Consider the following 57,098-nt stretch of genomic DNA (forward strand, 5'->3'; position numbering starts at 1 on the left):
TGACCGCCCTCAGCCGGCACGGGGTCCGGATCGCACTGGACGGCTTCGGCAGCGGCTACGCGGCGATCACCGCCCTCCGGAAGCTCCCCGTGGACATGCTCAAGCTCGACCGCAGTCTGGTCGAGGGGGTCGTCGAGTCACCCCGGCTGCACAAGATCACCAGCGGACTGCTGCGGATCGCCGGCGATCTCGGACTCCAGTCGGTGGCCGAGGGCGTGGACCTGCCCGAACAGGTCACGGCGCTGCGCGCGATGGGGTGCACCCATGGGATGGGCATGGCCTTCTCCGGCCCGGTGGACGAGTACCGGCTGCGCCGGGCCCTCGGTTCCGGCCACTATCCGGTTCCGCACGCACCGGCCGAGCCGGCCTTCGCGGGCGGTGGCGGTGGGGTGTACACCAGTGGTGTGCCCGCGGTACTCGGAGGCGGCAGTGCCCTTCGCTCACATAATGAGACTCCCGTCCCACCCACTTGACACGTGGTGCGCGTCAGAGGGAGGGTCAGTTCCATGCGCACCCGAATTCTCGTACTTGGACAGCGCGTCGGCTGAGCTGGGACCCACCGGAGAAGGATCCGGAACCCCCAGCGACCACACCGGCGCGCTCCCCTCGCTTGCCTTCTGGCACGAGGGGTTTTTTGTTGCACCAGCACCAGACGTACGGCAGCAGAAATCCGTACGAACCTCGCAAAAACCCTCAGCATCGAGAAGAGAATGCCGATGACCGAGCAGGCCACCGGGGCCCACCATCCGCAGCCGCGGCCCCGTTCCGGAGGACAGCAGCCCCCGACCGTCGAGCACGTCACGGGTGCGAAGTCCCTCATCCGCTCCCTCGAGGAGGTCGGCGCTGACACGGTATTCGGCATCCCCGGCGGCGCGATCCTGCCGGCCTACGACCCGCTGATGGACTCCACCCGGGTGCGCCACGTCCTGTGCCGGCACGAGCAGGGCGCCGGTCACGCGGCCACCGGCTACGCGCAGGCCACCGGCAAGGTCGGTGTCTGCATGGCCACCTCGGGGCCGGGTGCCACCAACCTGGTGACGCCGATCGCGGACGCGCACATGGACTCGGTGCCGCTCGTGGCGATCACCGGGCAGGTCGCGTCCTCCTCGATCGGCACGGACGCCTTCCAGGAGGCGGACATCGTCGGCATCACCATGCCGATCACCAAGCACAACTTCCTGGTCACCAAGGCCGAGGACATCCCGCGGATCATCGCCCAGGCGTTCCACATCGCCTCCACCGGCCGTCCCGGTCCGGTCCTGGTCGACATCGCCAAGGACGCCCTCCAGGCGAAGACCACCTTCTCCTGGCCGCCGGTCATGGACCTGCCCGGCTACCGTCCGGTGACCAAGCCGCACGCCAAGCAGATCCGCGAGGGCGCCAAGCTGATCACCCAGGCCAAGCGGCCCGTCCTCTACGTCGGCGGCGGTGTCATCAAGGCCGGCGCCACCGCCGAGCTGAAGGTGCTCGCCGAACTCACCGGAGCGCCCGTCACCACCACCCTGATGGCGCTCGGCGCATTCCCCGACAGCCACCCGCTGCACGTGGGAATGCCGGGCATGCACGGTGCGGTCACCGCCGTCACCGCGCTGCAGAAGGCCGACCTGATCGTCGCCCTCGGCACCCGCTTCGACGACCGTGTCACCGGCAAGCTGGACAGCTTCGCCCCGCACGCCAAGATCGTCCACGCCGACATCGACCCCGCGGAGATCGGCAAGAACCGCGCCGCCGACGTGCCGATCGTCGGTGACGCCCGCGAGGTCATCGCCGACCTGATCCAGGCGGTGCAGAAGGAGCACAGCGAGGGCCACCAGGGCGACTACACCGCCTGGTGGAAGGACCTCAACCGGTGGCGCGAGACCTACCCGCTGGGCTACGACCAGCCGGAGAACGGTTCGCTCTCCCCGCAGCAGGTCATCGAGCGCATCGGACAGCTCGCCCCGGAGGGCACGATCTTCGCGGCGGGCGTCGGCCAGCACCAGATGTGGGCCGCGCACTACGTGCAGTACGAGAAGCCCGCCACCTGGCTGAACTCCGGCGGCGCCGGAACCATGGGCTACGCGGTCCCGGCCGCCATGGGCGCCAAGGCCGGCGCGCCCGGCAGCACCGTCTGGGCGATCGACGGCGACGGCTGCTTCCAGATGACCAACCAGGAACTGACCACCTGCGCCCTGAACAACATCCCGATCAAGGTCGGCATCATCAACAACGGCGCCCTCGGGATGGTCCGCCAGTGGCAGACCCTCTTCTACAACCAGCGGTACTCCAACACCGTGCTGCACTCCGGGCCGGACGACGTCAACCCGGACGCCCGCGGCACCCGCGTCCCCGACTTCGTGAAGCTGTCGGAGGCCATGGGCTGCTACGCGATCCGCTGCGAGTCCCCGGACGACCTCGACAAGGTCATCGAAGAGGCGAACTCCGTCAACGACCGCCCGGTCGTCGTGGACTTCATCGTCCACGAGGACGCGATGGTGTGGCCGATGGTCGCCGCCGGCACCTCCAACGACGAGATCATGGCCGCCCGGGACGTTCGCCCCGACTTCGGCGACAACGAAGACGACTGAGCGAGAGAGACGTAAAAGACCATGTCCAAGCACACGCTCTCCGTTCTGGTGGAGAACAAGCCGGGCATCCTCGCCCGGATCGCCGCGCTGTTCTCCCGCCGGGGCTTCAACATCGACTCGCTCGCCGTCGGTGTCACCGAGCACCCCGACATCTCCCGCATCACGATCGTGGTGAGTGTCGAAGCCCTGCCGCTGGAGCAGGTCACCAAGCAGCTCAACAAGCTCGTCGAGGTGCTGAAGATCGTCGAACTGGAGCCGGGTGCGGCCGTTCAGCGGGAACTCGTTCTGGTGAAGGTGCGCGCCGACAACGAGACGCGTTCCCAGATCGTCGAGATCGTCCAGCTGTTCCGCGCCAAGACCGTCGACGTCTCCCCGGAGGCCGTCACCATCGAGGCCACCGGCAGCAGCGAGAAGCTGACCGCCATGCTCAAGATGCTGGAGCCGTTCGGCATCAAGGAGCTGGTGCAGTCCGGCACGATCGCGATCGGCCGTGGCGCCCGTTCGATCACCGACCGTTCGCTGCGCGCACTCGACCGTTCTGCGTAAGGCTGGAACCGGGCGGCCGTCGGCCGTCGGCCGCCCGGATACCGAGACCCCGAGACTTCCCTTCCGCCCTCCGTCATACGGTGGGACGCACCAACCGCACCCCAAGGAGAGAACCCAAAGTGGCCGAGCTGTTCTACGACGCCGACGCCGACCTGTCCATCATCCAGGGCCGCAAGGTCGCGGTCATCGGCTACGGCAGTCAGGGCCACGCCCACGCCCTGTCGCTGCGTGACTCCGGTGTCGACGTGCGGGTCGGTCTGCACGAGGGCTCCAAGTCCAAGGCGAAGGCCGAGGAGCAGGGCCTGCGTGTGGTGACCCCGGCCGAGGCCGCCGCCGAGGCCGACGTCATCATGATCCTCGTCCCGGACCCGATCCAGGCCCAGGTCTACGAGGAGTCCATCGCCCCGAACCTGAACGACGGCGACGCCCTGTTCTTCGGCCACGGCCTGAACATCCGCTACGGCTTCATCAAGCCCCCGGCCGGGGTCGACGTGTGCATGGTCGCCCCGAAGGGCCCGGGCCACCTGGTGCGCCGTCAGTACGAGGAGGGCCGCGGCGTTCCCTGCATCGTGGCCGTCGAGCAGGACGCCACCGGAGGCGGCTTCGCGCTGGCCCTGTCGTACGCGAAGGGCATCGGCGGCACCCGCGCCGGCGTCATCAAGACGACCTTCACCGAGGAGACCGAGACCGACCTGTTCGGTGAGCAGGCCGTCCTCTGCGGTGGCACCTCCGCCCTGGTCAAGGCCGGTTTCGAGACCCTGGTCGAGGCCGGCTACCAGCCGGAGATCGCCTACTTCGAGTGCCTGCACGAGCTGAAGCTGATCGTGGACCTGATGTACGAGGGCGGCCTGGAGAAGATGCGCTGGTCGGTCTCCGAGACCGCCGAGTGGGGCGACTACGTCACCGGCCCGCGGATCATCACCGACGCCACCAAGGCCGAGATGAAGAAGGTCCTCGCCGAGATCCAGGACGGCACCTTCGCCCGTAACTGGATGGACGAGTACCACGGCGGTCTGAAGAAGTACAACGAGTACAAGAAGCAGGACTCCGAGCACCTGCTGGAGACCACCGGCAAGCAGCTGCGCAAGCTGATGTCGTGGGTGAACGAAGAGGCGTGAGCCCCGGGTGACGGGGCCGGAGCGGAGTGCTTCGGCCCCTTGTCCGCCCCGTCGAATCTCGGACGGGTGATCCTTCCGCAGAGGCGCAGGACGACCACCATCACGCCACTAGACTGCCGTACTACATACGCGTCAGGCCCACAGCGTCGTGCGTCTCCACGCGCCAGTACCCTCCACCGCCAGCGGCCGTCGGGACGGCCGTCCGCATTGGACATGTGAGGACTCACGTGAGCTCGAAACCTGTCGTACTCATCGCTGAAGAGCTGTCGCCCGCCACCGTCGACGCGCTGGGCCCGGACTTCGAGATCCGGCACACCAACGGAGCAGACCGAGCCGAGCTGCTCCCGGCCATCGCCGACGTGGACGCGATCCTGATCCGCTCCGCCACCAAGGTCGACGCCGAGGCCATCGCCGCGGCGAAGAAGCTGAAGGTCGTCGCACGAGCCGGCGTCGGCCTGGACAACGTCGACGTCTCCGCCGCCACCAAGGCCGGCGTGATGGTCGTCAACGCGCCGACCTCCAACATCGTGACCGCCGCCGAACTCGCCTGCGGTCTGCTGATCTCCGCCGCCCGCCACATTCCGCAGGCGAACTCCGCGCTCAAGAACGGCGAGTGGAAGCGCAGCAAGTACACGGGTGTCGAGCTCGCCGAGAAGACCCTCGGTGTCGTCGGCCTGGGCCGCATCGGCGCCCTGGTCGCGCAGCGCATGTCCGCCTTCGGCATGAAGGTCGTCGCCTACGACCCCTATATCCAGCCCGCTCGCGCCGCGCAGATGGGCGTGAAGGTCCTGTCGCTGGACGAACTCCTCGAGGTCGCCGACTTCATCACCGTGCACCTGCCGAAGACCCCGGAGACGGTCGGCCTGATCGGCGACGAGGCGCTGCGCAAGGTCAAGCCGTCCGTGCGCATCGTCAACGCGGCGCGCGGTGGCATCGTCGACGAGGAGGCGCTGTACGCGGCGCTCAAGGAGGGCCGGGTGGCCGGTGCCGGCCTCGACGTGTACTCGAAGGAGCCGTGCACCGACTCGCCGCTCTTCGAGCTCGACCAGGTCGTCTGCACCCCGCACCTCGGTGCCTCCACCGACGAGGCCCAGGAGAAGGCGGGCATCGCGGTCGCCAAGTCCGTCCGCCTCGCCCTCGCCGGCGAGCTGGTCCCGGACGCGGTGAACGTCCAGGGCGGGGTCATCGCCGAGGACGTCAAGCCGGGCCTGCCGCTCGCCGAGCGCCTCGGCCGTATCTTCACCGCGCTCGCCGGTGAGGTCGCGGTCCGCCTCGACGTCGAGGTCTACGGCGAGATCACCCAGCACGACGTGAAGGTGCTGGAACTGTCCGCGCTCAAGGGTGTCTTCGAGGACGTCGTCGCCGAGACCGTCTCCTATGTCAACGCCCCGCTGTTCGCGCAGGAGCGCGGTGTCGAGGTCCGCCTCACCACCAGCTCGGAGTCGGCCGACCACCGCAACGTGGTGACCGTGCGCGGCACCCTCGGCAGCGGCGAGGAGGTCTCGGTCTCCGGCACGCTGACCGGCCCGAAGAACATCCAGAAGATCGTCGCGGTCGGCGACTACGACGTCGACCTCGCGATCGCCGACCACCTGCTGGTGCTGCGCTACGAGGACCGGCCGGGCGTCGTCGGCACCGTCGGCCGCATCCTCGGCGAGGCGGGCATCAACATCGCCGGTATGCAGGTCTCCCGGTCGATCGCCGGTGGCGAGGCGCTGGCCGTCCTGACCGTCGACGACACGGTGACCTCCGGTGTGCTGGCCGAGGTCGAGGCGGAGATCGGGGCGACCTCGGCCCGGTCCGTGAACCTCGTCTGACGACAACTGCCGCAAACGCCGGGTGGGCTGACGCAGGTCAGCCCACCCGGCGTTCGTATGTCCGCCTACCTGCCGACCCTCCGCAGCGTCACCCCTGCCCCCACCGCCGCCACCACCAGCAGCACCGCCCCCGCGATCGCCGCCCCCTGCATCCCGCTGGTGAACGCCTCCCGTGCGGTCCGCAGCAGGGCCTCTCCCGTGGGCCCCGGCAGCCGGCTCGCCGTGGCCAGCGCGCCGCCCAGCGTCTCGCGGGCCTCCGCCGGAGCCGTGGCCGGCATCTCGTGGCGGTAGACCGCCGTACCGATCGACCCCAGGACGGCCATACCGAGCGCCCCGCCGAACTCCGCGCCGGTCTCCAGCAGCGAGGAGGCCGTGCCCGCCCGTTCCACCGGGGCACTGGTCATCGCGAGATCGGTCAGCTGGGACATGATCGCGACCATCCCGCAGGCCAGCACACCGGCCCCGGCCAGCACCAGCCACAGTGAGTCGGTGCCGACGAGGGCGAGCAGCGCGAACCCGGCCGCCATGGCCGTGAAGCCGCCGGCGACGACAAGGCCCCGGTCGACACCCCGCTGGACCAGCTGCGCCGTGACCGGACCGGCGACCCCGACGAAGACGGAGGGCAGCAGACTCCACAGCGCCGCCTCCAGCGGGCTCTTGCCGAGCACCGCCTGCAGATACTGCGTGGTGAAGATGGCCGAACCCATCATGGCGAGCGAGGCGACGAGGTTCAGGACCAGCGCCGGGGTGAAGCCATGGCCGGTCAGCAGGGCCGGCGGGATCAGCGGGGAGGCGCTGGTGCGCTGGCGGTGGACGAACAGCGCCGCGAAGAGCAGGCCGACGGTGATCGAGACGACGTACAGCGGGCGCCAGCCCTCGGAGGGGATCTCCTTCACGCCGTAGATCACGGGGAGCACGGCGGCCATCGAGAGCGGAACGCTCAGCCAGTCGAAGCGGCCGGGGGAGGGGTTCCTGGACTCCGGGAGCAGGAACGGGCCGAGCACCAGCAGCAGCGCCATCGCGGGCAGATTGACCAGGAAGACCGAGCCCCACCAGAAGTGCTCCACGAGGATCCCGCTCATCACCGAGCCCAGCGCGATCCCGCCCGTCATCACCCCGGACCACAGGCCGATCGCCTTCGCGCGCTGACCGGGGTCGGTGAACATCGTGCGCAGCAGGGCCATCGTCGACGGCATCAGGGTCGCGCCGCCGATGCCGAGGACCGCGCGGGCGGCGATCAGGGTCCCGGCGCTGTCCGCGTACGCGGCGAGCAGCGAGGCGCCGCCGAAGGCCGCGGCGCCGATCAGCAGCAGGCGTCGGCGGCCGACGCGGTCGCCCAGCGCGCCCATCGTCATCAGCAGACCGGCCAGGACGAAGCCGTAGATGTCCAGGATCCACAGCTGCTGGGTGCCGCTCGGCCGGAGGTCGGCGCCGATCGCCGGAAGGGCGAAGTAGAGGACCGAGACGTCCATCGAGACAAGGAGCAGCGGAAGCATCAGCACGCCGAGCGCGGTCCATTCGCGGCGCCCTGCAAGGGAGTTGGTCTCACGTGTGGTCGTGGTCGTGCTCGTCGTGTTCGTCACGCCAAGGAATGTACGGGCGTCTTACACGCTTGTCTAGAACAGTTGTATAGTTCATGTGTCTAGGACGGTTGTATGGATCCCGGGGTAGGGTGGTCCGCATGGGACACCGTGAGGATCTGCTGGCAGGCGCCAAGCGCTGCCTGCTGGAGAAGGGGTTCGCGCGGACGACGGCGCGCGACATCGTCAGGGAGTCGGGGACCAACCTCGCCTCGATCGGCTACCACTACGGCTCCAAGGACGCGCTGCTCGCGCAGGCCTACATCGCCCTGGTGGAGGAGATGTCCTTCGAGGGCGGCGACGGCGGGCTCACCGGGGCGCCCGGCTCGCTGGAGCGGTTCCGTGAGGTGTGGTCGAACATCGTCGAGAGCATGCGCGGGCCCGGTTCGATGTGGCGGCTCAGCGTGGAGATCGTGACGATGGGCGATCAGATGCCGGAAGTACGCGACCAGTTGGCGCGCGCCCAGCGGGAGGGCGGCCGGGGGCTGACCTCGCTGCTGATGGGCGTCCCCGAGGAGGAGGTCTCCGACGAGACCGCCGACACCCTCGGCCGCTTCTACATGACCCTGATGTCGGGCCTGATCTCGCAGTGGACCTTCGACCCGAAGACGGCCCCCGACGGCGACGCGCTCACCGAGGGCCTGCGCCAGATCGTCGAGGCCGCCACTCGGGCCTGACTTGCGGTCGGCCGAGGGGGTGGGTAATCACCGCGGGCAGCCCTCGGCGCTGCCAGGCGCGCAGGTGTTCGCCGCGCCCGGCCCCGGGGCTGGCGCCGAGCATCGCCGCCGAGGCCGCGCGGGCCGGGAACCGGAGATGGTCACCGAACAGTGGCGGGCGCTCCACGGTGACGCTGACGCCGCGCGTGGCGGGGTAGATCCAGACGGGGTTCTCCGGTGTGGGCCCGCACAGCCCGTCCGGAAGCCCGAACGTGTCGTTGGCGACGCTGCCGCTGCCGCTGCCGTACCGCTCGTCGAACAGCTCCCTGCCCTCCGGGACGATGCCCGTCCTGTGCAGGTAGTCCGAGAGCCGGCCGCTGGCGGCTACAGCCGCGCGCCCTTCAACGCCATGTGCAGCAGCAGGCGGGCCTCCCCGTCGTCCAGGTCGAGGCCGGTGAGCTGTTCGACGCGGGACAGGCGGTAGTACAGGGTCTGCCGGTGGATGCCGAGGGCGGCGGCCGTGCGGCCCGCCTGGCCCGCGCAGTCCAGGTACGCCTCGGCGGTATGGGCCAGTTCCCGGTGGGCCGGGGTGAGCAGGACGGCCACCGCCGGATCGTGGGCGGCCTCCGGCGGCAGCGCGGTCAGCAGGCGGTACGGGCCGATGTGCGCCCACTCGGCGACCGGTCCGAACCGGGGCTCGGCCAGTGCGGCGCGGGTGGCCGCGGCGGCCTCCTGCCAGACCGTGCCCAGCTCGGCAAGGCCGGCCCGGGCCTCGCCCACCCCCGCGGCGCAGCCCGGTGCCGCCGCGCCCGTGAACCCCGCGGCGACGGCGGCGGCCGTGCGCGCCCCGGCTTCGCGCGCCGAGGCCGACCGTGCCGACCGCGCCTCCTCCGCCTCCTTGAGCAGCCGGGTGGCGGCCGTCAGGGCGGGGGTGGCCGCGTCCGTGCTGCGCAGCCGGACCAGGACGGCGAGGCTGTGGCCCGTCGCCCCCCACGGCAGCGTGCACAGGGCGGTGGCGTGCGGGACCGTGCGCGGGGACGGGGCGTCGTCCGGGTCGGCGGACGGCCAGGGGGCGACACAGACCATGGTGTGCGGACCGTCCGCGCGGGCGCCGAGGGCGGTACGGAGTTCGGCCACCGCCATGTCCCGCTGCCAGCCGCGCTCCGCGACCAGCACCGCCCGCAGCTCCCGGCTCAGCCCCGCCCCCGCCTGCGCCTCGTCCGCGAGCAGCGCGCCGATCCGCCCCGCCACCCCCATGGCGGCGGCCAGCTGGGCGTCCGTCGGACCCGGATCGTCGTCGAGCAGCCAGACATAGCCGAGGACGACACCCCGATGGCGTACCGGCAGACAGATCCTTCCCCGGTACACCCCCGCCTCCGGCGTCGGCGGGATACGGACCGGTCCGGTGGCCCGGGTGATGCCGAATCCCTCGAACCAGGAGCGGACCGCCGCCGTGGAGCGCCGGGTCAGGATCGACCGGGTCCTGACCGGGTCCAGCGCCGACGGATCCAGGTCGCCCTCACTGTCGTACGCCCCGAAGACGATCAGCTCGAAGTCGCGGTTCTCCAGGGTCGCCGGGACGCCCAGCAGCTCGGAGATCTCGTCGACCAGCTCCTGGTAGTCACCCTTGAATTCCGACGTCACCCGGGCATTCTCCCGCATTTCACGGAGGCCTTCATACATCTGTCTGAGATCTGTGGCACGGATGCGTGACAGCTGTCGATGGCCCACGATCGGAGAGATCCCTAACTTTCACGGTGGTTCTCCGTGCCGTATCCACATCGTCGGATCGCGGCCGTTCTGGCATGTGTTGTGGAGGTGCCCCGTGCTGGGTCCCGTGATTCTCGCCGCGTCGCGCAGCGACCGGATGCGACGCCTCGTCTCGGCTGCGCCGGTGACGAAGCAGGTCGTCGACCGCTTCATCCCCGGTGAGTCGGTCGACGACATCGTCCCGATCATCGAGGAGCTCACCGGCCGCGGCCTGGAGCTGACCATGGACGTGGTCGGCGAGGACATCACCACCCCGGAGCAGGCAACCGCCGCCCGGGACGCCTACCTGGCACTCGTCGAGCGTCTGGAGGACCTCGGTCTCGGCGAGCGCGTCGAGATGTCGGTGAAGCTGTCCATGTTCGGACAGGCGCTGGACGGGGGTCACGAGCTCGCGCTCGCGAACGTCCGCCCGGTCGTCGAGGCCGCCGCCGCCATCGGTACGACCGTCACCCTCGACGCCGAGGACCACACCACCCTCGACTCGATGTTCGCCATCCACGAGGAGCTGCGCGGGGACTTCCCGCAGACCGGCTGCGTCATCCAGGCCTACCTCTTCCGCACCGAGGCCGACGCCCGCCGCCTCGCCGAGGCCGGCAGCCGCGTCCGCCTGGTCAAGGGCGCCTACAAGGAGCCGGCCGAGGTCGCCTACCAGCAGAAGCACGAGATCGACAAGGCGTACGTGCGGATCCTCAGGACTCTCATGGAGGGCGACGGGTACCCGATGGTCGGCTCCCACGACCCGCGCCTCATCTCCATAGCCCAGGAACTCGCCCGCCGCGCCGGGCGCAAGCTCGACGAGTACGAGTTCCAGATGCTCTACGGCATCCGCAGCGACGAGCACCTGCGGCTGGCCGCCGAGGGCCACCGGATGCGCGTCTACACCGCCTACGGCACCGACTGGTACGGCTACTTCATGCGGAGGCTCGCGGAGAAGCCGGCGAATCTGCGCTTCTTCGTCCGCTCGATGGTCACCACGGGCTGAACCCGAACACCCGCTCACGTACAAGGAGTTACGGATCTCATGGACGCTGTGACCCAGGTCCCCACCCCCGTCAACGAGCCGGTGCACGGCTACGCCCCCGGCTCGCCCGAGCGCGCCCGTCTGGAGGCCAAGCTCAAGGAGCTGGCCGAGAACCCGATCGAGCTGCCGATGACCATCGGTGGCGAAAAGCGGCTCGGCGGCGGTGAGCCCTTCCAGGTCGTCCAGCCGCACAACCACAAGGCCGTCATCGGCACGGGCCGGCACGCCACCCAGCAGGACGCCCGGGACGCCGTCGACGCGGCCCTCGCCGCCGCGCCCGCCTGGCGCGCGATGTCCTTCGATGACCGCGCGGCGATCATCCTGCGCGCCGCCGAACTGCTCTCCGGCCCCTGGCGCGAGACCATCGCCGCCTCCACCATGCTCGGCCAGTCCAAGACCGCCCAGCAGGCCGAGATCGACACGCCCTGCGAGCTGATCGACTTCTGGCGGTTCAACGTCCACTACGCCCGTCAGATCCTCGCGGAGCAGCCCCCGGCCAACTCCCCGGGCGTCTGGAACCGTATGGACCACCGCCCGCTGGAGGGCTTCGTCTACGCGATCACGCCCTTCAACTTCAGCGCGATCGCGGGCAACCTGCCCACCGCTCCCGCGCTGATGGGCAACGTGGTGGTCTGGAAGCCGTCCCCGACCCAGACCCACGCGGCCGTCCTGCTGATGCAGCTGCTGGAGGAGGCCGGGCTGCCCAAGGGCGTCATCAACCTCGTCACCGGTGACGGCATCGAGGTGTCGAAGGTCGCCCTTGAGCACCGCGACCTCGCCGGCATCCACTTCACCGGCTCCACGAAGACCTTCCAGCACCTGTGGAAGACCGTCGGCAACAACATCGAGAAGTACCGCACCTATCCGCGTCTGGTCGGTGAGACCGGCGGCAAGGACTTCCTCGTCGCCCACCCGTCGGCCGACCGCGCGGTGCTGAAGACCGCCCTGACCCGGGGTGCCTTCGAGTACCAGGGCCAGAAGTGCTCGGCGACCTCCCGCGCCTACATCCCCGCGTCCATCTGGAACTCCGGCTTCCGCGAGGAGTTCGCCGCCGAGGTCGACTACCTGACCATGGGTGACGTCACCGACCTGACGAACTTCATCGGCGCCGTGATCGACGAGCGTGCCTTCGCCAAGAACAAGGCCGCGATCGACCGCGCGAAGACCGACCCGGCCTGCGAGATCGTCGCGGGCGGCTCCTACGACGACTCGGTCGGCTACTTCGTCCGCCCGACGGTCGTCGTGTGCAGCGACCCGGAGAACGAGGTCTTCCGCACGGAGTACTTCGGCCCGTTCCTCGCCGTGCACGTCTACGAGGACGACCAGTACGACGAGATGCTGACCCAGATGGAGTCGGTGTCCGACTACGCGCTCACCGGCTCGGTCATCGCCAACGACCGTGAGGCGGCGGCGTACACGATGGAGAAGCTGCGCTACGCGGCCGGCAACTTCTACATCAACGACAAGTCGACCGGTGCCGTCGTCGGCCAGCAGCCCTTCGGCGGCGGCCGCGCCTCCGGCACCAACGACAAGGCCGGCGCCCCGCAGAACCTGCTGCGCTGGACGCTGACCCGTGCGATCAAGGAGACCCTGGTCGCGCCGACCGACTACACCTACCCGCACATGGGCTGACCCACAGCCCGCCCGAGCTCGGGCCGGGAAGCCTGACCCACGAGCAGGCTTCCCGGCCCGTTCCCATGCGGGGGCGGCGAGGCGGGGCTCAGGTGGGTGGGTCCGGGAAGTCCGGCGGGTCGGGCGGATCCGGTGCGTCGGGCGGATCCGGTGCGTCGGGTGCATCCGGGAGGTCCGGCGGGTCTGGTGGGTCCGGCATGCCTCGATGGAACCCGTCACTCCTGCGGGGCGCGGCGGCTTGTCCGGTCCTCCACCGTCAGCGCGCTCCGGAACCGGTCCCCGGCCTCGGTGCCGGGGGCCGCCGAGAGGATCACGATCTTCAGCTCCGAGTCGCCGTCCGTCAGGACGTCGCAGTCCACCTCCACCGGCCCCACCCTCGGATGCTCGACCGTCTTGCGGTCCTCGCGGTGGGCCGCCACCGTGCCGTTCGCCCACAGCCGGGCGAACCGCGGGTTGCCTTCGGTCAGTTCGCGGACCAGCTCGGCGAGGCGGGCGTCGTGCGGGAAGCGGCCGGTGGCGCGGCGCAGGTCGGACGCGATGGCGAGGTCGGAGTCGTCGTAGTCCTCCACGACCACCGGCCAGGACGAGACGCGCGCGTGCGCGGAGCCGACAGGGAACCTCGAGCGGGCGAAGTTGCGCAGTTCCGGCGGTATGGCCGCCGGATCGCCGAGCAGCCCGGCCCAGCCGGGGTTCCACCAGAGCAGCTGCCAGTACGCGGTGAACACGGCTACCGCGACGTCCCCGAGCCGGTTCAGCACGCGGTGCACACCCGGCGGGAGGCGGTCGGGGACCGGACCGCCGTCCGGTGGCGCGAGCCCGGCCATCCGGTGCAGGTGTTCGCGCTCGGTGCCGGTCAGCCGCAGGGCGCGGGCGAGGGCGGCGACCACCTGTCCGGAGGGTGCCGTCGCCCGCCCCTGCTCCAGGCGCACCACGTAGTCGACGGACACTCCGGCGCGCTCGGCGAGTTCCTCGCGGCGCAGCCCGGTCGCCCGGCGGGCCCGGCCGACCGGCAGCCCCACGTCCGACGGCGACAGCCGTTCCCGCCAGGCGCGGATGGTCGTACCAAGGTCGGTCGCCTCTTTCCCGGTCATGCTCTCCATCCTGCCTCCCCGGCGATCCTGGTACTGACGTTCCTACGGTCGGAGCGTCTCTGGCAGCGGACCGGCGCCGGGCGGACGATCGACCCATGACCATCACCTTCATCACCGGCGCCAACAAGGGCCTCGGCCGTGAGACCGCCCGCCGCCTCGTCGAGCTCGGCCACACCGTGGTCGTCGGTGCCCGTGACCCGGAGCAGGGCGCCGCGGCCGCCGAGGCGCTCGGCACGCGGTTCGTGCGGATCGACGTCACCGACGACGCCTCCGTCGCCGCCGCGGCCGCCGACGTCGCCGCCCACGAGGGCAGGATCGACGTACTGATCAACAACGCCGGTATCTCCGGCCCGCACGGGGATCCCGCAGAGCTGACCGCCGCCGGCGCCCTCGCCGTCTTCGACGTCAACCTCTTCGGTGTCATCCGTACGACCACCGCCTTCCTCCCGCTCCTGCGACGCTCGCCGGACCCGGTCATCGTCAACGTCAGCAGCGGAATGGGCTCGTTCGCCGCCACCCATGACCCGGAGCGCGTCGAGTCCTCTGTCGTCTCCCCCCTCTACACCGCCTCGAAGGCGGCCCTCACCATGCTCACCACCCAGTACGCCAAGGCCTTCAAGGACATCCGCGTCAACGCCGCCGACCCCGGCTACACGGCGACCGACCTCAACGCCCACAGCGGCCCGCAGACCGTCACCGAGGGCACCGACGCGATCGTCCGCCTGGCCACCGAGCCGTCCGACGCCGGAACGGGTCGCTTGATCGACCGCCATGGCTCCCTCGACTGGTAGTCCGTACGACACTTGGGCCATGTCTCTTCGCGTCGCCCACACCGCCGACCTCGCCCGCGCCGACCTGCGCGCCGCCCGCGCTCTCCTCTACGAGGCGTTCGGCGGGGACGTCGCCGACTCCGACTGGGAGCACGGCCTGGGCGGGATGCACGCCCTCGTCCACGACGAGGGCGGGCTCGCCGCCCATGGCTCGGTCGTCATGCGCCGAGCCCGGTACCAGGGCCGCTGGCTGCGGGTCGGCTACGTCGAGGCCGTCGCCGTACGCCCCGACACCCGCCGAAGAGGCCTGGGCGGGCAGGTGATGGCGGCCCTGGAGCGGATCATCGACCGGGCGTACGACCTCGGGGCGCTCGGTGCGAGCGACGACGGCGCCCGGCTGTACACCGCCCGAGGCTGGCAGCGCTGGTCCGGCAGGGTCTGCGCGCTGTCCCCGGACAAGGGGATCGTGCGCCTGGCGGAGGAGGAGGGCTGTGTGTTCGTGCGGCCCGGCCTCGCCGGAGACGTCCTCGACCCCGCCCACGAACTGCTCTTCGACTGGCGCGACGGCGACGTCATGTAACCCGTTCGCGCCTCCGGGACCACCCGCCCCGCCCGTCAGATCTCCAGCTCACAGCCGTGTGACCCGCTACGCCGTCTCAGATAGTAGGAAGTCCGAGTAATTGTGCAGACAGGAGCGGGCCGCTCGCTTACTTTTGTAGGAGCCGAACGTCTCGCTCGATCAAGCGAATGGCGGTCGTGAGCGTGCCCCGTGCAGGCAACCCCTGCGGCACCGCTCCCCGCCCCTTCCGGCGTCTCGTAACCCCCCATTTCGTTACTCCATGTACGTCGAAGGAGTCGATTCCCATGGCCGAGACGACCGTCCGCCGCCGCGTCCGCCACGTGTCCCGGACCAGCGAGTCCGAGCGCAAGAACGCTGCCGCCGCCCTCCAGCGCGCCCTCGACCGCCGCGACAACGGCGGCGAGACCGGCCACTGAGCCCACCCGGGAACGCCGGTAACACGTGTAACACCCTTGAAGCGGGAGCCGCACCCGCACGGGGTACGGCGCGGCCGGGACAGCCGCGCCGTACTCCGGGACCGGCCCCGGCGCGCCGGTGTCAGCCGCCGCGCCGGATCTCGAAGTGGTCGATCCGCGCACCGCTCTGGGCCAGCGCGGACACCCTCAGCCGCGGGGTGGTACCCGCCTCCGCCTCGACCCTCAGGAAGGAGAAGCCGGTGTACCGCACCCGCGACCACTCCACCGTCTCCGCCACGTTGTGCTGCCCCCTGGCCCAGTGGAAGCTGCGCACCGCGCCGTGCCGGGTGACGCGCCCCTCGTAACTGTCCCTGACCCCGGACGGGAACGAGTACAGACCCCGCCCGCCGCCGCCCGCCGTGACGTACACGATCCCGTCCCGCGTCGGGTCGGTCGAGCCGCCGACCGGGACCGCGCGGCCGACCGCGCCGCCCTTCACCGCGTCCGTGCGCTCATAGACGTGGTTGTGCCCGTTGATGACCAGATCCACCTGGTACTTGGTGAACAGCGGAAGCCAGGCGGCCCGGATCCCGCCGTCCGAGGCGTGCGAGGACGTCGAGTACGCGCAGTGGTGGAAGAAGACGACCACGAAGTCGACCCCCTGCGCCGCCCGCAGCTCCTGCAGCTTCCTCTCCAGCCACTTCGTCTGCCGGCCGCCGCTGTAGCCGAGGTTGGCGGGGATCTCGTACGACACGTCGTTGGCGTCCAGCGCCACGAAGCCGACGTTGCCGTAGGTGAACGCGTACACGCCGGGTGCCCCGTGCGGGTCGAAGCCGCTGTCGGGAAGGGCGAAGCGGGCGTACTGGCCGCCGTAGCCGTCGGGGGAGTACCAGGCCTCCATGTCGTGGTTGCCGGTCGTCACCATCCACGGGACCGAGCGCGCCACCGGGTCGTTCTGCCGCAGGAACCGGTCCCACTCCCGGGCGTCGTAGCCGTCCGAGGTGCGGCCGGAGCCGTTGCCGTCGGCGTAGCAGATGTCGCCCGCGTGCAGATGGAAGGCCGACTTCTGCTTGAGCAGCGCGTTGTCGTTGGCCTTTCCGGCCCGGCTGACGCCCTGGTCGCCGAAGGCCGTGAACACGAACCTCTCCGGAGTCGCGGGCGCGGTGCGGAAGGGGGTGATGGTGGAGCGGTGGTCGGGGGCGGCCGGGTCCCAGCCGTCGTGGCCGACGCCGTAGTAGTACGTCGTACCGGGGGTGAGGCCGTCCAGGGCCGCGTGCACGTAGTACTGCTCGACCACCGGGTGCACCCCCCGCACCCCGGGCGTGTGCAGATGCCGGATCTCCGCGGCGACACGCGTGCCCAGCCCGTCCGGCCGCGTCCCGATCCGGACGAACGGCTTCCGGACCGCGAACGGCACCTGCCAGGAGATCCGCATCCGCGTCCTCGGGTCGGCGCCGAAGGCGAGATGGCGGCCGAACGGCACCACGGCCGCACCGCGGATCGCCGAGGTGGCCGGTGCCGGGCTCGCCGACCTACTCGCGCAGCCGATCACCAGGCTGCCGGCCGCCGTCGTGCCCGCCACCGCGCCCGCCGTCACCAGCGTGCGGCGGCTCACCAGCCGGGTGCGCAGGTACTCGTACTGCTCGGCCATGCTCATCCTGGCGGCGAGCCACGGCGGAACGCCGAAGTCCGGGATGTCCATCTCCATGCCGGGACCATGCCCAGCGCAGGCCAACACCGGGCCCACGTACGGGTGAACGCCGGGCGACAGGTCGACCCGTGACGTCCGGATGGCGGACACCGCGTGTCATTCCATGGGACGAGGAGTAGGGTGCCGACATGTCTCGCAGCATCGATCTCGCAGTGATCCCCGGTGACGGCATCGGGCAGGAAGTCGTGGCCGAAGGCCTCAAGGTCCTCTCCGCCGTCCTCCCGGAGGACGTGAAGCTGGAGACCAAGGAGTACGACTTCGGCGCCCAGCGTTACCACGCCACCGGTGAGACCCTCACCGACGCCGACCTCGACGCGCTGAAGACGCACGACGTCATCCTGCTGGGCGCGATCGGCGACCCGAGCGTCCCCTCCGGGGTCCTGGAGCGCGGCTTCCTGCTCAAGCTCCGCTTCGCCTTCGACCACCACGTCAACCTGCGCCCGTCGAAGCTCCTCCCGGGTGTCGCCACCCCGCTGGCCGGTGAGCCGCAGATCGACTTCGTCGTGGTCCGCGAGGGCACCGAGGGCCCGTACACCGGCAACGGCGGCACCATCCGCAAGGGCACCGAGCACGAGGTCGCCACCGAGGTGTCCGTCAACACGGCCTTCGGCGTGGAGCGTGTCGTCCGGGACGCCTTCGCCCGCGCCCAGGCCCGTTCGCGCAAGAAGCTCACGCTGGTCCACAAGAACAACGTGCTGACCTTCGCCGGACACCTGTGGACGAACATCTTCAACAAGGTCGCCCAGGAGTTCCCCGAGGTCACCACGGACTACATCCACGTGGACGCGGCCACCATCTACCTGGTGACCGACCCGGGCCGGTTCGACGTCATCGTCACCGACAACCTGTTCGGCGACATCATCACCGACCTCGCCGCGGCCGTCTCCGGCGGTATCGGCGTCGCGGCGAGCGGAAACATCAACCCCTCCCGCGAGTTCCCCTCGATGTTCGAGCCGGTCCACGGTTCCGCGCCCGACATCGCCGGCCAGGGCAAGGCCGACCCCACCGCCACCGTCCTGTCCGTCGCCCTGCTGCTGCGCCACCTCGGCTACGACGCCGAGGCCGCCCGGATCGAGGAGGCCGTCACCGCGGACCTCACCGAGCGCCAGGGCAAGCCCGCCCGCTCCACCTCGGAGATCGGCGACGCGCTCGCCGTACGAGTAGCCGGCTGACCCGCCGCGCTGCCGATTGACTTCGAAGCCGCCGGGTCGCACACGCGCCCGGCGGCTTCCCCATGTCTGCCGCCGGGTGCCACCATCAACCCCGGGTCCGCATTCACCCCGATTCCTTCCCACCCGACCCCCGCGAGATAATCGAACGCGGAGCCGCGGTACGAGGGAATGCTCGGACGTCCTACCACTGGACACCGGCGTACGGGCGTGAGCGCGGCCCATCACTACAACCGGTGCTGCATCTCCCGGGGGACAACCCCCGGACCCCCGGCCGAAAGACCGGAGCCGCCGGCCATAGCCTGGAAGCGAAGGACACCTACTCATGACGACGCCCACGATCGAGCTCAAGCCGTCCGCGCACCCGCTCGCCGCCGCCGAGCGCGAGGCGATCCTGGCCAGCCCCGGATTCGGCCGCCACTTCACCGACCACATGGTGACGATCAAGTGGACCGAGGGCCGTGGCTGGCACGACGGCCAGCTCGTTCCGTACGCGCCGATCTCCCTCGACCCGGCGACCAACGTCCTGCACTACGCCCAGGAGATCTTCGAGGGCCTGAAGGCCTACCGCCGCCCCGACGGCTCGGTCGCCACCTTCCGCCCCGACCAGAACGCCAAGCGCTTCCAGCGGTCCGCCCGTCGGCTCGCCATGCCCGAGCTGCCGGTGGAGACCTTCATCGAGGCCTGTGACGTCCTGGTCCAGCAGGACAAGGACTGGGTCCCGGCCCACGGCGGCGAGGAATCCCTCTACCTGCGCCCCTTCATGATCGCCACCGAGGTCGGCCTGGGCGTCAAGCCGGCCAACGAGTACCTCTTCCTGGTCATCGCCTCCCCGGCCGGCGCCTACTTCCCCGGCGGGGTCAAGCCGGTCTCCATCTGGGCCTCCGAGGACCGGGTCCGCGCCGTCCCCGGCGGCATGGGCGACGCCAAGACCGGCGGCAACTACGCGGCCTCCCTGCTCGCCCAGGCCGAGGCCGCCGCCCAGGGCTGCGACCAGGTCTGCTACCTCGACGCGGTCGAGCACAAGTGGGTCGAGGAACTCGGCGGCATGAACCTGTACTTCGTGTACGGGGACAAGATCATCACGCCGACCCTCACCGGCTCGATCCTCGAAGGCGTCACCCGCGACTCCCTCCTCACCGTCGCCCGTGACCTCGGCTACGAGTCCGAGGAGGCCCGCGTCTCCATCGAGCAGTGGCAGCGCGACTCGGAGAACGGCACCCTCACCGAGGTCTTCGCCTGCGGCACCGCCGCCGTGATCACCCCGGTCGGGACGGTCAAGCGCACCGGCGCCGAGTGGCGGCAGTCGGACGGCGAGCCCGGCAAGGTGACCATGAAGCTCCGCGAGGCCCTTCTCGACATCCAGCGCGGCAAGGTGGCGGACAAGCACGGCTGGATGCACCAGCTCGGCTGACCGGTCTTCGGCCGTTCGTTCGACGCGTATCGCCTCCCCCGTACGGGTATCTCCTCAGTCCACACGGGGGAGGGAGCACGCGTGAGCGGACGGTCGCCGATGCCACGGCTGCGCTGGCTGGTGCGGACCTTACGGAGACCGCGCCGGCCGCAGAGCCTCACCGTCCTCGGGCTGCTCACCGCCGTCGCCGCCCTGCTGCTGTGGCGGGCCTCGACGATGGACAACTACGGGCAGAACCTCGCGCTCAACCTCGGCACCGACATCGTCGGCGTGGTCGTCACCGTGTTCGTCATCGGCCCGCTGATATCCCGGGCCCAGGAGGGCCGCGTCCGCGAGCACACCCGGCTCGACTACGAGTGGTTCGCCTCCCAGGTGTACGGCTCGACGTCGAACGTGAAGGTGATGCTGCCCGGGCCCGACGTCCGCCGGATGGCCGGCCTGCTGGCCCGTGAGGCGCCCAGGGCCGAGGTCCAGCGTGCCGCCCACGAGATACGGATGCGGCTCAACCCGCACCCCTCGGGCCAGCTCGACGCCAACGTCCCCGTGCACGAGGGGCGGCGGCTGACCGGCCTCCAGCACAAGTACCCGGAGACCGTGCTGGTCTTCCCGCGCCAGGGCCAGACCTGCCACGCCTACTGCACCTACTGCTTCCGCTGGGCCCAGTTCGTCGGCGAGGCCGATCTGCGCATCGCCACCGACGACATCGCGGCCACGTCCGCCTATCTGCGCGCCCACCCCGAGGTGAGCAGCGCCCTGATCACGGGCGGTGACCCGCTGGTCATGAGCACGGAGGTCCTGCGCCGCTACGTCGAACCCCTTCTGGAGATCGACACGGTCCGCTCGATCCGCATCGAGTTAGAGCGACGTTCAATGTCTGTCACCTGGCGACCAATGTCAACGGTTCCTTTCTCGCAATCCGCCGTTTAGAGTGATGCTCTAAATCCAGGAAGGCAAGGAGGTGCCGGGACGTGAGACTGACCCCCACGGAACGTGACCGGCTGCTGCTCTTCGGAGCCGCGGAACTGGCCCGCGCCCGCCGCGCCCGGGGCCTCAGGCTCAACGTGCCGGAGGCCACCGCACTGATCGCGGACACCGTCTGTGAGGCCGCCCGGGACGGCAGGAGGCTCGCCGAGGCCGTCGAGGCGGCCCGCTCCGTGCTCGGCCCGGCCGATGTGCTGCCCGGCGTCGCCGACGTCGTCACCGAGGTGCATGTCGAGGCCGTCTTCGACGACGGCTCCCGGCTCGCGGTCGTCACCGACCCGATCGGCGGCGGGCTCGGGGAAGGGGCGCCGGGCGCGCTGCTTCCGGGGCCCGAGCACACCGACCCGGAGGCGGTCGTACGGCTCGGCGTGACCAACACCGCGAGCGTCCCCGTCTCCGTCACCTCGCACTTCCACTTCTTCGAGGCCAACCCGCGCCTCGACTTCGACCGCACCGCCGCCTACGGCATGCGCCTTGCCGTCCCCGCCGGCTCCTCGGTCCGTTTCGGGCCGGGGGAGTCGCTGGAGGTCGGCCTGGTCCCGATCGGCGGCGCCCGCGTCGCCATCGGCTTCGCCGGGCTGGTCGACGGGCCGCTGGACGCGCCCGGCGCCCGCGAGGAGGCGCTGCGCCGCGCGGCCGCCTGCGGCTACCTGGGCGTTCACGACATCCGCGACGAGGAGGCAGACCGATGAGCCGTCCCGGAGGCCACCCGGCCGAGGCCCGCCGCCTCACGCCGTACGAGTACGCGGCCACCCACGGCCCCCGCGCCGGCGACCGTGTCCGCCTCGGGGACTCGGGGCTGGTGATCCGTGTCGAGGACGACTCCCAGCGGTACGGCGACGAGTTCCTGGCCGGCTTCGGCAAGACCGCCCGCGACGGACTGCATCTGAAGGCGGCCGCCGTCCGGGACACCTGTGACGTCGTCATCAGCAATGTCGTCGTCATCGACGCCGTGCAGGGCATCCGGAAGGTGTCCATCGGCATCCGCGAGGGGCGGATCTGCTCGATCGGGCGGGCGGGGAACCCCGACACCCTCGACGGGGTCGACGTCGTGGTCGGCACCGGTACCTCCATCGTGTCCGGCGAGGGGCTGATCGCCACCGCCGGGGCCGTCGACACCCATGTCCATCTGCTGTCGCCGCGCATCATGGAGGCCTCGCTGGCCTCCGGCGTCACCACGATCATCGGGCAGGAGTTCGGGCCGGTGTGGGGCGTCGGCGTCAACTCGCCCTGGGCGCTGAAGCACGCGTTCAACGCATTCGACGCCTGGCCGGTCAACGTCGGCTTCCTCGGGCGGGGTTCGTCCTCGCACCAGGCGCCGCTGGTCGAGGCGCTGGCCGAGGGCGGCGCGAGCGGCTTCAAGGTGCACGAGGACATGGGCGCCCACACCCGGGCTCTGGACACCGCCCTGCGCGTCGCCGAGGAACACGACGTCCAGGTCGCCCTGCACAGCGACGGGCTGAACGAGTGCCTGTCGGTCGAGGACACCCTGAGGGTGCTGGAGGGCCGCACCATCCACGCCTTCCACATCGAGGGCTGCGGCGGCGGACACGTACCCAACGTGCTGAAGATGGCCGGTGTCCCCAACGTCATCGGGTCCTCCACCAACCCCACCCTGCCGTTCGGCCGGGACGCGGTCGCCGAGCACTACGGGATGATCGTCTCCGTCCACGACCTCAAGACCGACCTGCCCGGCGACGCCGCCATGGCCCGCGACCGCATCCGCGCCGGGACCATGGGCGCCGAGGACGTGCTGCACGATCTGGGCGCGATCGGCATCACCTCGTCCGACGCACAGGGCATGGGCCGGGCCGGGGAGACCGTCCGCCGTACCTTCGCCATGGCCGGGAAGATGAAGGCCGAGCTCGGCGCCCCGGAGGACGGCCACGACAACGAGCGCGTGCTGCGGTACATGGCGAAGCTCACCATCAACCCCGCGATCGCCCACGGGCTCGCGCACGAGGTCGGCTCGATCGAGGTCGGCAAGCTGGCCGACATCGTTCTGTGGTCGCCCGAGTACTTCGGGGCCAAGCCGCAGCTCGTCCTCAAGTCCGGCTTCCCGGCGTACGGCGTGACCGGCGACCCGAACGCCGCCACCGACACCTGCGAACCCCTCGTCCTGGGCCCGCAGTTCGGGGCCCACGGCGCGACCCCCGCCGACATCTCGGTGGCCTTCGTCGCACAGGCCGCGCTGGACCAGGGCAACGACACGATGCCCACCCGGCGCCGCCGGGTCGCCGTCCGCGGCACCCGTGGCATCGGCCCGGCCGACCTGCGGCTCAACTCCCGTACCGGAGCGGTCGATGTCGACCAGCGCACCGGGCTGGTCACCCTCGACGGCGAACCGCTGCGCTCGGAGCCCGCCGACTCCGTCTCCCTCAACCGCCTTTACTTCCTCTGAGGATCTCCCCTATGAGCACTCCCGCCTCCGACGGCTTCCGGATGCCCGCCGAGTGGACCCCGCACGAGCGCACCTGGATGGCGTGGCCGGGCCCCAACCCCACCTTCGACGACCCGGACGACCTCCGCGCCTCCCGGGCGGCCTGGGCCTCGGTGGCCCGCGCGGTCCGGCGCTTCGAACCGGTGACGGTGGTGTGCGGCCCCGGTCAGTCGGCGGCCGCGCAGGAGCTGCTCGGCCCGGGCGTCGACACCGTCGAGCGCGAACTGGACGACGCCTGGATGCGGGACATCGGGCCCACGTTCCTGACCGACGGGCGGGAACTGGCCACCGTGGACTGGACGTTCAACGGCTGGGGCGCCCAGCACTGGGCCCGCTGGGAGCACGACGCGAAGATCGCCGCGTATGTCTCGGACCTCGCGGGCGCGAAGACGTACGCCTCGAAGCTGGTGAACGAGGGCGGTGCGATCCACGTCGACGGCGAGGGGACCGTCCTGCTGACGGAGACCGTGCAGCTCGGGTCCGAGCGCAACCCCGGCTGGAGCCGTGCGGAGGTCGAGGCGGAGATCCACGCGATGCTCGGCACCCGCAAGGCGATCTGGCTGCCGCGCGGACTCACCGGCGACTACCCGCCCTACGGCTTCGGCACCCTCGGTCATGTCGACATCGTCGCCGCCTTCGCCCGCCCGGGCGTGGTCGTCGCCCACCACCAGCCGGACCCGGCGCACCCCGACCACGAGCTGACCCGGGAGGTCATCGGCCTGCTCAGGTCCCAGACCGACGCACGCGGCCGCACCCTGGAGGTCGTCGAGGTCCCGGCCCCGACCGTCCTGGAGGCCGACGGCCACTGGGCCGACTACTCCTACATCAACCACTACCTCTGCAACGGCGGGGTCGTGCTCTGCGGCTTCGACGACCCGCGCGACGAGATAGCGGCGGAGATCTTCCGCCGTCTCTTCCCGGAGCGGACGGTGACGCTGGTGGACGCCCGTACGATCTTCTCCGGCGGTGGCGGCATCCACTGCATCACACAGCAGCAGCCGAAGATCTAGTACGACGATCTAGTACGACGAGGAGCAGCACATGGCCGGTGGGCGCAGACAGGCCCCGCCCCGCGAGGACGTGCTCGCCGCCGCCATGGACATGATCGCCGACCGCGGGCTGGAGAAACTCACCATGGCCGCGCTCGGCCACGAGGTGGGGATGAGCAGCGGCCATCTCCTCTACTACTTCCGCTCCAAGGACGAACTGCTCCTGCAGACCCTGGAGTGGAGCGAGGGCCGGCTGGGCGCCGAGCGCGGCCGGCTGCTCACCCGTCGCGGCACCGCCCGTGAGCGCCTCGACGCCTATGTCGACCTGTACGTCCCCGACGGCCACCGCGACCCGCACTGGACGCTATGGCTGGAGGTCTGGAACCGCTCGCAGAACGCCGACGAGGCCGCCCGCGACCGCCAGGCCGCCATCGAGGGCGCCTGGCACCGCGACCTGGTGGCGCTGCTCGCGGAGGGCATCTCGCGGGGCGAGTTCCGGCCGGTCGACCCCGACCGCTTCGCAGCACGTCTGCGCGCCCTGCTCGACGGCTTCTCCATCCATGTGGCGATCGGCCTGCGCGGCACCGACCGGGCGCAGGTTCTCGGCCATGTACGCGAGTTCCTGGCAGCGGATCTTCTCGTAGACGCGTGACCCGTAAGGAACAGGTCGTCTTCGTAAGGCATTTGCAGTAAAGGAATCCCGTGTTCCCCCGCGGGGCAGGAACGGCCCATGGGACGACAACACTGGAAGAAGATCTGGGTCGGTTCGGCGGGCAACATGGTCGAGTGGTTCGACTGGTTCGTGTACGCGAGCTTCGCCACCTACTTCGCCGGGGCGTTCTTCCCGAGCGGGAATCCCACCGCGCAGCTGATGAACACCGCCGGGATCTTCGCCGTCGGGTTCTTCATGCGCCCGGTGGGCGGCTGGCTCCTCGGCCGGGTCGGCGACCGCAGGGGCCGCAAAGCCGCCCTGACGCTCACCGTCACCCTCATGTCGGTGTCCGCGATCCTCATCGCCGTCGCCCCGACCTACGACGCCGCCGGCTACGGCGGAGCCTTCGTGCTGCTCGTCGCCCGCCTGCTGCAAGGCCTGTCGGTGGGCGGCGAGTACGCGGCCAGCGCCACCTACCTCACCGAGGCCTCCGACCCGCGCCGGCGCGGCTTCGCCTCCAGCTTCCAGTACGTGTCGATGACGGCGGGCCAGATCGCCGGCCTCGGCCTGCTGATCGTCCTCCAGCACACCCTCTCCGACACCGCGCTGCACGACTACGGCTGGCGGATCCCGTTCGTCGTCGGTGCGCTCGGTGCCGCCGTGGTCTTCTATCTGCGCCGGACCATGCTGGAGACCGACGTCTACGCGGAGGACACCTCGCACGCGGCCGAGCGCGGCACCCTCCGCGCGCTGTGGCAGCACCGGCGGGAGGCGTTCCTGGTCATGGCGCTGACGATGGGCGGCACGGTCGCCTACTACACGTACACCACCTATCTGACGAAGTACCTCTCCAACTCCGCGGGCCTGTCCAAGGAGACCGCGACCCTGGTCTCCTTCACCGCGCTGACCGTCTTCGCCTGCCTCCAGCCCCTCGCCGGCGCCCTCTCCGACCGCATCGGCCGCCGCCCCCTCCTGATCACCTTCGCGGTCGGCTCCACCGTCCTCACCGTGCCGATCCTGACCCTCCTCAAACACGCGAACGGTTACTGGCCCGCCCTCGGCCTCTCCCTCCTCGCCCTCGTCGTGGTCACCGGCTACACCTCGATCAACGCCTGTGTGAAGGCCGAGCTCTTCCCGACCGGCGTCCGCGCCCTGGGCGTGGCCCTGCCCTACGCCCTGGCCAACGCCCTGTTCGGCGGGACGGCGGAATACGTCGCCCTGTGGTTCAAGAACGCGGGGATCGAGTCCGGCTTCTACTGGTACGTGGCGGGCTGTGCCGCCGTATCGCTTGTGGTGTACGTCACCATGCGGGAGACGAAGGACCTGGATCTGGCACGGATGAGGTCGCAGGAGGCGCCCACCGTGACGACCGCATCCTGAGACGCTCGGTGAGCCGGGGGCGGGTTGTGCCAGACTTCCCCCGTGCTCTCGTTCGCCATGATTATTGGCAGCAGGCGCGCCGGTCCGCAGTGACCACCACGTACGACCAGGTACGGGTGGCCATCGTCGTCCTCGACCCGCGCGCAGACCTCTCGCACCCGCGAGGGGTTTTTTCGTTTTCCGGCCCACCTTCAGCCGGAAGGCAGGCGCGAGGGACCATGGAGGCACGGTGGAGCCGGTCATTCCGGTACGACCGAGATTCGACATCAGGAGCCTTGAGACCATGACCGAGACGGCAACCAACGAGCTGGACGACTCGTTCCACGTCTTCGACACCACGCTGCGCGACGGCGCACAGCGCGAGGGCATCAACCTCACCGTCGCGGACAAGCTGGCCATCGCACGGCACCTGGACGACTTCGGCGTGGGCTTCATCGAGGGCGGCTGGCCCGGCGCCAACCCCCGGGACACCGAGTTCTTCGCCCGCGCCCGGCAGGAGATCGACTTCGGGCACGCCCAGCTGGTCGCCTTCGGCGCCACCCGCCGGGCCGGTGCCAAGGCCGCCGATGACCCCCAGGTCAAGGCCCTGCTCGACTCTGGCGCCCCCGTGATCACCCTGGTCGCCAAGTCCCACGACCGCCATGTCGAACTGGCGCTGCGCACCACCCTCGACGAGAACCTGGAGATGGTCCGCGACACGGTGTCCTTCCTGAAGGACCAGGGCCGTCGCGTCTTCGTCGACTGCGAGCACTTCTTCGACGGCTACCGCGCCAACCCCGAGTACGCGAAGGCGGTCGTGCGGGCGGCGTCGGAGGCGGGCGCGGACGTGGTCGTCCTGTGCGACACCAACGGCGGCATGCTGCCGGCCCAGGTGCAGGCGGTCGTCTCGACGGTCCTGGCGGACACGGGCGCCCGGCTCGGCATCCACGCCCAGGACGACACCGGCTGCGCGGTCGCCAACACCCTCGCCGCCGTCGACGCGGGCGCGACCCACGTCCAGTGCACGGCCAACGGCTACGGCGAACGCGTCGGCAACGCCAACCTGTTCCCGGTGGTCGCCGCCCTGGAGCTGAAGTACGGCAAGAAGGTCCTGCCGGACGGCCGCCTGCGCGAGATGACCCGCATCTCCCACGCCATCGCCGAGGTCGTCAACCTCACGCCCTCCACCCACCAGCCCTACGTCGGCGTCTCGGCGTTCGCCCACAAGGCCGGCCTGCACGCCTCCGCGATCAAGGTCGACCCGGACCTCTACCAGCACATCGACCCCGAGCTGGTCGGCAACACCATGCGCATGCTGGTCTCCGACATGGCCGGCCGCGCCTCGGTCGAGCTCAAGGGCAAGGAACTCGGCATCGACCTCGGCGGCGACCGCGAGCTGGTCGGCCGGGTGGTGGAGCGGGTGAAGGAGTACGAGCTCAAGGGCTACACCTTCGAGGCCGCCGACGCCTCCTTCGAACTCCTCCTGCGCGCAGAGGTCGAGGGCAGGCCGCGCTCCTACTTCCGCGTCGAGTCCTGGCGGGCCATCGTCGAGGACCGCCCCGACGGCACCCACGCCAACGAGGCCACGGTCAAGCTCTGGGCCAAGAGCGAGCGCATCGTCGCCACGGCGGAGGGCAACGGCCCGGTCAACGCCCTCGACCGGGCCCTGCGCGTCGCCCTGGAGAAGATCTACCCCCAGCTGGCCAAGCTCGACCTGGTCGACTACAAGGTCCGCATCCTGGAGGGCAAGCACGGCACGCAGTCGACGACCCGCGTCCTGATCTCCACGTCCGACGGCACCGGCGAATGGTCGACGGTGGGCGTGGCGGAGAACGTGATCGCGGCCTCCTGGCAGGCCCTGGAGGACGCGTACACATACGGCCTGCTGCGGGCGGGCGTGGAACCGGCGGAGTAGCCGTCTGTGAGACTGGGGGCTGCGCAGGCAGCCCCCAGCCTCGTTCCCCTTATTGCAGATGCCACTTCTGGTTGGCGGCGCCCGTGCACGTCCAGATCTGCGCCCGCGCCCCGTTCGCCGACGAGTTGTCGGTGACGTCCAGGCACTTGTTCGCCGCCGCGTTCACGACATCGCCGGTGGTGGAGTTGTACGACCACTGTTGCGCGCCGGTTCCGTTGCAGTCGTACAACTGGACCTTCGCCCCGTCCGCCGTCGAGGCCGAGGTCACGTCCAGGCACTTGCCGAGCGCGCGGACCGAGCCGTCGGACTGCACGGTCCACTGCTGGGCGGTGCTGCCGTTGCAGTCATAGAGCTGGACGGCCGTGCCGTTCGTACTCGAACCGCCTGCCACGTCAAGGCACTTGCCCGCCAGCCCGACGAACGCCCCGGACTGGCTGCCCCCGCCGGACTGCGTGCCGGACCAGGTGAAGGTCGCCGAGGTCTTGCCGGGCAGTGAGTAAGTGGCGTGCTGCGAGCCCCAGTTGATGGTGACGGTCTTGGCGGCGGACGAGTCGTTGTAGGCGATCAGCGCCTTGGAGCCGTCCGGGTTGCGCCAGGCCACGTTCGGGACCGCGGTGGACGCCGTCGAGGCGATCCGCTGGGCGCCCGGCCGGACGAACTTCGTCAGGTGGCCCATCGTGTAGTACTCCACCGTGTAGTCGACGGTCCCGCTCGCGCCGTCCCCGTTGTGCACGGTGACCAGCCCGGTGCAGGTGCCGCAACCGCCGTTGTGCGGGCCCATGTTCTGGTCCACTGCCAGCGACCACTTGGTCACCGACTTCGCCCAGTTACGGGTGTAGTCGATGATGTTGTTCATGTCCTCGCGCTGCTGGTTGGCGATCCAGGTGCCACCGGAGTGCTCGGTGCCGAAGGCGTCCAGGGTGGGGTACTGGTTGTGCACGGTGGTCTGCTTGCCGACGTCACCGCCGTAGCCGTGCCAGGCGATCCCGCCGAAGTTGGGGTGGTTGCGGATCGCCGCGTCGTCGACGCTCGCGGCCGCGTAGGAGTCGTATACATCCCAGTTCCAGTCGTGCGCCAGGACCTTGGTGGAGAGCCCGGCGGCCTGGAGCTTCGGCAGCAGTTCGCTCTTGAGGAAGTACTGCAGGCCCGAGGCGTTCCAGCTCATCGACGGATAGCCGGAGCAGCAGGTCGGTTCGTTCTGCGGGGTGACATAGGAGACCTTCACGCCCTGTGCCTGGTAGGCCTGGAGGTACTTCACGAAGTACGAGGCGTACGCCCCGTAGTCCTCCGACTTCAGCCAGCCCCCGTTGAGCGAGCCGCTGTCCTTCATCCAGGCCGGGGCCGTCCATGGCGAGGCCATGACAGTCAGGGACGGGTTCAACTGGAGCGCCTGCTTGGTGAGCGGGACGACGTCCGCGAGGTCGTGGGAGATGGAGAAGCTCGTGAGGTTCGGGTCGGTCTGTCCGGCGGGTATGTCGTCGTACGTGTACCCGTACCGGGCCAGGTCCGAGGCGCCCATCGGATTGCGCAGGAACGACAGCCCGATCCCGTCCGTGGGCGAGAACAGCTTCTTCATGGTGGCGTCCCGGGTGGCCTGGGACAGCGCCCCGCTGCTGTTCATCAGCCAGGCCGCGGTGTCGGTGAAGGACGCGCCGCCGCCGGTGAAGGTCTGGTAGCGGGTGTTCTCGTCGACGGTGATGTTCTCGCCGCTGCCGCCGCTGCCGGACTGGAAGGCGAACGGCGTCTGCGCCTGGAGCCCGCGGGTGACATGGCGCCCGCCGGAGTCGTCGGTGGTGGTGAGATACGCGGTGACCTGCTCACCGGCCGCGTGCGCGGACGGTACGACGGCGGTGAGGCCGGCCACGGTGAGCAGTCCGGCCAAGAGCAGCCGGACCGTGTGGGGGGTGTTTCTCATGGACACATCGCCCTTCCTGACGGGACGTCTTGACGGGTGTGCGAACCCTTAGTTAACTCACGGCGTGATCTAAGCCATGAGTGAACTGTGAGAGCCCTGAGTGAACCAGAGAGTCGAGGGAAGGTCCATGCCAAGAACCGCCCTGGTCGTCTCCACCGCCCTGCTCGCAGCCCTGATGCCCCTGTCGGCAGCCCGGGCCGCCAATGACCCCGCCCCAACTCCCGTCGACCGCTTCGAGGGTGAGGTCCCCTTCGCCTCCCAGCCCGCCGAGGGCATCTTCACCTGGGGAGGCGACAGCGATGACCCGCCGACCCTGCAGTTCGCCGACCGCGCCGACGCCCCCGAGGGCGCCAAGGTCCTCTCCGGGACGTACGACATCAGCGGTTACGGCGGCTTCACCCACGACTTCGCCGCCGCCGAGCCCGCCCACGACTGGTCCGCCCACAAGGGCATCCGCTTCTGGTGGGACGGCCAGGACAACGGCAAGAAGATCGCCTTCGAGATCAAGGACGGCGGTGCCAACGGCGAGGCCTCCGAGCTGTGGACGACGTCCTTCACCGACGACTTCACCGGCTGGAAGCAGATCGAGATCCCCTTCGCGGACTTCGTGTACCGGACCGACTACCAGCCGGTCGGCGGTATCGACCACGTCCTCGGCCTGACCCGGATGTGGGGCTACGCGCTCACCCTCCCCGTCGGGCTCAAGGGCCGGTTCGCCATGGACGACGTGGAGTTGTACGGCAAGGCCGACCAGGCCCTGCGCGCCTCCGTCACCACGGACGCGGCCGTCTACCCCGTCCAGGAGGGCCGCACGGCCTCCGTGAAGGTCTCCGTCGGCACCACAGGATCCGCCCCGCTCGACGAGCCCGTGACCGTCGCCTACGAGACGGCCACGACCGGCACCGCGGCCTCCGGCAAGGACTACACCCCGGTCTCCGGCACCCTTACCTTCCCGGCGGGCACGACCTCCGGGGCCACGCAGACCATCAAGGTGCCCACGCTCAAGGACCGTTCCGCCGAATCCGCGGAGACCATCCCGCTGAAGCTCTCCGTCACCGGCGCCAAGGCCCCCGCCGAGAACCCGCAGGTCGTCATCGACGCGCACGGACTGCCGTACCTGGACAGCAGGTTGCCCGTGAAGAAGCGGGTCGCCGACCTCCTCTCCCGGATGTCCCTGACGGAGAAGGCCGGCCAGATGACCCAGGCCGAGCGCGGTGCCGTGGGCAACGGTGCCGATGTCGCCGCCTACGACCTCGGCTCGCTGCTCTCCGGCGGCGGCTCGACGCCCACGCCCAACACCGCCGAGGCCTGGGCGAAGATGATCGACGGCTTCCAGCTCCGCGCGCAGGCAACGCGGTTGCAGATCCCGCTGATCTACGGCGTGGACGCGGTACACGGCCACAACAACCTGGCCGGAGCCACGATCATGCCGCACAACATCGGCATCGGTGCGACCCGCGATCCCGGGCTCGCCGAGAAGACCGGTGCGGTGACGGCCGCCGAGGTCCGCGCCACAGGCATCCCCTGGGACTTCGCCCCCTGCCTCTGCGTCACCCGTGACGAGCGCTGGGGCCGCTCCTACGAGTCCTTCGGCGAGGACCCGGCCCTGGTGAAGTCCATGGAGACCATGATCCAGGGGCTCCAGGGACGGGCGGACGGCCGTGACCTGAAGGACGACGACAAGGTCCTGGCCACCGCCAAGCACTTCGTCGGCGACGGCGGCACCGAGTACGGCTCGTCCACGACCGGGTCGTACACCCTCGACCAGGGCGTCACCAAGGTCACCCGGCAACAGCTGGAGGCGATCCACCTGGCGCCGTACCAGACCGCCGTGGACCGGGGCATCGGCACGGTCATGCCCTCGTACTCCTCGCTCGACATCCTCGGTGACGGCCAGGGCCCGGTGAAGATGCACGCCCGCGCCGACATGATCAACGGGGTGCTCAAGGGCCGGATGGGCTTCGACGGCTTCGTGATCAGCGACTGGAACGCCATCGACCAGCTCCCCGGGGACTACGCGTCCCACGTCAGCACGGCGGTCAACGCGGGCGTCGACATGATGATGGTCCCCTACAGCTACCAGGGCTTCAGCTCTACCCTGATCGACGAGGTGAAGGCCGGCCGCGTCAGCGAGCAGCGCGTCGACGACGCGGTGTCCCGCATTCTCACCCAGAAGTTCAAGCTGGGCCTCTTCGAGCACCCGTACGCCGACACCAGCGGCGCTTCGAAGATCGGCTCCACCGGGCACCGGGCGGTGGCCCGGCAGGCGGCCGCGGAGTCGCAGGTACTGCTGAAGAACGACAGCGGGGTCCTGCCCCTGAAGAAGTCGCAGAAGGTGTATGTCGCCGGGTCCAACGCCGACGACCTCGGCAACCAGACCGGCGGCTGGACCATCACCTGGCAGGGCCAGTCCGGCACCCACACCACCGGCACCACCATCCTCCAGGGCATGAAGAACGCCGGGGGAGACGTCACCTACTCGAAGGATGCCTCGGCGCCGACGAGCGGTTACGACGTGGGGGTGGTCGTCGTCGGCGAGACCCCGTACGCCGAGGGCGTCGGAGACGTCGGCAACGGCAACGATCTCGCGCTGACCCCCGCCGACCAGGCTGCCGTGGACAAGGTGTGCGCGGCCATGAAGTGCGCGGTGCTGATCGTCTCCGGGCGCCCGCAGCTGATCGGCGACCGGCTCGGTGAGATCGACGCCCTGGTGGCGTCCTGGCTGCCGGGCACCGAGGGCGACGGCGTGGCCGACGTGCTCTACGGCAAGCGGGCCTTCACCGGTCAGCTCCCGGTCACCTGGCCGAAGTCCGAGGCGCAGCTGCCGATCAACGTGGGAGACGCGTCGTACGACCCGCAGTACCCGTACGGCTGGGGTCTGACGACCCTGGCCAACACCCCCAAGGGCGGCGAGGCCACGCTGAAGGGGCTCGGCGCGGCGGCCAGGGCCGCCGAACGGGTGGGTGCCGACCAGGCCGGCCGGAAACTGGTGGCCAAGGCGCGGCTGCTGGTCCAGGCGAAGATCGGCCAGGACATCACGTCGGCCGTGTCCAAGCCCTTCGCCGACGCGGACCATCTGCTGCTGTCCGGCGAGTACGGAGCGGCGGTGGAGAAGCTGACGGAGGCATACGAAGCGGCGTAGGAAATGACTGGTTATGGGATGCTTCGGGTAAGTTTCGATACATGAAGGCCGTGCTACGGACCCGAACCCGAAGCCTCCCAGGCCTGCTGCTGGCCTTGGTGGTGATCGCCCTGACGGTGCTCGCCCCGCGGGCCACGGCGGCCACCGGTGTCTCGACGATCGCCGACGCCCTTCGCAAGAGCCCGGTGTACGTCGACCCGGCGGCCGCCGCCCAGCTGTCCACGGCCCAGGCCGACACCCTGGCCCGCCGGATCAAGGACGCGAACAAACCCCTGTTCATCGCCGTCCTGCCGGCCGGCTACCCCACCCAGAACCTCTTCACGGACCTGCGTACCGCCACCGGCATCACCGGCCTGTACGCCGTCCGGCTCGGCGACCGCTTCGACGCCCGCGCCGACTCCTCGGTACTGCCCCGGACGGCCGTGCGGAACCTGGTCACCAGCGTCCAGGGCGAGACCGCGAGCAAACAGCTGACCGACTTCACCGACCGCGCCCTGACCAACATGGGCGGGAAGGCGCCCTCGACCTGGGGCGGCGGCAGCGCGCACGGCACCGGGGTCTCCAGTACGGCACTGATCACGATCGGCGCGGTGGTCGTGGCCGGCGGGGCGGGCGCGTACGCCCTGGTCCGCCGCAACCGCCGACGCCACGAGGAGGAGCAGCGGGCCGCCCTGGACCGGCTCCGGGTGGTCGTGGACGAGGACATCACCGCCTTCGGTGAGGAACTGGACCGTCTCGACTTCCACCCGGGCGAGCCGGGCGCCGACAACGCCATGCGCGCGGACTACGAGCGCGCGCTGAACGCCTACGACCAGGCGAAGCAGTCCATGGCCGACGCGCGCAGACCGGAGGACGTGCGCACGGTCACCCAGGCCCTGGAGGACGGCCGCTTCTCGCTGGCCCAGCTCGCCGCCCGCCGCGAGCACCGCCCGCTCCCGGAACGCCGGCCGCCGTGCTTCTTCGACCCGCGGCACGGCCCGTCGGTCACGGACGCCACCTGGACCCCGCCCGGCGGCTCGCCCCGCGAGGTCCCGGTCTGCGCGGCGGACGCCACGAGGCTGGCCGACGGCCGCGACCCGGTGATGCGCGAGGTCGACACCGACCACGGTCGCCGCCCCTACTGGGACGCGGGCCCGGCCTACGGCCCCTGGGCGGGCGGCTACTTCGGCGGCGGCCTCCTGCCCGGCCTTCTCATCGGCACGGCCCTGGGCGGCTGGATGTCCGCCCCCGCCTACGCGGCCGACTACGGCACCGGATACGGCGACTTCGGCGCCGGCGGCTATCAGGGCGGCGACCTGTCTGGCGCGGACTTCGACCCCGGGGACTTCGGCGACTTCGGTGGCGGCGGCGACTTCGGCGGCGGGGGCGGCGACAGCGGCGACTTCGGCGGAGGTTTCTGACCTACTCCGGATCCCTCAGCCGCTCCATCACGGAGGCCGCGAGGGACAGCACCCCGCGCTCGGTCTCGCTCAACGCCCCGAACGCCTCGGCCGGCCAGGCGTCCCGCCGGGCCATGTCCTCCAGCAGCTCGTAGTGGACCCGTGGAAGTCAGAACTCCGACCTCACTCACTGATTCATGACAGTCACTGACGGTGACACTCGCCTCGTGGGCCCGGAACCCCAACACCCCCACACCCGCGAGCCGTTCCCCCGCCGGGACCGCAGATCCGTCGGCGTGGCCCGCGACTTCACGCCTCTACGAAGGTGAGTGGGCCAGGTGGCCGTCCTAGACTTGGGGGCCTGGCGGGGGGGACCCCACCCCAGGAGGACGCGATGATGCGGCACACCAGGCTGGCCGGGGAGTCCGAGGAGTATCTCGGTGCCCGCGAGGAGCTGCGGCTGGCCGAGGTCGAGCTGATGCGGCGCCGGGAGGAGGTCGCGGCGCTGCGGCGGGCGCTCCCGCAGGGGCCGGCCGTCGACGACTACGTCTTTCTCGAAGGGCCCGGCGATCTCGACGCCGGTGACACACCGGTTCGCGAGGTCGCGTTGAGCGAGTTGTTCACCGGTCCCGAACGGCCGCTGATCGTCTACCACTTCATGTACGGCAAGCTTCAGACCAGTGCCTGTCCGATGTGCACGATGTGGATCGACGGGTACAACGGCATCGCCCACCACATGGCCAGGAACGCGGACTTCGTCATCGCCGCGGCGGCCGACCCGCCCACTCTCCGGAAGTACGCCCGCGACCGCGGCTGGCACCGGTTGCGGCTGCTCAGCTGTGGTGACAGCACGTTCAAGTACGACCTGGGGAGCGAGGACGAGGACGGCGCGCAGGACTCCACGGTCTCCGTCTTCACCCGCGACGGCGACGGCACGGTCCGGCACACCTACTCGGCCCATCCTCGTATGGCCGAGGACATCCAGGAGCGCGGTATCCACCTGCTGACGCCCGTCTGGCACCTTCTCGACCTCACCCCGCGGGGGCGCGGCGACTGGTACCCGACCATCGACTACCAGAACACACGCTAGACCCCCGGAGACGGCCGAGCGCCCGCCCTCACGGGAGTGGGGGACGGGCGCTCAGCGGGCGTGGGCGGCCTGGGTGGTGCGGGCGGTGTCGGCGGTCCGACGCCGCGGGCTCACGCGTTCTTGATCGCGGAGATGTCGAAGTTCAGCTTGATCTTGTCGGAGACGAGGACGCCACCGGTCTCCAGCGAGGCGTTCCAGGTCACGCCCCAGTCGGAGCGCTTGATCTCGGCCTTGCCCTCGAAGCCGACGCGCTCGTTGCCGAACGGGTCCTTGGCCGCGCCGTTGAACTCCAGGTCGATGGTGACCGGCTTGGTGACACCGAGGATCGTGAGGTCGCCGGTGATGCGGTAGTCGTCGCCGCCGAGGGCCTCCGCCTTGGTGGAGCGGAAGGTCATCGTCGGGAACTCCTCCGTCTTGAAGAAGTCCGCCGACTTCAGGTGACCGTCACGGTCGGGGCTGCCCGTGGTGATGCTGTCCATCGTGATGTCGAGGGAGGCAGTGGACTTCGACGGGTCCGCGCCGTCCAGGTGCAGCGAGCCCTCGAACTGCCGGAAGCTGCCCTTGACGTTGGTGACCATCGCGTGGCGGGCCACGAACCCGAGCGTGGTGTGCGCCGGGTCGATCGTGTAGTCGCCGGTCAGCGTGGCCGTGTCGGCGGTGGCGCCGACGGCGGGGGTGTCGTCGTTCTTGCGGCCGAAGATGCCCATGACGTGCTCCTTTGGGGACGGGTCACGGCCTCGGAGCGGTGGATACCGAAGGCGCGGACCGTTGATGTTTAATGTTCAACGAACTCAACAGGCCCCACCGTAGTCCTATTCCGTACAACATTCAACTTCATCTGTTCGCGTGTCACGATCATCACGGAGCGTAGCGGATCGTGAAGCGGCGGAGGCGGGTGGCAGGGGTGCGGTTAGGCTCGGAAGAGGGGCCCCTTTCACCCGGGGGTGGGACGGGTGACCCATGAATGTGAGGCGCGTCTCAGGGGATGCCTTTGTGGCACCCCTACAACGGCGCAGCCCTCTGAGCAGTCGGAACGGCTGCATGCTCTTCTGGTTCTGTTCAGTGGTTCCAGGAAAACGCGTCGGAGACTGTACGGAGTCGACGTCTCGCAATCCTTGGTGTCCTTCGTAAGGTCACTACATGACCGTTTTGGAAGAGACGACGGGTGAGCCCACCGGCGAGCCGACGGACGCGCGCGGGCGGGTCGCCGAGCTGCACGAGATCCGTGCGGCGGCCGTGGCGGGGCCCAGCGAGAAGGCGACCGAGGCACAGCGCGCCAAGGGCAAGCTGACGGCCCGGGAGCGTATCGAGCTGCTCCTGGACCCGGGTTCCTTCCAGGAGGTCGAGCAGCTGCGCCGGCACCGCGCGGTCGGCTTCGGCCTGGAGGCAAAGAAGCCCTACACCGACGGCGTCATCACCGGCTGGGGCACGGTCGAAGGCCGTACCGTCTTCGTCTACGCCCATGACTTCCGGATCTTCGGCGGCGCGCTGGGCGAGGCCCACGCCACCAAGATCCACAAGATCATGGACATGGCCATCGCGGCCGGCGCCCCCCTGGTCTCCCTCAACGACGGCGCCGGCGCCCGTATCCAGGAGGGCGTCTCCGCCCTCGCCGGCTACGGCGGCATCTTCCAGCGCAACACCAAGGCGTCCGGCGTCATCCCGCAGATCTCCGTGATGCTCGGCCCCTGCGCGGGCGGCGCGGCCTACAGCCCCGCCCTCACCGACTTCGTCTTCATGGTCCGCGAGACCTCGCAGATGTTCATCACCGGCCCGGACGTCGTCAAGGCGGTCACCGGCGAGGAGATCACCCAGAACGGCCTCGGCGGCGCCGACGTGCACGCGGAGACCTCCGGTGTCTGTCACTTCGCGTACGACGACGAGGAGACCTGCATCGCGGAGGTCCGCTACCTCCTCTCGCTCCTCCCGCAGAACAACCGCGAGAACCCGCCGCGCGTCGACTCCACGGACCCCGTCGACCGCCGCAGCGACGTCCTCCTGGACCTGGTCCCGGCCGACGGCAACCGGCCGTACGACATGACCAAGGTGATCGAGGAGATCGTCGACGACGGCGAGTACCTGGAGGTCCACGAGCGCTGGGCGCGGAACATCATCTGCGCGCTGGCCCGGATCGACGGCCAGGTCGTGGGCATCATCGCCAACCAACCGCAGGTACTGGCGGGCGTCCTGGACATCGAGGCGAGTGAAAAAGCTGCGCGCTTTGTCCAGATGTGTGACGCTTTCAATGTTCCGATCGTCACCTTCCTGGACGTACCGGGCTTCCTCCCCGGTGTCGACCAGGAACACGGCGGGATCATCCGCCACGGCGCGAAGCTCCTCTACGCCTACTGCAACGCGACCGTGCCCCGGATCTCACTGATCCTGCGCAAGGCGTACGGAGGTGCCTACATCGTCATGGACTCCCAGTCGATCGGTGCCGACCTGACCTACGCCTGGCCGACGAACGAGATCGCGGTCATGGGCGCGGAGGGTGCGGCCAACGTGATCTTCCGTCGGCAGATCGCCGCGGCCGAGGACCCCGAGGCCATGCGACAGAAGATGGTCAAGGAGTACAAGGCCGAGCTCATGCACCCCTACTACGCGGCCGAGCGCGGCCTGGTCGACGATGTCATCGACCCGGCCGAGACCCGCGAGGTGCTCGCCAGGTCGCTGGCGATGCTGCACACCAAGCACGCCGACCTGCCGTCGCGTAAGCACGGCAACCCCCCGCAGTAATCCTGCGGAAACCTCTCTCACGGAGACTGAATCCATGAACGTCCCTGACATTCGCGTGGAGAAGGGCAACGCAGACCCGGAGGAAGTCGCCGCTATAACGGCGGTCCTCCTGGCCCGCGCGGCCGCCCGGCCGACCGCCGACACCGAGCAGACCCACCGAGGCCGCGCGAAGGCCGGCTGGCGCCGCCTGGAGCGCGAGAACGGCTTCCGCGCCCCACACAGCTGGCACGGCTAGGCTGCGCCGCCAGGCCGACAGTACGTACGGAGAAGGGCCCCTCTGCTTCAGAGGGGCCCTTCTCCGCGTGCGCCAGGGGCTGTCGGGGCCGGTTCGGTTGCGGCGGGAAAAGGAAGCGAGCTGCCGCCGTGGCAAAAAGTTCGGGCCCCTTCAGAAGAAGGGGCCCAGCAACGCGCCCCTCCAGGGGCGCGGGGAACTGCGCGACAGGCCACGAACCACCCGCAGTCGGCGGACGGCCGGCCGTGGCAGCCCGGTCGCCGGAACTACCGCAGCCGAGCCATCAGAGCGTGCTCCACGAGAGTGATCAGCGCCGACTTCGCATCTGCGCGATGCCTCGCGTCCGTCGTGATGATCGGGGTGTCGGGGCCGATCTGGAGCGCCTCGCGGACCTCTTCCGGGTTGTACGGCTGGTTGCCGTCGAAGCCGTTGAGAGCGATGACGAAGGGGAGACCCGAGTTCTCGAAGTAGTCGACCGCGGGGAAGCAGTCGGCGAGCCGGCGGGTGTCCACCAGGACGATGGCGCCGATGGCACCGCGTACGAGGTCGTCCCACATGAACCAGAAGCGGTCCTGGCCCGGCGTACCGAACAGGTACAGGATCAGGTCCTGGTCCAGGGTGATACGGCCGAAGTCCATGGCGACCGTGGTGGTCGTCTTGTCCCCGGTGTGGGTGAGGTCGTCGATGCCGGCAGACGCGGACGTCATCACGGCCTCTGTGCGCAGCGGGTTGATCTCCGAGACGGCGCCGACGAACGTGGTCTTGCCCACGCCGAAGCCGCCCGCCACCACGATCTTCGCGGACGTGGTGGAGCGGGAAGGCCCTCCGCTAGAGCTTGCGAAGTCCACTGAGCACCCTTTCGAGCAAAGTCACGTCTGGCTGGCCACCGGCGTTCTCGTCGCCGCCGGGCTGATGGATGGCGACCAGGCCCGCCTCCGCCAAGTCGGCGACGAGGATCCTGGCCACGCCGAGAGGGATCGACAGGAGGGCCGAGACTTCGGCCACCGACTTGATCTCCCGGCAGAGGTTGCAGATCCGCTGATGCTCGGGCAACTGGCCCTGCATCTGGTGCGGCTGCGCGGTGGTGTGCACCAGCGCCTCGATGGCGAGCTGGTACCGCGGGCGGGTCCGGCCACCGGTCATGGCGTACGGACGCACCAACGGGTTGTTCGACGCCCCGGCGGGCACGGGCTCGGGACGACGCTGCGGCTGCACCGGCTGGATGCGCGGCGCCGGCGGCTGGTCGTACGGCGACGGGCCGGGGCCCTGCGGTGCGTACGGCTGCCGGTGGCTCGGGGCGGAGGGGAAGTTGTACCGGTTCGCGGAACCGTCGCCCTGGCCCTGCGCAGGACCGTACGACCAGTTGCCGTTGTTCGAACCGCCTGGGGGTGTTGCCACTTTCTCTCCTCCTCCGACCGTGCCGGGCACCGATCCTTATGGAGCCGCGTCCCGAAACCTTACGGCCCCGGGACGCTAAAACGCACCGTCTGACTATTAGTTGAGAAGGCTTCCCTGGAGTTCCGCACGCAGATCCGGGGTAAGAACCGTGCCCGCGCGGTCCACCAAAAGGGCCATCTCATACCCAATCAGGCCGATGTCGGCCTCCGGGTGGGCCAGGACCGCCAGCGACGAACCATCGGATACGGACATGATGAACAGGAACCCCCGCTCCATCTCCACAACCGTCTGATTCACGCTGCCTCCCTCGAAGATTCGGGAGGCGCCTGCCGTCAGAGACGTCAGACCGGATGCGACGGCCGCGAGCTGGTCGGCGCGGTCGCGGGGAAAGCCTTCGGACATCGCCAGAAGGAGTCCGTCGGCGGAGACCACCACCGTGTGGGACACCCCCGGGGTGTTGTCCACGAAGTTGGTGATCAACCAGTTCAGGTTCTGTGCCGCCTGGCTCATCGGGCTCACACTAACGCTCCTGGTTGTAGGTGCTGTCAGGACCACTGTGCTGATTCCTAGTGGCCTGGCCGTTCGTTTCACTGCCTGCGTTGCGTCCGCGCTGGACGCCCCTGCGCAGGTTGCTCAGCCTGCCCCGGACGTCCTCCGGGGCGCGGGAGACCTGGGGGCCTCCCTGAGGGGTGTTCTCGGCGGCTCCCTCGACCAGGTTGGCCTTGGGTACCCGCCTCGGCAGGCCGGAGGAGGTGACCCCGCCCGCCTTGGGCCTGCGCAGCTGCGAGGCCTGCTGCCAGCGCTCGTCGTTCGCCGAACGCCAGCTGCTGTCGCCGTTGGACTCCGGAGCCGAGGCCCCCGGAGTCGCCGGAGCCGAAGCCGCGGCCGGAGCCTGCTGCACGGGACCCGCGCCGTTGGGGCCGCCCGTGCCGCCGGATCCCCGACGGGGCAGCCCTGCGTTGGTCAGCTGGTGGCCGGCGGAGGGGGCCGCTCCCGGACGGTCGAAGCCTACGCGGTTCCGCTCGTCCACGTCACCGGCCTGCGCCGATTCCGCTTCCGGAGCGTACTGGGCCGGGTAACCGTTCTGGTAGCCGTCCTGCTGCTGCCCCTGCTGCGGCCAGTCGTCCTGGTAGGGCTGCTCCCCGAACGCCGGGAACGAGTCGGAGGCGGCGGCGGGCGCGGCCGTGGGCTCTTCCTGGGCCGGTTCCGGATAACTGGGCTCCGGGTAACCGCCGTTGGTGGCGAAGGCGTCCGGCGAGAACGTGTCGTTCTGCGGCAGGCCGCCGTTCGGCGCGTAGTACTGCTCGTCGTACGCGCTCTGCGACTGCTCCTGGTACTGCTGCCCGGCGTCGAAGCCCGTGGGCTGCTCCTGGAAGCCCGTACCGCTGGTGTCGTAGCCCTGCCGGCCCCTGTCGAACTCGTCGACGTACGCCGGGATCTCCGCGGTCTCCTGCGGGTGCTGTGTGCCCTGCGGGGGCTGTGCCTGGGCCTCCAGGGCCGCACGGCGCTCCTCGCGCATCAGGGAGCGGCCGACGGGGTCCAGTTCGCGGATGTCGTCGGGGATCTCGGTGTAACGGCTGTCGTCGAAGCCCAGCTCGGCCGCCGTACGCATCGGCTGGAGCGGCGGCTGCTGGCTGAAGTTCTCAACCTGGAACTGCTGCTCCGGGATGATCTGCGAGACGGTGAACTCCTCGCGCTCCAGTGGCTGTTCGCCACCGCCACCATGGGTGATGGCGTCCGGCAGCATGACCAGCGAGGTGGTGCCTGCCTGCTCGCCCGAGGGGCGGAGCTGGACCCGGATGCCGTGCCGGTCGGAGAGCCGGCCGACCACGAAGAGGCCCATGCGCTGGGAGATCGCGGCGTCCACGGTCGGCGGGTTGGCCAGCTTGTGGTTGATGTCCGCGAAGTCCTCGGCGGTGAGGCCGATGCCCTTGTCGTGGATCTCGATCATGATGCGGCCGTCGGGGAGACGGGTCGCGGTGACACGGACCTTGGTCTGCGGGGAGGAGAACGTCGTCGCGTTCTCCAGAAGCTCGGCCAGCAGGTGGACGAGGTCGGTGACCGCGCGGCCGTGGATCTCGGCCTCCGGGACGCCGGAGAGCTCGACGCGCTCGTACTGCTCCACCTCGGAGGAGGCGGCGCGCAACACGTCGACCAGCGGGACCGGCTGGTCCCAGCGGCGACCGGGCTCCTCGCCGGCGAGGACCAGGAGGTTCTCGCCGTTGCGGCGCATACGGGTCGCGAGGTGGTCCAGCCGGAAGAGGTTCTCCAGCTGGTCCGGTTCGGCCTCGTTGTTCTCCAGGTCGGTGATCAGGGTCAGCTGGCCCTCGATCAGCGACTGGTTGCGGCGCGACAGGTTGGTGAAGATCGCGTTGATGTTGCCCCGCAGCAGCGCCTGCTCGGCGGCGAGCCGGACGGCCTCGCGGTGGACCTGGTCGAAGGCGCGGGCGACTTCGCCGATCTCGTCGGTCGAGGTGATCGGGATCGGCGCCACCCGGGTGTCGACCCGGCCGGGGTCGGTGCGGGAGAGCTGGTCGACCAGCATCGGCAGACGCTGCTCGGCGATACCGAAGGCGGCGTTGCGCAGCTGGCGCATCGACCGGGACATCTGGCGGGCCACCATGCCGGCCAGGATGAACGCGGCGAGCAGCGCGACCACGACCGCGGCACCGGTGATGAACGCTGAGGTCTTGGCGTCGTCGGCGATGCCGGAGGCCTCGCTCACCGCCTTGTCGGCCATGTCCGACTCGATCTGGCGGTAGGCGTTGTACTTGAGCGTGTTGACCGTCCACCAGTTCTCGGCCGTGATGCCCTTGGCGGCCAGCCCCTGACGGGTGGCGGTGTCGGTGTTCTCCAGCGTCGCGAGCGCCGAGACCATCGTCGTGGGGTTGGACGGCGGGGCCACGTAGTTCGGGTCCTTGGCCTTGGCCTGCTGCACCAGCGCCGCGCCGTCGGTCTTGATCTTCTTCTGGAGGTCGGTCAGCTTCTGCGCGTCCGCCTCGGTGCCACCGCCGATGTACTCCTCGACGGCGATGCCTTCGAGATAGGCGTACGAGGAGAGGGCGACCCGCTGGCTGGCCAGGTTGCCGGCGTCCGGGCCGGGCTTGATCAGCAGGTGCATGCCGATCGAGCGCTCCAGCGACAGGGCCGCCTTGGTGAGCGAGATGGCGTAGACGGTACGGCCGTAGGAGGTGATGTTTCCGGTGCCCAGACCGAGCTCGTTGGCGAACTCCATCAGGGGGTGCGCGACCCCGATGTAGCCCTCTTCCGTCTGCACACCGGTGAGCTTGGTGGTGTACGCGGCGGCCCTCAGGTTGGTGAGGGTGGGCTCGGCCTCGCGGAACAGTTTGAGGCGGCGCTCCAGGCCGGCCTTCTGCGGCATGTTCTGCGCGGCGGCGTCGAAGGCGTCGGCGGCCTTGTCCGTCTGGGCGCGTGCGTCGGAGACCGTCTTCTTGTCGGCGGCGTTCTGCAGCGAGCCCTTGAGCAGGGGCGCCGCGGTGACGTCACGCTCCTCGTAGAGGGCGTCGGCGTAGGAGAGGGATGCGCGGACGAGGCGTGCGGTGTTCTCCGCGTCCTGGGCCTCCTGCCAGGTGTCGATGGAGCTCTTCACCTGGAAGCCGCCCATGACCAGGCCGACGACCACGGGTATGAGCAGAATCGCGTTCAGCCTGGTGGGCACTCGCCAGTTGCGCGGGGAGAAACGGCCGCCGCTCTTCGCGGGCGCGGCCGGTGGTTCCGCGGCTGGCACAGGGGTGGGCGCCGCAGCGCGCGGCGGCGGGGTGAAGTTGCCCCGTGCCGACGGCTCGGGACCGTTCTTGCTTCGCCTCACTCGACCAACAACCTCTCGGCGGCGGGCACCTATCGTTGTGCCGCAGTCTCTCAGAGCCCGGTGTGTCATCGACCACTACTGAGTACGTCTTTGACTATTGGGCAGTTCAGGCATTCCAGCACGGGGGCCTACGCACTTCCAAACAGTGGAAAGCGGGGGAGTGCGGTCTTGTAGGGCCCAGATAAAACGGTCATAAAGAGCGAGCCCCGCCAAAAGGCGGGGCTGATGTGAGCGCAGCGGTACCGCGTGACCGCGACGCGTGGCGATATCACCGGATTCCTCTGCCGAAACGTTATGAACACCGGAGCCGACCGTGTCAAAGGCCACAGCCGGCTCCGGTTTCCGTACGACAACGGCCGTACATGACGAACGACTTGGGTGCTACCGCAGCCGTGCCATGAGAGCGTGCTCCACCAGCGTGATCAGCGCACTCTTGGCGTCGGCGCGGTGCCGGGCGTCCGTCGTGATGATCGGCGCGTCCGGGCCGATCTGCAGCGCCTCGCGCACCTCTTCGGGCGTGTAGGGCTGATGCCCGTCGAAGCCGTTGAGCGCTATGACGAACGGCAGACCGCTGTTCTCGAAGTAGTCGACCGCGGGGAAGCAGTCGGCGAGCCGGCGGGTGTCCACCAGGACGACGGCGCCGATCGCGCCGCGTACCAGGTCGTCCCACATGAACCAGAAGCGGTCCTGGCCCGGCGTACCGAACAGGTACAGGATCAGGTCCTGGTCCAGGGTGATACGGCCGAAGTCCATGGCGACCGTGGTGGTCGTCTTGTCCCCGGTGTGGGTGAGGTCGTCGATGCCCGCCGAGGCGGACGTCATCACGGCCTCCGTGCGCAGCGGGTTGATCTCGGAGACCGCTCCCACGAACGTGGTCTTGCCGACGCCGAAGCCGCCCGCCACCACGATCTTCGCGGAGGTGGTGGCCCGGCCTCCGTCAGAGCTTGCGAAGTCCACTGAGCACCCTTTCGAGCAGCGTCACGTCAGGTGCGCCACCGTTGTTCTCGTCGCCGCCCGGCTGGTGGATGGCGACCAGGCCGGCCTCGGCGAGGTCGGCCACCAGGATCCGGGCCACACCGAGCGGCATGGCGAGCAGCGCCGAGACCTCGGCCACCGACTTCACCTCGCGGCACAGGTGGCAGATGCGCTGGTGCTCCGGGAGCAGCCCCATGAGCGCTGCCGGGTCGGCCGTCGTGCTGATCAGCGCCTCGATGGCGAGCTGGTAGCGCGGCCGGGTCCGGCCGCCGGTCATCGCGTAAGGACGTACCAGCGGCTGGTCGCCCTCATCCCCGTACGGCTCCGCGTACGGATCATGAGAGGCGGTGGGCGGGGTCATCGTTCCTCCGGGCGGGACAGCAAGTCGGTCAGTCGTGCCGTCGGACGTGGCCGGTGGGGGGATTGTGGCGGCCGGACGGTGATTTGGTGAGGCGGGTTGGATCCGGGCGGTCAGTGGAGCAGACTGCCTTGCAGTTCGGCGCGCAGGTCGGGCGTGAGCACCGCGCCCGCTCGGTCGACCAGGAGCGCCATCTCGTAGCCGACGAGGCCGATGTCGCACTCGGGGTGGGCCAGGACCGCGAGGGACGACCCGTCCGAGACGGACATCAGGAAGAGAAAGCCGCGTTCCATCTCGACGACCGTCTGCGCCACGTCGCCGCCCTCGAAGATCCGGGAAGCCCCGGCCGTCAGCGAGGTGAGCCCGGATGCGACGGCCGCCAGCTGGTCGGCGCGGTCACGGGGGAAACCTTCGGACATCGCCAGAAGGAGACCGTCGGCGGACACGACGACGGTGTGGGACACACCGGGGGTGTTGTCCACGAAGTTGGTGATCAACCAGTTCAGATTCTGTGCCGCCTGGCTCATCGGACTCAACTAACGCTCCTGCTGGTGAGTGGGGCTCGGGAAGCTGCCGGTCTGCGGGCCGGTGCCGGCCTGCCGTCCCTGCGCGATACCCCGACGGAGATTCGTCAGCCGGCCGCGGACGTCATCAGGCGCACGCGAGACCTGCGGACCGGTGTGGTGCTGTTGCTGCTGAGCCGTGCCCGGGACGAGGTTCGCCCGGGGTACCCGGCGCGGCAGACCGGAGGTGGTGACACCGCCCGCCGCCGGCTGCCTGACACGCTCCGCCTGCCGGACGAGGTCGTCGTTCGGGGAGGTGCGCCAGGCTGCCTGGGCGGGACGCTGGGGGGCCGCGGCGGCCGGGGCCGGCGGCTGAGAGGGGGCCGGCGGGATCGGCGCGGAGCCGTTTCCGTTTCCGTAGCCGTTGCTCTGCGGCTGCTGCTGTTCCTGCTGCCCGCCGTGGAACCAGTTGGTCTCCAGCGTGTCGTACAGCGGGGTACGACCGTCACCGGGACCGGTGGCCGGCGGCAACGCCTCGGGCTCCTGACGGGCCGGCGGACGCTGCTGAGTACCGAAGTCCATACCGCGGCCGTTGGTCTGCGGACGTTCGAACTGGCCCGTGTGGTGCTGGCCGTTGCCGTTCTGCCCGTTGCCCGCGAAGCCGTTCTGGTGGCCGGGCAGGGAGTGCTGCCCGGTGGAACCGCCGTCGTAGGACGGGGCGGCGAACTGGCCGGTGGAGCCGTTGTCGTAGCCCTGCGGGGCGGCGAACTGGCCGGTGTTCCGGGGGCCGCCCTGCGGCCCGGTCGGCCCGCCGAAGACATCGGAGCGGACGAACTGCCCGGAGTCCTGCTGGCCGTTCACGTTGGGGCGCGGGACCGAGCCCGTGTCCTGGGGTCCGTTCGCACCGGGGCGCGGGAAGGAGCCGGTGTCCTGCGGGCCGTTCGTGCCGGGGCGGGGGAAGGAACCCGTGTCCTGCGGGCCGTGCGCGCCCGGGCGGGGGTACGAGCCGTTCGGCAGGTTGAAGTCCGGGCGCGGGAACTCGCCGGTGGACGACGGCCCCTGCGGGATCGCCGGCATCTGCGAGGTGGCGTCCAGGTCCTGCCGGTCGTCGATGCGGGGCATCGGCGCGGTGTGGGCCGGGTCCTGCTCGTCGTGGCCGCGCGGGGTGTCCAGCGAGGCACGGGAGAGCGGCGGCTGGGCGTTGTCGTCGCTCCAGCTGGGCCTGCCCTGCTGCGGGTTGGCGCCGGGCAGCTCGGCCCGCGGACCACCGCGCGGCGGCAGCTGGGGCTGACGGCCCTGGTCGGAGGGGGCGGCGGAGCGCTGCGGCGGGACCGCACCCCGGTTGCCGAAGGCGTCCTGACCGCCGAAGGGGTCCTGCCTGTTGCCGAACGTGTTCTGGTCGCCGAAGGCACCGGCACCGCCGGTGGGCCGGCCCTGCGGGGGAGCCGCCGGACCCTGCTGGCCGCGTGCACCGCCCGGCGCACCGGGACGGCCGCCGTTCGGACCCGCGCCGGGCAGCGCGGCCCGGGGACCCTGGCCCGCGCCGACCTGGCCGCGCGGAGCGGTACCGGCGCCGAGCAGCCCGCCGGAGGGGCCGCCGGAACCGAGGGCGCCACCGCGCCCGCCGGCCGCGGCGGCACCGCCGCCGAGGGCCGGGGCGGGGGCACCCGCGCCGAGCGAACCACCGGTACCGCCCTGGCCGCCGCCCCGCCGGGCCGCGGCCGCACCGGCCGCCGCCTGCGCGGCGGCCGGACCGCCGGACTGCGCCGGGGCGCCGGGCTTGCCGGGAGCGGGCTTCTTGCCGCCCTGGGCGACATCGACGGGGAGCATGACCAGCGCGGTCGTACCGCCGGAGTCGGACGGGCGCAGCTGGATGCGGATGCCGTGCCGCTGCGACAGACGACCGACCACGAACAGACCCATGCGGCGGGAGACCGAGACGTCCACGGTGGGCGGCGAGGCGAGCCGCTCGTTGATCGCCGCGAGGTCCTCGGGGGAGAGGCCGATACCGGTGTCGTGGATCTCGATCAGCACCCGGCCGTCGGGCAGGGCGTGACCGGTGACCTTGACCTTGGTCTGCGGCGAGGAGAACGAGGTCGCGTTCTCGAGCAGCTCGGCGAGCAGGTGCACGAGGTCGTTGACCACACGGCCGGCCACTTCGGTGGTCGGTACGGCGGCCAGCTCGATGCGCTCGTACTGCTCCACCTCGGACGCGGCGGCGCGGAGCACGTCGACCAGCGGGACCGGGCGGGTCCAGCGGCGGCCGGGCTCCTCACCGGCGAGGACGAGGAGGTTCTCACCGTTACGGCGCATACGCGTCGCGAGGTGGTCGAGCTTGAAGAGGGAGGACAGCTGGTCCGGGTCGGCCTCGCGGGACTCCAGTTCGGAGATGAGCGAGAGCTGACGCTGGATGAGGCCCTGGGAGCGGCGCGAGAGGTTGGTGAACATCGCGTTGACGTTGCCCCGGAGGAGGGCCTGCTCGGCGGCGAGGCGGACCGCCTCGCGGTGCACGTCGTCGAAGGCCGCGGCCACCTGGCCGATCTCGTCCCGGGAGTGCACACCGACCGACTCCACGGACGTGTCGACGTCCTGCGGGTCGGACTCGGACAGCTGCTTGACCAGCTCGGGCAGCCGGTCCTGGGCGACCTTGGTGGCGGTCTCCTGGAGGCGGCGCAGCGAGCGGATCATGGAGCGGGCCACGATGAAGGCGCCGACCAGCGACACACCGAGGACGAGCAGGATCAGCGCACCGGAGATGATCGCTTCCTGCTGGGAGGAGGACCGCAGCTCGCGGGCCTTCTGCTCCATGTCCTCGAGCAGCGTGTGCTCGATCTTCTGCATCTGGTCGATCTTGGTCGAGCTGTCGTCGGTCCAGTCGCGGTATGAGCGCTTGCTGAGCTCGTTCAGACCGTTCTGGGCGCCGAGCGCACGCTTGGCGTAGGTGTTCGCGGACTGGATCGTCGGGTTGTTCTCGTCGATCGGCTTGAGCAGTTCGGCCGCGTTGCCGGTGTAGATCTTGCGGAAGATCGTCAGCTCGGAGGTCTCGCTCGACTGGGCCGACTCGCCGTAGAGGCGGTCGTTCTCGGAGAGGTTGCCGAGGCTCGTGTTGTTTGCGGGCAGGGCCGAGGCGATGACGGCTCGCTGCACGGACGCGTACTCCTTGGCGGTGGAGAACGCCGCCAGGGCGCGGGTGCGCTGGATCATCTCCGGGTTGCTGGAGGCCTGCGCCATGTCCTGCGAGAGGCCGATCAGCTGGGTGATCAGCCGGTGGTAGGCCTCGACCGTCTGGGTCGAGTTCTCCTTCTGCTGATAGGCGTCCTTGCGGATCTTCGCCAGGTCGTCCAGCTGGCCGGCCAGACCGACGAGACTGTCCCGGACGCCCTGGAGCTGACCGTTCTTGCTCGCCGTGTCGATTGCCTCGGAGGCGTTGAGGAAGTTCTCGCGGGCGCGGTCGGTCGTCTGGTCGAGGCCCTTGACCGTGACGCTGCTGGTCGACTGACCGTGCGCCAGCGGACCCGCCGACCGGTCGCGCTCGTTCTGGAGGGCCTGGGCCAGCTCGGTGGCCTGCTTGGTCATGAGCGTCAGCAGCTTCATGTTGTCGAGCTGCTGGATGTCGTCGAGTGACTGGTTGATGCGCACCGCGCCCAGCGAGGTCGCCGCCACCACGGGGAGCGCGAGCAGCGACACCAGGCGCGTGGAGATGCGCCAGTTGCGCAGGGCTATGCGCGAGCCGGGGTTGGACGGGCCCTTGGCGGGCTTGATCGTGGGCGCCGGTGCGGCGGTCGGCTGGGGGCCCGAAGACCCCGCAGACCCCGAAGACGCGGACACGGCGGGGCGCCCGGAGCGCTCCCCGCCGTCACCACCGCCGGCCGGGGCCGACCCCGGGCCCGGGTTCTGGGCGTGCTGGGGCGAGGAACCGCGGTCGGTCCCGCCGTGCGCCTCCGGCTCCGCCGGAGCGCTGCCATCCCTCTTGAAACGTCCCTGCACTAGCGTCGCAACCTCTGGACCAGGCGCCCCTCCGGTGAACGGAGAGACACGGTGTCGGCGTTGTACGGGGGAGCGCCCTGAATACGCGCCCCCTGTTGGTCGTGAGTGTGACCGGCGCTGGTCCCCCTGTCTCGCCGCCACCCGGCGCTGCGTTGCGCCCCCTGCGCGCCGGCTCGATCCTGCGGCGGTTCCGTGGAATTCCAGCACAGTGCCGGATCTCCAACAAGGGCCGTGGACCGAGCTGTGACCTCCGTGACAGCGTGTGAGTGACACGTTACGAGATGTCGAAGTCGATCGCGTACATAACGGGCGTATCCCTGCCAGTCGCAGGCGCCCGTGGGGTGTCCCAGTCGCGATGATCAGGAGCGGAATGGCATCTTCGGTTCGCCAATGTCCCTTTCGTTGCGGTGAGTTATCTGTCCGGAATGACGGTTTCGCCCGCGACTTCGTGAGCAAACTCACACGTCGATCACAGCTACTCGGCGGCTTCCGCCGGGAATTCGATGTTTAGCCTGGCGCTTTACAAGAGGGAAGTCTCTGCCAACCCATAGATGACGGGGTCAACTGCAACCGTGAAGACGACGATGATGTTCCGCAACATAGCCAACCCCCGGCGCACCACCCTTGCCCACCTCAAGGACGCCGAGGAACTGCAGACCCCCGAACTCCCCGAGCACTCCCTCGACCTCCCCGCCCAGACCGCCAACCCGCGGCGCACCATCCTCATGGAGATCCCGGCCACGACCTCGGTCGCCGAGTAGCGGGCAGCGGGTAGTACGGGTCGCGGCCGCCGTTCACTCACCCACCCGGTCACCGGGTGGTTTTCACGGTGGCCACCCCTTGCCGCGTTAGCCTGGAGTGTCAGACTCCAGCCGGCTCAGTGAGGGGCGCAAGGATCCCGTGCGCATCGCCAGGTTCTCCATCGACGGGAACGTCGCCTTCGGCGCCGTCGAGGGCGACAAGCAGGACGAACTCGTCCTCGACATCATCAAGGGCATTCCGTTCACGGACTTCGAGCTCTCCGGCACGAAGGTCCCGCTGAGCAAGGTACGGCTGCTCCCGCCGGTGCTCCCCAACAAGGTCGTCGCCTACGGCCGTAACTACGCGGAGCACGCGAGGGAGCTGGGCAACGAGGTTCCGGACGCCCCCTTCGCCTTCTTCAAGCCGTCCACCTCGGTGATCGGCCCCGGCGACGCCATCCAGTACCCCTCGTTCTCCCAGGACCTCCACCACGAGGCCGAACTGGCCGTGGTCATCGGCCGTATGTGCCGCGAGGTCCCGCGCGAGCGCGTCCAGGACGTCGTCTTCGGCTACACCTGCGCCAACGACGTCACCGCCCGCGACGTCCAGAAGCGCGAGAAGCAGTGGGCCCGGGCCAAGGGCTTCGACACCTCCTGCCCGCTCGGCCCCTGGGTGGAGACGGACCTGGACCTCTCCACCGCCTCCGACCTGACGATCCAGCTCACGGTCAACGGCGAACAGCGCCAGCTGGGCCGTACGAGCGAGATGATCCACCCCATCGCGGACCTGATCGTCAACATCACCGAGGCCATGACGCTGCTCCCCGGCGACGTGATCCTCACCGGCACCCCGGCAGGGGTCGGCCCCCTCAACGTCGGCGACGAGGTCGCCGTCACCATCGAAGGCATCGGCACTCTCACCAACAAGGTTGTCAAGCGTGGCTAGCGCACCCGCCTCCCCCGTCCGCGTCCGTTTCTGTCCCTCGCCCACCGGTAACCCCCATGTGGGCCTGGTCCGCACCGCCCTGTTCAACTGGGCGTTCGCGCGGCACCACCAGGGCACCCTGGTCTTCCGCATCGAGGACACCGACGCGGCCCGCGACTCCGAGGAGTCGTACCAGCAGCTGCTCGACGCGATGCGCTGGCTGGGCTTCGACTGGGACGAGGGCCCCGAGGTCGGCGGCCCGCACGCGCCGTATCGCCAGTCGCAGCGCATGGACATCTACCGGGATGTCGCACAGAAGCTCCTGGACGCCGGCCACGCCTACCACTGCTACTGCTCCCAGGAGGAGCTGGACACCCGCCGCGAGGCCGCCCGCGCGGCCGGCAGGCCGTCCGGCTACGACGGCCACTGCCGCGACCTCACCGCCGAGCAGGTCGAGGAGTACAAGGCCCAGGGCCGCACCCCGATCGTCCGCTTCCGGATGCCCGACGAGACGATCACCTTCACCGACCTGGTCCGCGGCGAGCTGACCTTCACCCCGGAGAACGTCCCGGACTACGGCATCGTCCGCGCGAACGGCGCCCCGCTGTACACGCTCGTCAACCCGGTCGACGACGCCCTGATGGAGATCACCCACGTCCTGCGCGGCGAGGACCTGCTCTCCTCCACCCCCCGGCAGATCGCCCTCTACAAGGCGCTGACCGAACTCGGTATCGCCAAGCAGACCCCGGCCTTCGGCCACCTCCCCTACGTCATGGGCGAGGGCAACAAGAAGCTCTCCAAGCGCGACCCGGAGTCCTCGCTCAACCTCTACCGCGAGCGCGGCTTCCTCCCCGAGGGCCTGCTCAACTACCTCTCCCTGCTCGGCTGGTCGTTCTCGGCGGACCGGGACATCTTCTCGATCGAGGAGATGGTGGCCGCCTTCGACATCTCCGACGTGAACCCCAACCCGGCCCGCTTCGACCTGAAGAAGTGCGAGGCGATCAACGCCGACCACATCCGCCTGCTGGATGTGAAGGACTTCACGGAGCGCTGCGCCCCCTGGCTGAAGGCCCCCTTCGCCCCCTGGGCCCCGGAGGACTTCGACGAGTCCAAGTGGCACGCGATCGCCCCGCACGCCCAGACCCGGCTGAAGGTCCTGTCGGAGATCACCGACAACGTCGACTTCCTGTTCCTGCCCGAGCCGGTCTTCGACGAGGCGTCGTGGGCGAAGGCGATGAAGGAGGGCTCCGACGCCCTGCTGGCCACGGCCCGGGAGAAGCTGGAGTCGGCCGACTGGACGTCTCCCGAGTCCCTGAAGGAGGCGGTCCTGGCCGCAGGCGAGGCCCATGGCCTCAAGCTCGGCAAGGCCCAGGCCCCGGTCCGGGTCGCCGTCACCGGCCGCACGGTCGGCCTGCCGCTCTTCGAGTCCCTGGAGGTCCTGGGCAAGGAGAAGACGCTGGCGAGGATCGACGCGGCCCTGGCGAAGCTGGCCGCGTAGGGCACCCGCGCGTGAGGGGCGGTTCCGGTTCGCTCCGGGACCGCCCCGTCGTCGTACCGACCGGGTACCGTCGGCGGCATGACGATCAGGGCCGTGGTCTGGGACGTGGACGACACTCTCTTCGACTACACGAGTGCCGACCGCGAGGGCATGCGGACGCATCTGGCGGCCGAGGGGCTGCTCGCGGGCTGGGGGAGCGCGGAGGCGGCGCTGCTGCGGTGGCGGGAGATCACCGACCAGCAGTGGGCGCGGTTCTCGGCGGGCGAGCTCTCCTTCGAGGACCAGCGCCGCGATCGGGTGCGGGTGTTCCTGGAGGCGGAGCTGACCGACGCCGAGGCCGACGACTGGTTCCGGCGTTACCTGACGCACTACGAGGCCGTCTGGGCCCTCTTCCCGGACGTCCTGCCCGCCCTGGACGCCCTCGCGGCCGGCTACCGGCACGCCGTGCTGTCCAACTCCAGCCTGCACGTCCAGGACCGCAAGCTGCGCACACTGGGCGTGTACGACCGCTTCGAGGCCGTCCTCTGCGCCGCCGAACTGGGTGTCTCCAAGCCCGCGGCCGGCGCCTTCCTGGCGGCCTGCGCCGCGCTGGAACTCGCCCCGCACGAGGTCGCGTACGTCGGCGACCACCCCGAGATCGACGGGCTCGGCGCCGCCGACGCCGGGTTGCTGTCGGTGTGGATCGACCGCTGCGGACCGTCCGACGGACCGGCCACCAGGGCCGACGCACCCGTCGGACCGCACCGGATCGCCTCCCTCGCCGAACTGCCCGCGATCCTCCGCGCTGATACCCGTTTTGGAGCCCCGTCCACCTTCAGGTAATGTTCTTCCTGCGCCGCCGGGGAGCGGGCCGAAAGGCCGGAACCGGAGGCGCGAAGCTAGAACAAGATCCCCTCAGGGGCTTGCGTTCCAGTGGCCTATGGTGTAATTGGCAGCACGACTGATTCTGGTTCAGTTAGTCTTGGTTCGAGTCCAGGTAGGCCAGCTCGCAGAGCTCATCTGCACGCGCGGATCACATCCGCAAGCCCCCGTTGTGTAGCGGCCTAGCACGCTGCCCTCTCAAGGCAGTAGCGCCGGTTCGAATCCGGTCGGGGGTACGGTGATCGAAGGATCGCTAGGGCCCCCGTTGTGTAGCGGCCTAGCACGCCGCCCTCTCAAGGCGGTAGCGCCGGTTCGAATCCGGTCGGGGGTACGAACTGGTCTAAACCACATTGGTCTATGGTGTAATTGGCAGCACGACTGATTCTGGTTCAGTTAGTCTTGGTTCGAGTCCAGGTAGACCAGCTCGGATCTGCGGAAACGCAAGATCCATGCCCCCGTTGTGTAGCGGCCTAGCACGCCGCCCTCTCAAGGCGGTAGCGCCGGTTCGAATCCGGTCGGGGGTACAGAGAGAAGAGCGAGGCCCCTCACTTCGGTGAGGGGCCCTTTCTCGTACTGCCGTTTGTCCACGGCTCACTCGAAGCCGTAGCGGCGGGCCGTCTCCTCCTCCTGGGCCAGCCGGTGCAGCGCCTGGAGCATCGGCTCCACCAGGACCGCGCTGGCCACCGCGGCCTCCACCTTCTCCTCCTCGGACGGATGCGTCTCCAGGAAGTCCAGGTCGGCGATCGCCGCCTGATGCATCAACTTCGCGTGCGACACGAGGAGTTCGGCGTCCCAGTCGTAACCGAGCCGGCGGAACGCGGCCACCGCGACCACCAGCCGGCGGTACGAGGGGGAGATGGTCGTGAGCTGCTTGGCGTTCTCCCAGCCGAGCACGTCCAGCAGTGCGCCGACCTCCCGGTGCGCGCTCCGGACGAACTCGTCGTCCTCGTCCGGCTCCGGCACCTGCGGCAGCGCCCACAGCGCGGCGCCCACCCTGATCGTGCGGCCCAGCGAGCTGTCGTCTACATGCCCGAGCACCTCGCGGACCGTCGCGACGGGGATCCGGCCGACCTGGATCATCGCGCGGACCAGGCGGAGCCGGCGCAGATGCTCCTCGTCGTACTCCGCGGTCGTGGCGTTGACCTGGTGGCCGGGCGGCAACAGCCCTTCGCGCAGGTAGTACTTGATCGTCGCGGCGGACACACCGCTGCGCCTGCTCAGCTGGGCAAGCCGCATGTCTTGCGTGCCTCCTTGGTGAGTGCCACTATCCAAGCATCGCATAGAAGGATAGTGCCGCTATCCGATGACATTCCGGGGGTGCCGTCATGGTCGCGAGGTTCGCGAAGCCGATTCCGGGCCGTACGACCGCAGCTCGCGAGGGCGACGCGGTGGTCCTGCTGATCGGCATGCGCATCAACCACTTCTGGGCGGTCCACCAGTGGTTCCCGGTCGCGCTCTCGATGTTCCGCATGCTGCGGGAGCTCGAACGGGACCCCGGCCGCGGGCTGCTGGGGCGCATCCTGCTGACGGCTTCGCCGCGCACGTACTACGTCGTCCAGTACTGGGAGTCGAAGGAGAAGCTGTACGCGTACGCGAGCTCGCCCGACCTGTTCCACCACAGGGTGTGGGGGATCGTGAACCGCAAGGAGCGCGCGGGCAAGCTCCACGGGCACGTGGGGCTGTGGCACGAGGCGTATGTGGCGCCGGAGGGCTCGTACGAGTCGATCTACTTCGACATGCCGGAGTTCGGCCTGGGCCGAGCGACGGGCGTGGTGCCGGTGGAGCAGCGGGGCCGCTACGCGAAGGACCGGTTCGCTCACCGATCGGCGTGAGTACAGCGCCCCGTAAGGGCGCGGGGAACTGCGCGACCAGCCCCCACCGGCCGCGCGTGCCTACGACCAAAGCCCCCACGGCGAAAATCGTCGGCCGCCTGCGACAACGTCGTGGCTGGTCGCGCCGTTTCCCGCGCCCTCAGGTGTCTCCGGTCCCCTCGGGGATGGCCGCCGCGGCGTTGAGGCGGCCTCTCCCTGTCCGGCCGGAGTTTCGCGCTCAGCCCGTGCGGCGCAGTGCCTCCGACAGGCGGCCCGCCGCGTCGATGACCGCCTGGGCGTGCATGCGCCCGGGGTGGCGGGTCAGCCGCTCGATCGGTCCGGAAACGGACACCGCCGCCACCACGCGGTTGGAAGGTCCCCGCACCGGCGCCGACACCGACGCGACGCCCGGCTCGCGCTCGCCGATGGACTGGGCCCAGCCGCGGCGGCGGACACCCGACAGGGCCGTGGCCGTGAAGCGGGCGCCCTGGAGGCCGCGGTGCAGGCGCTCCGGCTCCTCCCAGGCCATCAGGATCTGCGCCGAGGAACCCGCCTTCATCGTGAGCGTCGAGCCGACCGGGACCGTGTCCCGAAGACCGGACAGGCGTTCCGCCGCGGCCACACAGATCCGCATGTCACCCTGGCGGCGATAGAGCTGCGCGCTCTCGCCGGTGATGTCCCGGAGGTGGGTGAGCACCGGGCCCGCCGTCGCGAGCAGACGGTCCTCGCCTGCCGCCGCGGCCAGTTCCGCGAGGCGCGGGCCGAGAATGAAACGGCCCTGCATGTCGCGTGCCACCATGCGGTGGTGTTCCAGGGCCACGGCCAGGCGGTGAGCCGTGGGCCGTGCCAGTCCGGTGGCCCCGACCAGACCCGCGAGGGTGGCCGGACCGGACTCCAGAGCGCTCAGGACAAGGGCCGCCTTGTCCAGAACGCCGACGCCGCTACTGTTGTCCATGCAACGATACTCCCGTCTCACTCTGTGAAACGCAAGTTCAATTTTCGATGGAACGCGCCACTCTGGATAGACACAGTGGCCCGCGGACCAACGGGCCCGGCGGCGGACGCCCGGAACCACGACTTCAGGGGCCCGGAGAACGGGCAGCCGCTACCTCAAGATCTCTAGTTGGGCCGGTGCACGTCTGCCGGCCGGAGGGAAAGCGATGGGTAGGACACTCGCGGAGAAGGTCTGGGACGACCATGTCGTCCGGCGCGCCGAGGGCGAGCCCGACCTCCTCTTCATCGATCTGCACCTGCTGCACGAGGTGACCAGCCCGCAGGCCTTCGACGGACTGCGCAAGAACGGCCGCCAGGTGCGCCGCCTCGACCTCACCATCGCGACCGAGGACCACAACACCCCCACCCTCGACATCGACAAGCCCATCGCGGACCCGGTCTCCCGGGTCCAGCTGGAGACGCTGCGCAAGAACTGCGCCGAGTTCGGCGTCCGGCTGCACCCGCTCGGCGACGTCGAGCAGGGTGTCGTGCACGTGGTCGGCCCGCAGCTGGGTCTGACCCAGCCCGGCACCACCGTCGTCTGCGGTGACTC

47 protein-coding genes and 5 tRNA genes (2 of these 52 cut by a window edge) are annotated in these 57,098 nt (G+C 70.0%); 36 read left to right on the forward strand and 16 right to left on the reverse strand.

The genetic code is table 11. The features are described 5' to 3' along the window. The 5 genes from ACZ7OO_RS21600 to serA all read left to right on the forward strand — a co-directional run. On the forward strand, positions 1-473 hold the final stretch of the coding sequence (locus ACZ7OO_RS21600; protein WP_471506635.1) for a putative bifunctional diguanylate cyclase/phosphodiesterase. 2,530 nt of this gene lie to the left of the window's left edge; the window shows 473 of its 3,003 coding nt (coding positions 2,531-3,003); its start codon lies beyond the left edge, outside the window; the stop codon is at positions 471-473. 243 nt (positions 474-716) lie between these two features. Then, entirely contained in the window at positions 717-2,567 is a 1,851-nt protein-coding gene (locus ACZ7OO_RS21605) for an acetolactate synthase large subunit (protein WP_471506637.1), read from the forward strand. 21 nt (positions 2,568-2,588) lie between these two features. Further along, the gene (gene ilvN / locus ACZ7OO_RS21610; RefSeq protein ID WP_471506639.1) at positions 2,589-3,113 is read left to right on the forward strand and encodes an acetolactate synthase small subunit; all 525 of its coding nucleotides are present in this window, start codon (positions 2,589-2,591) and stop codon (positions 3,111-3,113) included. Positions 3,114-3,232: 119 nt separating this feature from the next. Beyond that, positions 3,233-4,231, forward strand: coding sequence for a ketol-acid reductoisomerase (gene ilvC, locus ACZ7OO_RS21615; RefSeq protein ID WP_471506641.1), 999 nt, complete (start codon positions 3,233-3,235; stop codon positions 4,229-4,231). A 227-nt stretch (positions 4,232-4,458) separates the two neighbouring features. Further along, positions 4,459-6,048, forward strand: coding sequence for a phosphoglycerate dehydrogenase (serA, locus tag ACZ7OO_RS21620; RefSeq protein ID WP_471506643.1), 1,590 nt, complete (start codon positions 4,459-4,461; stop codon positions 6,046-6,048). A gap of 65 nt (positions 6,049-6,113) precedes the next feature. Here the strand turns inward: serA and ACZ7OO_RS21625 are convergent, their stop codons facing one another. Next, positions 6,114-7,544: an MFS transporter gene (locus ACZ7OO_RS21625; RefSeq protein WP_471506948.1), complete on the reverse strand. Its 1,431-nt coding sequence runs from the start codon at positions 7,542-7,544 to the stop codon at positions 6,114-6,116. 185 nt (positions 7,545-7,729) lie between these two features. On the opposite strand from ACZ7OO_RS21625, the gene ACZ7OO_RS21630 reads away from it, so the two are divergent. Continuing rightward, on the forward strand, positions 7,730-8,305 hold the full coding sequence (locus ACZ7OO_RS21630) for a TetR/AcrR family transcriptional regulator (protein WP_471506645.1): 576 nt from the start codon (positions 7,730-7,732) through the stop codon (positions 8,303-8,305). 363 nt (positions 8,306-8,668) lie between these two features. Here ACZ7OO_RS21630 and ACZ7OO_RS21635 read toward each other — a convergent pair whose 3' ends face one another. Then, entirely contained in the window at positions 8,669-9,946 is a 1,278-nt protein-coding gene (locus tag ACZ7OO_RS21635; RefSeq protein WP_471506647.1) for a PucR family transcriptional regulator, read from the reverse strand. 163 nt (positions 9,947-10,109) lie between these two features. Here ACZ7OO_RS21635 and ACZ7OO_RS21640 point away from each other — a divergent pair, with 163 nt between their 5' ends. Together ACZ7OO_RS21640 and pruA are read left to right on the forward strand one after the other, a co-directional pair. Further along, positions 10,110-11,036, forward strand: a complete 927-nt coding sequence (locus ACZ7OO_RS21640) for a proline dehydrogenase family protein (protein WP_471506649.1) — start codon at positions 10,110-10,112, stop codon at positions 11,034-11,036. A gap of 39 nt (positions 11,037-11,075) precedes the next feature. Continuing rightward, positions 11,076-12,707 (forward strand): L-glutamate gamma-semialdehyde dehydrogenase, encoded by a 1,632-nt coding sequence (pruA, locus tag ACZ7OO_RS21645; RefSeq protein WP_471506651.1) that lies wholly within the window; start codon positions 11,076-11,078, stop codon positions 12,705-12,707. 215 nt (positions 12,708-12,922) lie between these two features. On the opposite strand, the gene ACZ7OO_RS21650 is transcribed toward pruA, so the two are convergent. Beyond that, entirely contained in the window at positions 12,923-13,807 is an 885-nt protein-coding gene (locus tag ACZ7OO_RS21650) for a helix-turn-helix transcriptional regulator (RefSeq protein ID WP_471506653.1), read from the reverse strand. An 86-nt stretch (positions 13,808-13,893) separates the two neighbouring features. Here ACZ7OO_RS21650 and ACZ7OO_RS21655 point away from each other — a divergent pair, with 86 nt between their 5' ends. The 3 genes from ACZ7OO_RS21655 to ACZ7OO_RS21665 all read left to right on the forward strand — a co-directional run bounded on the left by ACZ7OO_RS21655 (position 13,894) and on the right by ACZ7OO_RS21665 (position 15,564). Next, positions 13,894-14,589: an SDR family NAD(P)-dependent oxidoreductase gene (locus ACZ7OO_RS21655; RefSeq protein WP_471506655.1), complete on the forward strand. Its 696-nt coding sequence runs from the start codon at positions 13,894-13,896 to the stop codon at positions 14,587-14,589. Continuing rightward, positions 14,570-15,148 (forward strand): GNAT family N-acetyltransferase, encoded by a 579-nt coding sequence (locus ACZ7OO_RS21660; protein WP_471506657.1) that lies wholly within the window; start codon positions 14,570-14,572, stop codon positions 15,146-15,148. Before ACZ7OO_RS21655 ends, ACZ7OO_RS21660 begins: the two co-directional genes overlap by 20 nt. Positions 15,149-15,432: 284 nt before the next feature. Then, on the forward strand, positions 15,433-15,564 hold the full coding sequence (locus ACZ7OO_RS21665; RefSeq protein WP_089098576.1) for a hypothetical protein: 132 nt from the start codon (positions 15,433-15,435) through the stop codon (positions 15,562-15,564). Between the two features lie 121 nt (positions 15,565-15,685). Here the strand turns inward: ACZ7OO_RS21665 and ACZ7OO_RS21670 are convergent, their stop codons facing one another. After that, positions 15,686-17,245, reverse strand: coding sequence for a purple acid phosphatase family protein (locus tag ACZ7OO_RS21670; protein ID WP_471506950.1), 1,560 nt, complete (start codon positions 17,243-17,245; stop codon positions 15,686-15,688). Between the two features lie 137 nt (positions 17,246-17,382). Between ACZ7OO_RS21670 and ACZ7OO_RS21675 the strand changes: the two genes are divergently transcribed. From ACZ7OO_RS21675 to cimA, 9 genes are all read left to right on the forward strand, one after another. After that, positions 17,383-18,426, forward strand: coding sequence for a 3-isopropylmalate dehydrogenase (locus tag ACZ7OO_RS21675; RefSeq protein ID WP_471506659.1), 1,044 nt, complete (start codon positions 17,383-17,385; stop codon positions 18,424-18,426). A gap of 322 nt (positions 18,427-18,748) precedes the next feature. Further along, complete coding sequence (locus tag ACZ7OO_RS21680; RefSeq protein ID WP_471506661.1) at positions 18,749-19,837, forward strand: branched-chain amino acid aminotransferase; 1,089 nt, start codon at positions 18,749-18,751, stop codon at positions 19,835-19,837. An 81-nt stretch (positions 19,838-19,918) separates the two neighbouring features. Beyond that, entirely contained in the window at positions 19,919-20,764 is an 846-nt protein-coding gene (locus ACZ7OO_RS21685) for a hypothetical protein (protein WP_471506663.1), read from the forward strand. A gap of 41 nt (positions 20,765-20,805) precedes the next feature. Next, positions 20,806-21,510, forward strand: coding sequence for an urease subunit gamma (gene ureA, locus ACZ7OO_RS21690; protein WP_471506664.1), 705 nt, complete (start codon positions 20,806-20,808; stop codon positions 21,508-21,510). Next, entirely contained in the window at positions 21,507-23,219 is a 1,713-nt protein-coding gene (locus tag ACZ7OO_RS21695; protein WP_471506666.1) for an urease subunit alpha, read from the forward strand. The genes ureA and ACZ7OO_RS21695 overlap by 4 nt, the downstream gene beginning before the upstream one ends. Positions 23,220-23,230: 11 nt before the next feature. Continuing rightward, a complete protein-coding gene (locus ACZ7OO_RS21700; RefSeq protein WP_471506668.1) occupies positions 23,231-24,268 on the forward strand; it encodes an agmatine deiminase family protein in 1,038 nt (345 codons plus the stop codon). Between the two features lie 31 nt (positions 24,269-24,299). Then, complete coding sequence (locus ACZ7OO_RS21705; RefSeq protein ID WP_352219332.1) at positions 24,300-24,899, forward strand: TetR/AcrR family transcriptional regulator; 600 nt, start codon at positions 24,300-24,302, stop codon at positions 24,897-24,899. A 78-nt stretch (positions 24,900-24,977) separates the two neighbouring features. Then, on the forward strand, positions 24,978-26,279 hold the full coding sequence (locus tag ACZ7OO_RS21710; RefSeq protein ID WP_471506670.1) for an MFS transporter: 1,302 nt from the start codon (positions 24,978-24,980) through the stop codon (positions 26,277-26,279). A gap of 283 nt (positions 26,280-26,562) precedes the next feature. Beyond that, complete coding sequence (gene cimA, locus ACZ7OO_RS21715; protein ID WP_471506672.1) at positions 26,563-28,173, forward strand: citramalate synthase; 1,611 nt, start codon at positions 26,563-26,565, stop codon at positions 28,171-28,173. A gap of 49 nt (positions 28,174-28,222) precedes the next feature. On the opposite strand, the gene ACZ7OO_RS21720 is transcribed toward cimA, so the two are convergent. Then, positions 28,223-30,088 (reverse strand): ricin-type beta-trefoil lectin domain protein, encoded by a 1,866-nt coding sequence (locus ACZ7OO_RS21720; protein WP_471506674.1) that lies wholly within the window; start codon positions 30,086-30,088, stop codon positions 28,223-28,225. 127 nt (positions 30,089-30,215) lie between these two features. Between ACZ7OO_RS21720 and ACZ7OO_RS21725 the strand changes: the two genes are divergently transcribed. The 3 genes from ACZ7OO_RS21725 to ACZ7OO_RS21735 all read left to right on the forward strand — a co-directional run bounded on the left by ACZ7OO_RS21725 (position 30,216) and on the right by ACZ7OO_RS21735 (position 35,699). Continuing rightward, a complete protein-coding gene (locus ACZ7OO_RS21725) occupies positions 30,216-33,230 on the forward strand; it encodes a glycoside hydrolase family 3 protein (protein WP_471506676.1) in 3,015 nt (1,004 codons plus the stop codon). 41 nt (positions 33,231-33,271) lie between these two features. Beyond that, positions 33,272-34,630, forward strand: coding sequence for a hypothetical protein (locus ACZ7OO_RS21730; RefSeq protein WP_471506678.1), 1,359 nt, complete (start codon positions 33,272-33,274; stop codon positions 34,628-34,630). A gap of 373 nt (positions 34,631-35,003) precedes the next feature. Then, a complete protein-coding gene (locus ACZ7OO_RS21735) occupies positions 35,004-35,699 on the forward strand; it encodes a DUF899 family protein (protein ID WP_471506680.1) in 696 nt (231 codons plus the stop codon). A gap of 110 nt (positions 35,700-35,809) precedes the next feature. Here ACZ7OO_RS21735 and ACZ7OO_RS21740 read toward each other — a convergent pair whose 3' ends face one another. Next, on the reverse strand, positions 35,810-36,406 hold the full coding sequence (locus tag ACZ7OO_RS21740) for a YceI family protein (protein WP_471506682.1): 597 nt from the start codon (positions 36,404-36,406) through the stop codon (positions 35,810-35,812). A 433-nt stretch (positions 36,407-36,839) separates the two neighbouring features. Between ACZ7OO_RS21740 and ACZ7OO_RS21745 the strand changes: the two genes are divergently transcribed. Both ACZ7OO_RS21745 and ACZ7OO_RS21750 read left to right on the forward strand, forming a co-directional pair. Then, positions 36,840-38,435: an acyl-CoA carboxylase subunit beta gene (locus ACZ7OO_RS21745; RefSeq protein WP_352219344.1), complete on the forward strand. Its 1,596-nt coding sequence runs from the start codon at positions 36,840-36,842 to the stop codon at positions 38,433-38,435. 34 nt (positions 38,436-38,469) lie between these two features. After that, positions 38,470-38,670, forward strand: coding sequence for an acyl-CoA carboxylase subunit epsilon (locus ACZ7OO_RS21750; protein WP_046729245.1), 201 nt, complete (start codon positions 38,470-38,472; stop codon positions 38,668-38,670). A gap of 263 nt (positions 38,671-38,933) precedes the next feature. Here ACZ7OO_RS21750 and ACZ7OO_RS21755 read toward each other — a convergent pair whose 3' ends face one another. The 8 genes from ACZ7OO_RS21755 to ACZ7OO_RS21790 all read right to left on the reverse strand — a co-directional run bounded on the left by ACZ7OO_RS21755 (position 38,934) and on the right by ACZ7OO_RS21790 (position 49,717). Beyond that, positions 38,934-39,515 (reverse strand): GTP-binding protein, encoded by a 582-nt coding sequence (locus ACZ7OO_RS21755; RefSeq protein WP_046729246.1) that lies wholly within the window; start codon positions 39,513-39,515, stop codon positions 38,934-38,936. Beyond that, complete coding sequence (locus ACZ7OO_RS21760; RefSeq protein ID WP_471506685.1) at positions 39,496-40,065, reverse strand: DUF742 domain-containing protein; 570 nt, start codon at positions 40,063-40,065, stop codon at positions 39,496-39,498. Before ACZ7OO_RS21760 ends, ACZ7OO_RS21755 begins: the two co-directional genes overlap by 20 nt. A 96-nt stretch (positions 40,066-40,161) precedes the next feature. Continuing rightward, entirely contained in the window at positions 40,162-40,575 is a 414-nt protein-coding gene (locus ACZ7OO_RS21765) for a roadblock/LC7 domain-containing protein (RefSeq protein ID WP_005479603.1), read from the reverse strand. 10 nt (positions 40,576-40,585) lie between these two features. Beyond that, the gene (locus ACZ7OO_RS21770; RefSeq protein ID WP_471506687.1) at positions 40,586-43,894 is read right to left on the reverse strand and encodes a nitrate- and nitrite sensing domain-containing protein; all 3,309 of its coding nucleotides are present in this window, start codon (positions 43,892-43,894) and stop codon (positions 40,586-40,588) included. 381 nt (positions 43,895-44,275) lie between these two features. Then, a complete protein-coding gene (locus tag ACZ7OO_RS21775; RefSeq protein WP_046729249.1) occupies positions 44,276-44,851 on the reverse strand; it encodes a GTP-binding protein in 576 nt (191 codons plus the stop codon). Then, positions 44,832-45,230, reverse strand: a complete 399-nt coding sequence (locus tag ACZ7OO_RS21780; RefSeq protein WP_019058642.1) for a DUF742 domain-containing protein — start codon at positions 45,228-45,230, stop codon at positions 44,832-44,834. The genes ACZ7OO_RS21775 and ACZ7OO_RS21780 overlap by 20 nt, the downstream gene beginning before the upstream one ends. Before the next feature lie 110 nt (positions 45,231-45,340). After that, a complete protein-coding gene (locus ACZ7OO_RS21785) occupies positions 45,341-45,754 on the reverse strand; it encodes a roadblock/LC7 domain-containing protein (RefSeq protein ID WP_005479910.1) in 414 nt (137 codons plus the stop codon). A gap of 9 nt (positions 45,755-45,763) precedes the next feature. Beyond that, positions 45,764-49,717, reverse strand: a complete 3,954-nt coding sequence (locus tag ACZ7OO_RS21790) for a nitrate- and nitrite sensing domain-containing protein (RefSeq protein ID WP_471506690.1) — start codon at positions 49,715-49,717, stop codon at positions 45,764-45,766. 572 nt (positions 49,718-50,289) lie between these two features. Between ACZ7OO_RS21790 and ACZ7OO_RS21795 the strand changes: the two genes are divergently transcribed. From ACZ7OO_RS21795 to ACZ7OO_RS21835, 9 genes are all read left to right on the forward strand, one after another. Next, positions 50,290-50,478, forward strand: a complete 189-nt coding sequence (locus ACZ7OO_RS21795; protein ID WP_351705292.1) for a hypothetical protein — start codon at positions 50,290-50,292, stop codon at positions 50,476-50,478. 139 nt (positions 50,479-50,617) lie between these two features. Beyond that, a complete protein-coding gene (locus ACZ7OO_RS21800; RefSeq protein ID WP_471506692.1) occupies positions 50,618-51,403 on the forward strand; it encodes a fumarylacetoacetate hydrolase family protein in 786 nt (261 codons plus the stop codon). Continuing rightward, positions 51,396-52,880: a glutamate--tRNA ligase gene (gene gltX, locus ACZ7OO_RS21805; protein ID WP_471506694.1), complete on the forward strand. Its 1,485-nt coding sequence runs from the start codon at positions 51,396-51,398 to the stop codon at positions 52,878-52,880. The genes ACZ7OO_RS21800 and gltX overlap by 8 nt, the downstream gene beginning before the upstream one ends. A gap of 78 nt (positions 52,881-52,958) precedes the next feature. Next, positions 52,959-53,702, forward strand: a complete 744-nt coding sequence (locus tag ACZ7OO_RS21810) for an HAD family hydrolase (protein ID WP_471506696.1) — start codon at positions 52,959-52,961, stop codon at positions 53,700-53,702. Between the two features lie 91 nt (positions 53,703-53,793). Continuing rightward, positions 53,794-53,865 (forward strand) — tRNA-Gln (locus tag ACZ7OO_RS21815). A gap of 39 nt (positions 53,866-53,904) precedes the next feature. Further along, a tRNA-Glu gene (locus ACZ7OO_RS21820) sits at positions 53,905-53,977 on the forward strand. A 22-nt stretch (positions 53,978-53,999) separates the two neighbouring features. After that, a tRNA-Glu gene (locus ACZ7OO_RS21825) sits at positions 54,000-54,072 on the forward strand. 20 nt (positions 54,073-54,092) lie between these two features. Further along, positions 54,093-54,164, forward strand: a tRNA-Gln gene (locus ACZ7OO_RS21830). 28 nt (positions 54,165-54,192) lie between these two features. Then, positions 54,193-54,265: transfer RNA gene (locus ACZ7OO_RS21835), tRNA-Glu, on the forward strand. A 67-nt stretch (positions 54,266-54,332) separates the two neighbouring features. Here the strand turns inward: ACZ7OO_RS21835 and ACZ7OO_RS21840 are convergent. Beyond that, positions 54,333-54,977: a MerR family transcriptional regulator gene (locus ACZ7OO_RS21840; protein ID WP_471506697.1), complete on the reverse strand. Its 645-nt coding sequence runs from the start codon at positions 54,975-54,977 to the stop codon at positions 54,333-54,335. A gap of 89 nt (positions 54,978-55,066) precedes the next feature. On the opposite strand from ACZ7OO_RS21840, the gene ACZ7OO_RS21845 reads away from it, so the two are divergent. Next, the gene (locus ACZ7OO_RS21845) at positions 55,067-55,573 is read left to right on the forward strand and encodes a DUF4188 domain-containing protein (RefSeq protein WP_471506698.1); all 507 of its coding nucleotides are present in this window, start codon (positions 55,067-55,069) and stop codon (positions 55,571-55,573) included. 217 nt (positions 55,574-55,790) lie between these two features. On the opposite strand, the gene ndgR is transcribed toward ACZ7OO_RS21845, so the two are convergent. After that, positions 55,791-56,507, reverse strand: coding sequence for an IclR family transcriptional regulator NdgR (gene ndgR / locus ACZ7OO_RS21850; RefSeq protein WP_003993203.1), 717 nt, complete (start codon positions 56,505-56,507; stop codon positions 55,791-55,793). 205 nt (positions 56,508-56,712) lie between these two features. Between ndgR and leuC the strand changes: the two genes are divergently transcribed. After that, positions 56,713-57,098 carry the beginning of a 3-isopropylmalate dehydratase large subunit gene (gene leuC, locus ACZ7OO_RS21855; RefSeq protein ID WP_471506700.1) on the forward strand. Its footprint extends 1,045 nt past the window's final position, so only the first 386 of its 1,431 coding nucleotides appear in the window; it begins with the start codon at positions 56,713-56,715; its stop codon lies beyond the right edge, outside the window.

The organism is Streptomyces sp. NPDC111744, from assembly GCF_055634995.1.

What these genes read in the sequence shown, in the direction of transcription:
- ACZ7OO_RS21605 (WP_471506637.1), top strand. Translation starts at nt 717, where the DNA reads ATGACCGAGCAGGCCACCGGGGCCCACCATCCGCAGCCGCGGCCCCGT.
- ilvN (WP_471506639.1), top strand. Translation starts at nt 2,589, where the DNA reads ATGTCCAAGCACACGCTCTCCGTTCTGGTGGAGAACAAGCCGGGCATC.
- ACZ7OO_RS21625 (WP_471506948.1), bottom strand. Translation starts at nt 7,544, where the DNA reads ATGCTTCCGCTGCTCCTTGTCTCGATGGACGTCTCGGTCCTCTACTTC.
- ACZ7OO_RS21630 (WP_471506645.1), top strand. Translation starts at nt 7,730, where the DNA reads ATGGGACACCGTGAGGATCTGCTGGCAGGCGCCAAGCGCTGCCTGCTG.
- ACZ7OO_RS21635 (WP_471506647.1), bottom strand. Translation starts at nt 9,946, where the DNA reads ATGCGGGAGAATGCCCGGGTGACGTCGGAATTCAAGGGTGACTACCAG.
- pruA (WP_471506651.1), top strand. Translation starts at nt 11,076, where the DNA reads ATGGACGCTGTGACCCAGGTCCCCACCCCCGTCAACGAGCCGGTGCAC.
- ACZ7OO_RS21650 (WP_471506653.1), bottom strand. Translation starts at nt 13,807, where the DNA reads ATGGAGAGCATGACCGGGAAAGAGGCGACCGACCTTGGTACGACCATC.
- ACZ7OO_RS21655 (WP_471506655.1), top strand. Translation starts at nt 13,894, where the DNA reads ATGACCATCACCTTCATCACCGGCGCCAACAAGGGCCTCGGCCGTGAG.
- ACZ7OO_RS21660 (WP_471506657.1), top strand. Translation starts at nt 14,570, where the DNA reads ATGGCTCCCTCGACTGGTAGTCCGTACGACACTTGGGCCATGTCTCTT.
- ACZ7OO_RS21665 (WP_089098576.1), top strand. Translation starts at nt 15,433, where the DNA reads ATGGCCGAGACGACCGTCCGCCGCCGCGTCCGCCACGTGTCCCGGACC.
- ACZ7OO_RS21670 (WP_471506950.1), bottom strand. Translation starts at nt 17,245, where the DNA reads ATGGACATCCCGGACTTCGGCGTTCCGCCGTGGCTCGCCGCCAGGATG.
- ACZ7OO_RS21675 (WP_471506659.1), top strand. Translation starts at nt 17,383, where the DNA reads ATGTCTCGCAGCATCGATCTCGCAGTGATCCCCGGTGACGGCATCGGG.
- ACZ7OO_RS21680 (WP_471506661.1), top strand. Translation starts at nt 18,749, where the DNA reads ATGACGACGCCCACGATCGAGCTCAAGCCGTCCGCGCACCCGCTCGCC.
- ACZ7OO_RS21695 (WP_471506666.1), top strand. Translation starts at nt 21,507, where the DNA reads ATGAGCCGTCCCGGAGGCCACCCGGCCGAGGCCCGCCGCCTCACGCCG.
- ACZ7OO_RS21700 (WP_471506668.1), top strand. Translation starts at nt 23,231, where the DNA reads ATGAGCACTCCCGCCTCCGACGGCTTCCGGATGCCCGCCGAGTGGACC.
- ACZ7OO_RS21705 (WP_352219332.1), top strand. Translation starts at nt 24,300, where the DNA reads ATGGCCGGTGGGCGCAGACAGGCCCCGCCCCGCGAGGACGTGCTCGCC.
- ACZ7OO_RS21710 (WP_471506670.1), top strand. Translation starts at nt 24,978, where the DNA reads ATGGGACGACAACACTGGAAGAAGATCTGGGTCGGTTCGGCGGGCAAC.
- cimA (WP_471506672.1), top strand. Translation starts at nt 26,563, where the DNA reads ATGACCGAGACGGCAACCAACGAGCTGGACGACTCGTTCCACGTCTTC.
- ACZ7OO_RS21720 (WP_471506674.1), bottom strand. Translation starts at nt 30,088, where the DNA reads ATGAGAAACACCCCCCACACGGTCCGGCTGCTCTTGGCCGGACTGCTC.
- ACZ7OO_RS21725 (WP_471506676.1), top strand. Translation starts at nt 30,216, where the DNA reads ATGCCAAGAACCGCCCTGGTCGTCTCCACCGCCCTGCTCGCAGCCCTG.
- ACZ7OO_RS21730 (WP_471506678.1), top strand. Translation starts at nt 33,272, where the DNA reads ATGAAGGCCGTGCTACGGACCCGAACCCGAAGCCTCCCAGGCCTGCTG.
- ACZ7OO_RS21735 (WP_471506680.1), top strand. Translation starts at nt 35,004, where the DNA reads ATGATGCGGCACACCAGGCTGGCCGGGGAGTCCGAGGAGTATCTCGGT.
- ACZ7OO_RS21740 (WP_471506682.1), bottom strand. Translation starts at nt 36,406, where the DNA reads ATGGGCATCTTCGGCCGCAAGAACGACGACACCCCCGCCGTCGGCGCC.
- ACZ7OO_RS21745 (WP_352219344.1), top strand. Translation starts at nt 36,840, where the DNA reads ATGACCGTTTTGGAAGAGACGACGGGTGAGCCCACCGGCGAGCCGACG.
- ACZ7OO_RS21750 (WP_046729245.1), top strand. Translation starts at nt 38,470, where the DNA reads ATGAACGTCCCTGACATTCGCGTGGAGAAGGGCAACGCAGACCCGGAG.
- ACZ7OO_RS21765 (WP_005479603.1), bottom strand. Translation starts at nt 40,575, where the DNA reads ATGAGCCAGGCGGCACAGAACCTGAACTGGTTGATCACCAACTTCGTG.
- ACZ7OO_RS21780 (WP_019058642.1), bottom strand. Translation starts at nt 45,230, where the DNA reads ATGACCCCGCCCACCGCCTCTCATGATCCGTACGCGGAGCCGTACGGG.
- ACZ7OO_RS21785 (WP_005479910.1), bottom strand. Translation starts at nt 45,754, where the DNA reads ATGAGCCAGGCGGCACAGAATCTGAACTGGTTGATCACCAACTTCGTG.
- ACZ7OO_RS21810 (WP_471506696.1), top strand. Translation starts at nt 52,959, where the DNA reads ATGACGATCAGGGCCGTGGTCTGGGACGTGGACGACACTCTCTTCGAC.
- ACZ7OO_RS21840 (WP_471506697.1), bottom strand. Translation starts at nt 54,977, where the DNA reads ATGCGGCTTGCCCAGCTGAGCAGGCGCAGCGGTGTGTCCGCCGCGACG.
- ACZ7OO_RS21845 (WP_471506698.1), top strand. Translation starts at nt 55,067, where the DNA reads ATGGTCGCGAGGTTCGCGAAGCCGATTCCGGGCCGTACGACCGCAGCT.
- ndgR (WP_003993203.1), bottom strand. Translation starts at nt 56,507, where the DNA reads ATGGACAACAGTAGCGGCGTCGGCGTTCTGGACAAGGCGGCCCTTGTC.